This window comes from Paraburkholderia denitrificans, from assembly GCF_042655705.1.
Lineage (GTDB): Bacteria > Pseudomonadota > Gammaproteobacteria > Burkholderiales > Burkholderiaceae > Paraburkholderia > Paraburkholderia denitrificans.
The window spans coordinates 227,830-283,323 of record NZ_JBHSMP010000013.1 but is presented as its reverse complement, the minus strand read 5'-3'; the positions used below and the strand labels follow the sequence as shown (position 1 = coordinate 283,323).

General features: G+C 63.3%; 59 protein-coding genes (2 of these 59 cut by a window edge). 37 read left to right on the top strand and 22 right to left on the bottom strand.

The window, feature by feature from the left end:
* Both glpK and ACFPTO_RS10765 read left to right on the top strand, forming a co-directional pair.
* Positions 1–1,440, top strand: partial view of a glycerol kinase GlpK gene (gene glpK / locus ACFPTO_RS10770; protein WP_377711355.1) — the 3' portion only. Its footprint begins 63 nt before the window's first position; only the last 1,440 of its 1,503 coding nucleotides appear in the window; its start codon lies off the left edge, out of view; it ends in the stop codon at positions 1,438–1,440.
* A gap of 112 nt (positions 1,441–1,552) precedes the next feature.
* The gene (locus tag ACFPTO_RS10765; protein ID WP_377711354.1) at positions 1,553–2,269 is read left to right on the top strand and encodes an MIP/aquaporin family protein; all 717 of its coding nucleotides are present in this window, start codon (positions 1,553–1,555) and stop codon (positions 2,267–2,269) included.
* 171 nt (positions 2,270–2,440) lie between these two features.
* Here the strand turns inward: ACFPTO_RS10765 and ACFPTO_RS10760 are convergent, their stop codons facing one another.
* Positions 2,441–2,635: a hypothetical protein gene (locus ACFPTO_RS10760; RefSeq protein WP_293032878.1), complete on the bottom strand. Its 195-nt coding sequence runs from the start codon at positions 2,633–2,635 to the stop codon at positions 2,441–2,443.
* A gap of 377 nt (positions 2,636–3,012) precedes the next feature.
* On the opposite strand from ACFPTO_RS10760, the gene adh reads away from it, so the two are divergent.
* Together adh and ACFPTO_RS10750 are read left to right on the top strand one after the other, a co-directional pair.
* Entirely contained in the window at positions 3,013–4,533 is a 1,521-nt protein-coding gene (gene adh / locus ACFPTO_RS10755; RefSeq protein ID WP_377711353.1) for an aldehyde dehydrogenase, read from the top strand.
* A gap of 93 nt (positions 4,534–4,626) precedes the next feature.
* Complete coding sequence (locus tag ACFPTO_RS10750; protein WP_377711352.1) at positions 4,627–5,007, top strand: DUF779 domain-containing protein; 381 nt, start codon at positions 4,627–4,629, stop codon at positions 5,005–5,007.
* Between the two features lie 6 nt (positions 5,008–5,013).
* On the opposite strand, the gene eutC is transcribed toward ACFPTO_RS10750, so the two are convergent.
* Both eutC and ACFPTO_RS10740 read right to left on the bottom strand, forming a co-directional pair.
* A complete protein-coding gene (gene eutC / locus ACFPTO_RS10745; protein WP_377711351.1) occupies positions 5,014–5,844 on the bottom strand; it encodes an ethanolamine ammonia-lyase subunit EutC in 831 nt (276 codons plus the stop codon).
* On the bottom strand, positions 5,841–7,247 hold the full coding sequence (locus ACFPTO_RS10740) for an ethanolamine ammonia-lyase subunit EutB (RefSeq protein ID WP_377711350.1): 1,407 nt from the start codon (positions 7,245–7,247) through the stop codon (positions 5,841–5,843). The genes eutC and ACFPTO_RS10740 overlap by 4 nt, the downstream gene beginning before the upstream one ends.
* Positions 7,248–7,428: 181 nt before the next feature.
* Between ACFPTO_RS10740 and ACFPTO_RS10735 the strand changes: the two genes are divergently transcribed.
* The 10 genes from ACFPTO_RS10735 (at position 7,429) to ACFPTO_RS10690 (ending at position 17,039) form a co-directional block, all read left to right on the top strand.
* Positions 7,429–7,908 (top strand): AraC family transcriptional regulator, encoded by a 480-nt coding sequence (locus ACFPTO_RS10735; protein ID WP_377711349.1) that lies wholly within the window; start codon positions 7,429–7,431, stop codon positions 7,906–7,908.
* 566 nt (positions 7,909–8,474) lie between these two features.
* Complete coding sequence (locus tag ACFPTO_RS10730; protein ID WP_377711348.1) at positions 8,475–8,921, top strand: DUF2946 domain-containing protein; 447 nt, start codon at positions 8,475–8,477, stop codon at positions 8,919–8,921.
* Positions 8,922–9,084: 163 nt separating this feature from the next.
* On the top strand, positions 9,085–11,364 hold the full coding sequence (locus ACFPTO_RS10725) for a TonB-dependent receptor (protein ID WP_377711347.1): 2,280 nt from the start codon (positions 9,085–9,087) through the stop codon (positions 11,362–11,364).
* Between the two features lie 2 nt (positions 11,365–11,366).
* On the top strand, positions 11,367–12,185 hold the full coding sequence (locus ACFPTO_RS10720; protein ID WP_377711346.1) for a TonB family protein: 819 nt from the start codon (positions 11,367–11,369) through the stop codon (positions 12,183–12,185).
* 12 nt (positions 12,186–12,197) lie between these two features.
* On the top strand, positions 12,198–12,908 hold the full coding sequence (locus tag ACFPTO_RS10715; protein ID WP_377711345.1) for a MotA/TolQ/ExbB proton channel family protein: 711 nt from the start codon (positions 12,198–12,200) through the stop codon (positions 12,906–12,908).
* A complete protein-coding gene (locus tag ACFPTO_RS10710) occupies positions 12,905–13,327 on the top strand; it encodes an ExbD/TolR family protein (protein WP_377711344.1) in 423 nt (140 codons plus the stop codon). The genes ACFPTO_RS10715 and ACFPTO_RS10710 overlap by 4 nt, the downstream gene beginning before the upstream one ends.
* A gap of 11 nt (positions 13,328–13,338) precedes the next feature.
* Positions 13,339–14,577, top strand: coding sequence for a sialidase family protein (locus ACFPTO_RS10705; protein WP_377711343.1), 1,239 nt, complete (start codon positions 13,339–13,341; stop codon positions 14,575–14,577).
* The gene (locus tag ACFPTO_RS10700) at positions 14,574–15,095 is read left to right on the top strand and encodes a TlpA family protein disulfide reductase (protein WP_377711342.1); all 522 of its coding nucleotides are present in this window, start codon (positions 14,574–14,576) and stop codon (positions 15,093–15,095) included. The genes ACFPTO_RS10705 and ACFPTO_RS10700 overlap by 4 nt, the downstream gene beginning before the upstream one ends.
* Before the next feature lie 239 nt (positions 15,096–15,334).
* Positions 15,335–15,559: a hypothetical protein gene (locus ACFPTO_RS10695; RefSeq protein ID WP_377711341.1), complete on the top strand. Its 225-nt coding sequence runs from the start codon at positions 15,335–15,337 to the stop codon at positions 15,557–15,559.
* A 373-nt stretch (positions 15,560–15,932) separates the two neighbouring features.
* Complete coding sequence (locus tag ACFPTO_RS10690) at positions 15,933–17,039, top strand: porin (RefSeq protein ID WP_377711340.1); 1,107 nt, start codon at positions 15,933–15,935, stop codon at positions 17,037–17,039.
* 81 nt (positions 17,040–17,120) lie between these two features.
* Here ACFPTO_RS10690 and ACFPTO_RS10685 read toward each other — a convergent pair whose 3' ends face one another.
* Both ACFPTO_RS10685 and ACFPTO_RS10680 read right to left on the bottom strand, forming a co-directional pair.
* Complete coding sequence (locus tag ACFPTO_RS10685) at positions 17,121–17,798, bottom strand: LrgB family protein (protein ID WP_377711339.1); 678 nt, start codon at positions 17,796–17,798, stop codon at positions 17,121–17,123.
* The gene (locus tag ACFPTO_RS10680; RefSeq protein WP_377711338.1) at positions 17,795–18,199 is read right to left on the bottom strand and encodes a CidA/LrgA family protein; all 405 of its coding nucleotides are present in this window, start codon (positions 18,197–18,199) and stop codon (positions 17,795–17,797) included. The genes ACFPTO_RS10685 and ACFPTO_RS10680 overlap by 4 nt, the downstream gene beginning before the upstream one ends.
* Before the next feature lie 132 nt (positions 18,200–18,331).
* Between ACFPTO_RS10680 and ACFPTO_RS10675 the strand changes: the two genes are divergently transcribed.
* Positions 18,332–18,802, top strand: a complete 471-nt coding sequence (locus ACFPTO_RS10675) for an Lrp/AsnC family transcriptional regulator (RefSeq protein ID WP_293032910.1) — start codon at positions 18,332–18,334, stop codon at positions 18,800–18,802.
* A gap of 82 nt (positions 18,803–18,884) precedes the next feature.
* Here the strand turns inward: ACFPTO_RS10675 and ACFPTO_RS10670 are convergent, their stop codons facing one another.
* The 5 genes from ACFPTO_RS10670 to dnaA form a co-directional block, all read right to left on the bottom strand.
* Positions 18,885–19,232, bottom strand: coding sequence for a carboxymuconolactone decarboxylase family protein (locus ACFPTO_RS10670; RefSeq protein ID WP_377711337.1), 348 nt, complete (start codon positions 19,230–19,232; stop codon positions 18,885–18,887).
* 1,055 nt (positions 19,233–20,287) lie between these two features.
* Complete coding sequence (locus tag ACFPTO_RS10665; RefSeq protein WP_377711336.1) at positions 20,288–21,619, bottom strand: hypothetical protein; 1,332 nt, start codon at positions 21,617–21,619, stop codon at positions 20,288–20,290.
* A 375-nt stretch (positions 21,620–21,994) separates the two neighbouring features.
* Positions 21,995–24,466: a DNA topoisomerase (ATP-hydrolyzing) subunit B gene (gene gyrB / locus ACFPTO_RS10660; protein ID WP_377711335.1), complete on the bottom strand. Its 2,472-nt coding sequence runs from the start codon at positions 24,464–24,466 to the stop codon at positions 21,995–21,997.
* A 114-nt stretch (positions 24,467–24,580) separates the two neighbouring features.
* A complete protein-coding gene (gene dnaN, locus ACFPTO_RS10655) occupies positions 24,581–25,684 on the bottom strand; it encodes a DNA polymerase III subunit beta (protein WP_377711334.1) in 1,104 nt (367 codons plus the stop codon).
* A gap of 254 nt (positions 25,685–25,938) precedes the next feature.
* Positions 25,939–27,513, bottom strand: coding sequence for a chromosomal replication initiator protein DnaA (gene dnaA / locus ACFPTO_RS10650; protein ID WP_377711333.1), 1,575 nt, complete (start codon positions 27,511–27,513; stop codon positions 25,939–25,941).
* A gap of 420 nt (positions 27,514–27,933) precedes the next feature.
* On the opposite strand from dnaA, the gene rpmH reads away from it, so the two are divergent.
* The 4 genes from rpmH (at position 27,934) to yidC (ending at position 30,723) form a co-directional block, all read left to right on the top strand.
* A complete protein-coding gene (gene rpmH, locus ACFPTO_RS10645) occupies positions 27,934–28,068 on the top strand; it encodes a 50S ribosomal protein L34 (RefSeq protein WP_026120950.1) in 135 nt (44 codons plus the stop codon).
* Positions 28,069–28,204: 136 nt separating this feature from the next.
* Positions 28,205–28,699, top strand: coding sequence for a ribonuclease P protein component (locus ACFPTO_RS10640; protein ID WP_377711332.1), 495 nt, complete (start codon positions 28,205–28,207; stop codon positions 28,697–28,699).
* 89 nt (positions 28,700–28,788) lie between these two features.
* Complete coding sequence (gene yidD / locus ACFPTO_RS10635) at positions 28,789–29,019, top strand: membrane protein insertion efficiency factor YidD (RefSeq protein WP_124151565.1); 231 nt, start codon at positions 28,789–28,791, stop codon at positions 29,017–29,019.
* 30 nt (positions 29,020–29,049) lie between these two features.
* Positions 29,050–30,723 carry a membrane protein insertase YidC gene (gene yidC / locus ACFPTO_RS10630; RefSeq protein ID WP_377711331.1) on the top strand — a complete coding sequence of 558 codons (1,674 nt, stop codon included), beginning with the start codon at positions 29,050–29,052 and terminating at the stop codon, positions 30,721–30,723.
* Between the two features lie 168 nt (positions 30,724–30,891).
* Here the strand turns inward: yidC and ACFPTO_RS10625 are convergent, their stop codons facing one another.
* Complete coding sequence (locus tag ACFPTO_RS10625; protein ID WP_377711330.1) at positions 30,892–31,314, bottom strand: transcriptional regulator; 423 nt, start codon at positions 31,312–31,314, stop codon at positions 30,892–30,894.
* Between the two features lie 366 nt (positions 31,315–31,680).
* Here ACFPTO_RS10625 and mnmE point away from each other — a divergent pair, with 366 nt between their 5' ends.
* Positions 31,681–33,081 carry a tRNA uridine-5-carboxymethylaminomethyl(34) synthesis GTPase MnmE gene (gene mnmE, locus ACFPTO_RS10620; RefSeq protein WP_377711717.1) on the top strand — a complete coding sequence of 467 codons (1,401 nt, stop codon included), beginning with the start codon at positions 31,681–31,683 and terminating at the stop codon, positions 33,079–33,081.
* 91 nt (positions 33,082–33,172) lie between these two features.
* Here mnmE and ACFPTO_RS10615 read toward each other — a convergent pair whose 3' ends face one another.
* Entirely contained in the window at positions 33,173–33,448 is a 276-nt protein-coding gene (locus ACFPTO_RS10615) for a hypothetical protein (protein ID WP_377711329.1), read from the bottom strand.
* A 249-nt stretch (positions 33,449–33,697) separates the two neighbouring features.
* Between ACFPTO_RS10615 and ACFPTO_RS10610 the strand changes: the two genes are divergently transcribed.
* From ACFPTO_RS10610 to ACFPTO_RS10600, 3 genes are all read left to right on the top strand, one after another.
* Entirely contained in the window at positions 33,698–34,009 is a 312-nt protein-coding gene (locus tag ACFPTO_RS10610) for a DUF4148 domain-containing protein (protein WP_377711328.1), read from the top strand.
* Positions 34,010–34,179: 170 nt separating this feature from the next.
* Entirely contained in the window at positions 34,180–34,647 is a 468-nt protein-coding gene (locus tag ACFPTO_RS10605) for a hypothetical protein (protein WP_377711327.1), read from the top strand.
* A gap of 90 nt (positions 34,648–34,737) precedes the next feature.
* Positions 34,738–35,049 carry a DUF4148 domain-containing protein gene (locus ACFPTO_RS10600; RefSeq protein WP_377711326.1) on the top strand — a complete coding sequence of 104 codons (312 nt, stop codon included), beginning with the start codon at positions 34,738–34,740 and terminating at the stop codon, positions 35,047–35,049.
* 273 nt (positions 35,050–35,322) lie between these two features.
* Here ACFPTO_RS10600 and ACFPTO_RS10595 read toward each other — a convergent pair whose 3' ends face one another.
* Positions 35,323–35,631 carry a hypothetical protein gene (locus tag ACFPTO_RS10595; protein ID WP_377711325.1) on the bottom strand — a complete coding sequence of 103 codons (309 nt, stop codon included), beginning with the start codon at positions 35,629–35,631 and terminating at the stop codon, positions 35,323–35,325.
* Between the two features lie 112 nt (positions 35,632–35,743).
* Here ACFPTO_RS10595 and dinD point away from each other — a divergent pair, with 112 nt between their 5' ends.
* Complete coding sequence (gene dinD / locus ACFPTO_RS10590; RefSeq protein ID WP_377711324.1) at positions 35,744–36,517, top strand: DNA damage-inducible protein D; 774 nt, start codon at positions 35,744–35,746, stop codon at positions 36,515–36,517.
* Positions 36,518–36,735: 218 nt separating this feature from the next.
* Complete coding sequence (locus ACFPTO_RS10585; protein ID WP_377711323.1) at positions 36,736–37,146, top strand: hypothetical protein; 411 nt, start codon at positions 36,736–36,738, stop codon at positions 37,144–37,146.
* A 50-nt stretch (positions 37,147–37,196) separates the two neighbouring features.
* Here ACFPTO_RS10585 and ACFPTO_RS10580 read toward each other — a convergent pair whose 3' ends face one another.
* On the bottom strand, positions 37,197–37,328 hold the full coding sequence (locus tag ACFPTO_RS10580) for a hypothetical protein (RefSeq protein WP_377711322.1): 132 nt from the start codon (positions 37,326–37,328) through the stop codon (positions 37,197–37,199).
* 40 nt (positions 37,329–37,368) lie between these two features.
* Between ACFPTO_RS10580 and ACFPTO_RS10575 the strand changes: the two genes are divergently transcribed.
* Both ACFPTO_RS10575 and ACFPTO_RS10570 read left to right on the top strand, forming a co-directional pair.
* A complete protein-coding gene (locus ACFPTO_RS10575) occupies positions 37,369–37,587 on the top strand; it encodes a hypothetical protein (protein WP_293043178.1) in 219 nt (72 codons plus the stop codon).
* A 140-nt stretch (positions 37,588–37,727) separates the two neighbouring features.
* Positions 37,728–38,732 carry a S1C family serine protease gene (locus tag ACFPTO_RS10570; protein WP_377711321.1) on the top strand — a complete coding sequence of 335 codons (1,005 nt, stop codon included), beginning with the start codon at positions 37,728–37,730 and terminating at the stop codon, positions 38,730–38,732.
* A gap of 230 nt (positions 38,733–38,962) precedes the next feature.
* Here the strand turns inward: ACFPTO_RS10570 and ACFPTO_RS10565 are convergent, their stop codons facing one another.
* The 3 genes from ACFPTO_RS10565 to ACFPTO_RS10555 form a co-directional block, all read right to left on the bottom strand.
* The gene (locus tag ACFPTO_RS10565) at positions 38,963–39,115 is read right to left on the bottom strand and encodes a hypothetical protein (RefSeq protein WP_377711320.1); all 153 of its coding nucleotides are present in this window, start codon (positions 39,113–39,115) and stop codon (positions 38,963–38,965) included.
* A gap of 56 nt (positions 39,116–39,171) precedes the next feature.
* Positions 39,172–39,333: a hypothetical protein gene (locus ACFPTO_RS10560; RefSeq protein WP_377711319.1), complete on the bottom strand. Its 162-nt coding sequence runs from the start codon at positions 39,331–39,333 to the stop codon at positions 39,172–39,174.
* A gap of 232 nt (positions 39,334–39,565) precedes the next feature.
* A complete protein-coding gene (locus ACFPTO_RS10555; RefSeq protein ID WP_377711318.1) occupies positions 39,566–40,192 on the bottom strand; it encodes a LysE family translocator in 627 nt (208 codons plus the stop codon).
* 216 nt (positions 40,193–40,408) lie between these two features.
* On the opposite strand from ACFPTO_RS10555, the gene ACFPTO_RS10550 reads away from it, so the two are divergent.
* Positions 40,409–40,963, top strand: a complete 555-nt coding sequence (locus tag ACFPTO_RS10550; RefSeq protein ID WP_377711317.1) for a YaeQ family protein — start codon at positions 40,409–40,411, stop codon at positions 40,961–40,963.
* Positions 40,964–40,982: 19 nt separating this feature from the next.
* On the opposite strand, the gene ACFPTO_RS10545 is transcribed toward ACFPTO_RS10550, so the two are convergent.
* On the bottom strand, positions 40,983–41,411 hold the full coding sequence (locus ACFPTO_RS10545) for a VOC family protein (RefSeq protein ID WP_377711316.1): 429 nt from the start codon (positions 41,409–41,411) through the stop codon (positions 40,983–40,985).
* Between the two features lie 548 nt (positions 41,412–41,959).
* On the opposite strand from ACFPTO_RS10545, the gene ada reads away from it, so the two are divergent.
* From ada to ACFPTO_RS10525, 4 genes are all read left to right on the top strand, one after another.
* Positions 41,960–43,165, top strand: coding sequence for a bifunctional DNA-binding transcriptional regulator/O6-methylguanine-DNA methyltransferase Ada (gene ada, locus ACFPTO_RS10540; protein WP_377711315.1), 1,206 nt, complete (start codon positions 41,960–41,962; stop codon positions 43,163–43,165).
* Between the two features lie 47 nt (positions 43,166–43,212).
* Entirely contained in the window at positions 43,213–44,175 is a 963-nt protein-coding gene (locus tag ACFPTO_RS10535; RefSeq protein WP_377711716.1) for a DNA-3-methyladenine glycosylase family protein, read from the top strand.
* 332 nt (positions 44,176–44,507) lie between these two features.
* Complete coding sequence (gene gshA / locus ACFPTO_RS10530; RefSeq protein ID WP_377711314.1) at positions 44,508–46,130, top strand: glutamate--cysteine ligase; 1,623 nt, start codon at positions 44,508–44,510, stop codon at positions 46,128–46,130.
* A gap of 209 nt (positions 46,131–46,339) precedes the next feature.
* On the top strand, positions 46,340–46,798 hold the full coding sequence (locus tag ACFPTO_RS10525) for a hypothetical protein (protein WP_377711313.1): 459 nt from the start codon (positions 46,340–46,342) through the stop codon (positions 46,796–46,798).
* A gap of 116 nt (positions 46,799–46,914) precedes the next feature.
* On the opposite strand, the gene ACFPTO_RS10520 is transcribed toward ACFPTO_RS10525, so the two are convergent.
* Together ACFPTO_RS10520 and ACFPTO_RS10515 are read right to left on the bottom strand one after the other, a co-directional pair.
* A complete protein-coding gene (locus tag ACFPTO_RS10520) occupies positions 46,915–48,471 on the bottom strand; it encodes a DHA2 family efflux MFS transporter permease subunit (RefSeq protein ID WP_377711312.1) in 1,557 nt (518 codons plus the stop codon).
* 173 nt (positions 48,472–48,644) lie between these two features.
* Positions 48,645–49,172: a MarR family winged helix-turn-helix transcriptional regulator gene (locus tag ACFPTO_RS10515; protein ID WP_377711311.1), complete on the bottom strand. Its 528-nt coding sequence runs from the start codon at positions 49,170–49,172 to the stop codon at positions 48,645–48,647.
* Positions 49,173–49,406: 234 nt separating this feature from the next.
* On the opposite strand from ACFPTO_RS10515, the gene ACFPTO_RS10510 reads away from it, so the two are divergent.
* Positions 49,407–49,640 carry a hypothetical protein gene (locus tag ACFPTO_RS10510; RefSeq protein WP_377711310.1) on the top strand — a complete coding sequence of 78 codons (234 nt, stop codon included), beginning with the start codon at positions 49,407–49,409 and terminating at the stop codon, positions 49,638–49,640.
* A 179-nt stretch (positions 49,641–49,819) separates the two neighbouring features.
* Complete coding sequence (locus tag ACFPTO_RS10505) at positions 49,820–51,400, top strand: efflux transporter outer membrane subunit (RefSeq protein WP_377711309.1); 1,581 nt, start codon at positions 49,820–49,822, stop codon at positions 51,398–51,400.
* A 59-nt stretch (positions 51,401–51,459) separates the two neighbouring features.
* Here ACFPTO_RS10505 and gspG read toward each other — a convergent pair whose 3' ends face one another.
* The gene (gene gspG / locus ACFPTO_RS10500; protein WP_377711308.1) at positions 51,460–51,924 is read right to left on the bottom strand and encodes a type II secretion system major pseudopilin GspG; all 465 of its coding nucleotides are present in this window, start codon (positions 51,922–51,924) and stop codon (positions 51,460–51,462) included.
* Positions 51,925–52,400: 476 nt separating this feature from the next.
* Between gspG and ACFPTO_RS10495 the strand changes: the two genes are divergently transcribed.
* Together ACFPTO_RS10495 and ACFPTO_RS10490 are read left to right on the top strand one after the other, a co-directional pair.
* Positions 52,401–52,844 carry a lytic transglycosylase domain-containing protein gene (locus tag ACFPTO_RS10495; RefSeq protein ID WP_377711307.1) on the top strand — a complete coding sequence of 148 codons (444 nt, stop codon included), beginning with the start codon at positions 52,401–52,403 and terminating at the stop codon, positions 52,842–52,844.
* 160 nt (positions 52,845–53,004) lie between these two features.
* Complete coding sequence (locus ACFPTO_RS10490) at positions 53,005–54,330, top strand: GTP-binding protein (RefSeq protein ID WP_377711306.1); 1,326 nt, start codon at positions 53,005–53,007, stop codon at positions 54,328–54,330.
* A 174-nt stretch (positions 54,331–54,504) separates the two neighbouring features.
* On the opposite strand, the gene ACFPTO_RS10485 is transcribed toward ACFPTO_RS10490, so the two are convergent.
* A complete protein-coding gene (locus tag ACFPTO_RS10485) occupies positions 54,505–54,798 on the bottom strand; it encodes an HU family DNA-binding protein (RefSeq protein ID WP_465262956.1) in 294 nt (97 codons plus the stop codon).
* A 443-nt stretch (positions 54,799–55,241) separates the two neighbouring features.
* Here ACFPTO_RS10485 and mnmC point away from each other — a divergent pair, with 443 nt between their 5' ends.
* Positions 55,242–55,494, top strand: the 5' portion of a protein-coding gene (mnmC, locus tag ACFPTO_RS10480; protein ID WP_377711305.1) for a bifunctional tRNA (5-methylaminomethyl-2-thiouridine)(34)-methyltransferase MnmC2/FAD-dependent 5-carboxymethylaminomethyl-2-thiouridine(34) oxidoreductase MnmC1. Its footprint extends 1,709 nt past the window's final position; the window shows 253 of its 1,962 coding nt (coding positions 1–253); the start codon lies at positions 55,242–55,244; its stop codon lies beyond the right edge, outside the window.

Below are 55,494 nucleotides of genomic sequence, written 5' to 3'. Positions count from 1 at the left end.
GACCGCCAGGGCAATATCGTGTCGAGCGCCCAGAAGGAGTTCGAGCAGATCTATCCGCGTCCGGGCTGGGTCGAGCACGATCCGCAGGAAATCTGGTCGTCGCAGGCGGGCGTCGCGGCCGAAGCCGTCACGCGCGCGGGCCTGAACGGCACGTCGATTGCGGCGATCGGCATTACGAACCAGCGCGAAACGACGATCGTCTGGGATCGCGAAACCGGCCATCCGATCTACAACGCCATCGTGTGGCAGGACCATCGCACCGCCGATTTCTGCGACCAGTTGAAAGCGCAGGGGCTGGAAGCCATGGTGCGGGCGAAGACCGGCCTGCCGATCGATTCGTACTTCTCCGCCACGAAGATCCGCTGGATCCTCGACAACGTCGAAGGCGCGCGCGAGAAGGCACGTCAGGGCAAGCTCGCATTCGGCACGGTCGATAGCTGGCTCGTCTGGAATTTCACGCGTCACGAGCTGCACGTGACGGATGTGACGAACGCGTCGCGCACGATGCTCTTCAACATCCACACGCTCCAGTGGGACAACGAGCTGCTCGAAGCGCTCGACATTCCCCGCAGCATGCTGCCCGAAGTGAAGGCGTCGTCGGAAATCTACGGCCACACGAAAACCACGGTGTTTGCGTCGAAGATTCCGCTCGCGGGCATCGCGGGCGATCAGCAGGCCGCGCTGTTCGGCCAGATGTGCACGACATCCGGCATGGTGAAAAACACCTACGGCACCGGCTGCTTCCTGATGATGAACACGGGCGCCAAGCCGATCGAATCGAAGAACAACCTCGTGACGACGGTCGCCTGGCAGATCGGCAACGAGGTGAACTACGCGCTCGAAGGGAGCATCTTCATCGCGGGCGCGGTCGTGCAGTGGCTGCGCGACGGTCTTGGCGTGATCCGCAGCGCGCAGGAAGTCGAGGCGCTCGCGGCGAGCGTGCCGCACAGCGACGGCGTGTATCTCGTGCCCGCCTTCGCCGGACTCGGCGCGCCGCACTGGAAGGCCCACGCACGCGGCTCGCTGTTCGGCGTCACGCGCGGCACGACCTCCGCGCATCTTTCGCGGGCTGCGCTCGACTCGATCGCCTATCAGTCGTCCGACGTGCTGCGCGCGATGGAGGCCGACTCGGGCATTCGCATCGGCGAGCTGCGCGTCGACGGCGGCGCGAGCGCGAACAACCTCCTGATGCAGTTCCAGGCCGACCTGCTCGGCGTCGATGTGGTGCGTCCGCAGATCACCGAGACAACGGCGCTCGGCGCGGCGTATCTCGCGGGTCTTGCCATCGGCTACTGGAGCAGCATCGGCGATCTGCAAAGCCAGTGGCAGCTCGACCGGCGCTTCTCGCGCACGAAACCGGCCGCGGAAGTCGACGCATGCCAGGCCGGCTGGCAGCGCGCGGTGCGCGCCGCGATTGCGTGGGCAGACGACTCGCACTGAGCCGCACGCCTGCCGAAGTACTCCCCAGTAGTACCCCACAATAGAACCACATGCTCCACACGGCGGGTCGCGTGCATTGCACGCGGCTGCCGTGCGGGGCGGAGAGACAACCATGTCACCCTACATAGCGGAATTCATCGGCACGGCAATCGTCGTGCTGCTCGGCAACGGCGCAGTCGCCAACGTGCTCCTCGCGAAAACCAAAGGCCGCGGTGCGGACCTCATCGTCATCGTGATGGGCTGGGCGATGGCCGTGTTCGTTGCGGTCTACGTGACGGCGTCGTTCAGCGGCGCGCACCTGAACCCGATCGTCACGATCAGTCTCGCGCTCGCGGGCAAATTCGCATGGTCGAAGGTCGGCGGCTACATCGTGGCGCAGATGCTCGGCGGGATGGCCGGCGCAGTCCTCGTCTGGCTCGCGTACCGCCAGCACTTCGCGAGCGAAGCCGACCCCGATCTCAAGCTCGCCGTGTTCTGCACGGCGCCCGCGATCCGCAACGTCACGCATAACGTAATTACCGAAGCGATCTGCACCTTCGTGCTGATTCTCGGCGTGCTGTATCTGGCCGCGCCGCAAGTCGGCCTCGGCGCACTCGACGCGCTGCCGGTCGGCCTGCTCGTGCTCGGCATCGGCATTTCGCTAGGCGGCCCGACGGGCTACGCGATGAGCCCCGCACGCGACCTGTCGCCGCGCATCATGCATGCGCTGCTGCCGATCCCCGGCAAACGCGACAGCGACTGGCGCTATGCATGGGTTCCGGTGATCGGACCGCTGCTCGGCGGCACGGCGGCGGCGCGCCTCTATCTGTACCTGCACACGATGAGTTGATCGCGCAACGTTACGGTGAAGTTGCAGTGAAATAAGACAAGCCCACGAACGCTCTGCATTCCGTGGGCTTTTTCATGTTGATATTTATCTCGTCATCCGGAACAACACCATACCGGGAGCCTGCGGCGCGCCCCTATCGTGTGCCGAAATCGCGCGCCGCCAGCCGCTCCCTCACAGAAACGGTTTGCCGTCCACCTGTTCATAGACGACGTTGCCTTCGTCGTCCTCGAACCGTTCGAGGTAATTGCGCGCGCCACAAAGCGGGCAGCGGAAGAGCGGCCCCTGGCCTTCGTTCTTGATGACCACTTCGCTCTGTTCCCACGGGGTGCCGCACGACTGGTTGCGGCAGACAAAAGTTTCGGACATGCAGATTCTCCTGACGGTTACGGCCGCAAGACTACAGCATGCGCGACCTTAGCGACGAAATTCCTCACTCGACTGTTCGCTTTTTGAGCACTTTTGCGCCGGACTGTTCCACCACGATGCAATCCCGCCTGAACCGCATACCCCCTGCGCGCCCGCCATTGGCCCCCTCGTAAACGCGGCCCAGGCGCAACCCCAGGCGCTGCCCAAACACCGCCCAAACACGGCTCACGCGCGGCCCAAATACGGCCCAAGCACGGCCCAAAGCGCGCTCGCCGATGCCGATTGCGGGCTGGCACGGTTCTGGCGTAATCGCCTCCCGACAGATCGGCTAACCACGCCTGGTCATATCGATACAGAGAACATAGAGGAGCACACCCATGAATCATGCAGAGATGCGGTTCCTGAACAGGGAATTCCCGTACAAGAAACAATACGGCAATTTCATCGGCGGCAAGTGGGTCGCGCCGCTCGGCGGCGAGTACTTCGACGACATTTCGCCGATCACCGGTCATCCGTTCACGTCGATCCCGCGCTCGCGCGAAGCCGACGTCGAACTCGCGCTCGACGCCGCGCACGGCGCGAAAGAAGCGTGGGCCAAAACCTCGGCCACCGACCGCGCGAACGTCCTGATCCGCATCGCCGAGCGCATCGAACAAAACCTGCACAAGCTCGCCGTCGCCGAAACGATCGACAACGGCAAGCCGTTGCGCGAAACGCTCGCCGCCGACATCCCGCTCGCCGCCGATCACTTCCGCTATTTCGCGGGCTGCGTGCGCGCGCAGGAAGGCGGCATCTCCGAGATCGATCACGATACGGTCGGCTATCACTTTCACGAGCCGCTCGGCGTGATCGGCCAGATCATTCCGTGGAATTTCCCGATCCTGATGGCCGCGTGGAAGCTCGCGCCCGCGCTCGCGGCCGGCAACTGCGTCGTGCTCAAGCCCGCCGAGCAAACCCCGGCGTCGATGCTCGTGCTGGTCGAGCTGATCCAGGATCTGCTGCCGCCGGGCGTGCTGAACGTCGTGAACGGCTTCGGCCTCGAAGCAGGCAAGCCGCTCGCGTCGAGCCGCCGCATCGCGAAGATCGCCTTCACCGGCGAAACCACGACGGGGCGCCTGATCATGCAGTACGCGAGCCAGAACATCATTCCGGTCACGCTGGAGCTGGGCGGCAAGAGCCCGAACATCTTCTTCGCCGATGTCGTCGAACACGACGACAGCTACTTCGACAAGGCGCTCGAAGGCTTCGCGATGTTCGCGCTCAATCAGGGCGAAGTGTGCACCTGCCCGTCGCGCGTGCTGATCGACGAGAAAATCTACGACCGCTTCATGGCGCGCGCGCTCAAGCGCGTCGCCGCGATCCAGCAGGGCCATCCGCTCGACACGAGGACGATGATCGGCGCACAGGCCTCGCAGGAGCAGCTCGAAAAGATCCTTTCGTACATCGATATCGGCAAGCAGGAGGGCGCGCAATGCCTGTTCGGCGGCGAGCGCAGCAAGCTGCCCGGCGAACTCGGCGACGGCTACTACGTGAAGCCCACGGTGTTCCGCGGCCACAACAAGATGCGCATCTTCCAGGAAGAGATCTTCGGGCCGGTCGTGTCGGTAACGACCTTCAAGACCGAAGAGGAAGCGCTCGAAATCGCCAATGACACGCTCTACGGCCTCGGCGCAGGCGTCTGGACGCGCGACGGGGCGCGCGCGTACCGCTTCGGCCGTGCCATTCAGGCAGGGCGCGTGTGGACCAACTGCTATCACGCGTATCCCGCGCACGCGGCATTCGGTGGATACAAGCAGTCCGGCATCGGGCGCGAGAATCACAAGATGATGCTCGATCACTATCAGCAGACGAAGAACCTGCTCGTCAGCTATAGCGATCAGCCGCTCGGGTTTTTCTGAGTGGGTTGGCGGTTTGGCGTGCGGCGGTGCATCCCCGATTCTTACGTCGCACGCCCTTTTTTTCGATCAACCCACACAAGGAGCGACCGGAAAATGGTGCTACGCGTCACTGCCACACCCGAGGCACTCGCGCTGATCGAGCGCCTCGCGAACGAACACGGGCCGCTCCTTTTTCACCAGTCCGGAGGGTGCTGCGACGGCAGCGCGCCGATGTGCTTTCCGGTCGGTGAATTCCTGGTCGGTACATCAGACGTGCAACTCGGTGAAATCGGCGCCATGCCCTTCTACATGACCGAGGCGCACTTCACGTACTGGCAGCATACGCAGCTCGTCATCGACGCAGTGCCCGGCAACGGCGGCATGTTTTCTCTCGAACGGCCCACGGGGCTGCGCTTCATCACGCGCTCGCGGCTCTTCGACGATGCGGAAAACGCCTGGCTCGACGCCCATCCCGTGGCGCGCGTGCAAGCATGAGCCACGTCAGCGGCTTCGCTCGTGCGGCGCGGACAAAGGTACCGAAGCAGCGGCAGCCACGGTTGCAGTGGCGTCGGCGTGGCCGGGCGCGTCATCGCTATCGTCTTTGAGACCGATGCCGGTCATGCCGAGCGCGCGCGAGCGCGTCAGCAGATAGCACAGCTTCGCGGCAGCCGCCTCGTAGCCCAGACCTTCGGGGCGAACGTTCGAGATGCAGTTGCGTTCGGCATCGGTGCGGCCAACGCGCGGCGCGGCGGTCAGATAGAGGCCGAGGCTGTCCGGCGAACTGAGGCCGGGCCGCTCGCCAATCAGCATCGCCACGTACCGCGCGCGCAGGCGTTCGCCGATTTCGTCGCCGAGTGCGACGCGCGCCTGCCGCGCGACGACGACCGGCCCCACTCGCCAGCCATCGAGCCTCGGCAGCGCGGCGTCGAGCACGGGCAGCGCATGCGCGGCAGCGGCACGCGCGGAGAGCCCGTCGGCAATCACGAAAACGACGTCGGCAGGCGCGGCAGGTTTGTCGCACACGGCGTCGCACAAAGCGCGCACGCTCGCTTCGTCCAGCCGTCGGCCGAGATCGGGCCGGCGCAGGTAATGATCGCGATCGGGTGCCGCGCTGTGGACGTCGATCGACGTCAGGGCGCGTGTTTTCAGCGCCGCGTGCAGTGCGTCCGCGTCGAGCGGCTGATGCACGGCGTCGCGCGCCTGCGCATGCGCGCGTTCGAATGCGAGTAACGGCGCGGTCGGCAGGCCGCTGCCCGCACGGCCCAGCGCGATACGCGCGCTCGTAAAGCGGCGCAGCGCGTCCCACGGGTTCGCTTCGACCGATCCGCTCATGCATCCTCCACCCAGTTTTTCGCCGACGCGAGCAACGGCTGCCCCGGCGACGCCCTCAATAGCGTGCCGCGCGCGTCGGCGATCTGCATCCGCGCGAGCCACGCCTCGAATTCCGGCGCGCGGCGCAGGCCGAGTACATCGCGCAGATACAGCGCATCGTGAAACGACGTGCTCTGGTAGTTGAGCATCACGTCGTCGGCGCCGGGCACGCCCATGATGAAGTTCACGCCCGCGACGCCGAGCAGCGTCAGCAGCGTGTCCATATCGTTCTGGTCGGCCTGCGCGTGGTTCGTGTAGCAGATATCGCAGCCCATCGGCACGCCGAGCAGCTTGCCGCAGAAATGATCCTCGAGCCCCGCGCGAACGATCTGCTTGCCGTCGTACAGATACTCCGGCCCGATGAAACCCACGACAGTATTGACGAGCAATGGCCGATAGCGGCGCGCCACGGCGTAGGCGCGCGCTTCGCACGTCTGCTGGTCGACGCCGTGATGCGCATTCGCGGAGAGCGCGCTGCCCTGCCCGGTTTCGAAGTACATGACGTTGTCGCCGACCGTGCCGCGCCCGAGCGACAGCGCGGCCTCATGGGCCTCGTCGAGCAGTGTGAGCGAAACGCCGAAGCTCGCGTTCGCCGCCTGCGTGCCCGCAATCGACTGAAACACGAGATCGACGCTCGCACCGCGTTCGATGGCGGCGAGCGTGTTCGTCACATGCGTGAGCACGCACGATTGCGTCGGCACCGCATAGCGCTCGCGAAAGCTATCGATCATGGCGAGCAGCCGGATGATCGCGGCGAGATTGTCGGAGGCGGGATTCACGCCGATCACGGCATCGCCGCAGCCGTACATCAGGCCGTCGAGCATCGAGGCGGCAATGCCTTTGACGTCGTCGGTCGGATGATTGGGCTGCAAACGTACCGAAAGATGGCCGGGCAAGCCGATCGTATTGCGAAAGCGCGTCACGACCGGACGCTTCTTCGCCACCGCGATGAGATCCTGATTGCGCATCAGCTTCGATACGGCGGCGACCATCTCCGGCGTCAGGCCGTCCGCGACGGCGGCGAGCGCAGCGGCATCGGTCGTGTCCGCCAGCAGCCACTCGCGAAACTCGCCCACGGTCAACGACGCGATGGGCGCGAAGGCCTGCGGCGAATGACTGTCGACGATGAGCCGCGTCACCTCGTCGGTTTCATACGGAATCAAGGCTTCGTCGAGAAACGCACGCAGCGGCAGATCGGCCAGCGCAAGCTTTGCCGCGACGCGTTCTTCCCCGGTTTCGGCGGCGAGTCCCGCAAGCTCATCGCCGGAGCGCTGCGGACTCGCCTTCGCCAGCAGCGTGCGCAGGCCGTCGAAGCGGTAGACGCGGCTTCCCAGGGTCTGGAAATGCGTGGAGGCATGGCTCATCAGGCTCGCTCCCGTGCAGGCGGACACGCCGCTGTGTAGCGAAACGATAGCTCCACGATAGCGCCAACCGGAAGCAGCGTCACGCCCACCGGAACGGGCACGGGCACCCCCGGCGCGACGGTGCTATCGTGAATCGATGGAGCCGGGCGTCTTTTGCCGCCCACCATCACGGAGACGCATCATGCGACGCAGCGACGTCAAGATAGTCACCCTGCAGCCGATGAACCTGCTTGCAGTCGGGCATGTTGGCCCGTACACGAAGATCGGCGATGCGTTCTTCACGCTGGCACAGTGGCTCGGCGCGCGCCGCGTGCCGACGTCACGGGCGAAACTCGTGGGCATTTTCTACGACGATCCCAATCAGGTCGAAGCGTCGAAACTGCGCTCCAAGGCGGCGATTCATCTGCCGGATACGTCGAACCTCACGCCCGGATCGCCGGTCGAGAAGATGCAACTGCGCGGCGGCGCGCACGCGATGCTGCTGCATAAGGGGCCGTATGAGGGTCTCGGCGCGGTCTGGACCTGGTTTTACGCCGACTGGCTGCCGAAGTCGGGCCGCAAAGCCGATGTCGACGCACCTTCTTTCGAGCTGTATCTGAATACGCCCGAAGAAGTGGCGCCAGATGAACTGCTCACGGAGCTTTATCTGCCGCTGGTTTGAGTGATCAGGACCGCTGCGATGGCCGGGTCTTCAGGTTTTTCTTGTTTACTTGTATGTAAACGTAGTAATAGTTAACAAGCCCTGGCACTTCCTGTGGATAAGCGGGGAAAACCCCAAACAAATCAAAACCCTGCCCGCTTTATAACCGCGCTTTGCGGGCGTGAATAACGTCGCACAGAGTCTGATAACTTTTTGGCCTGCGCGATAGCTCCGCACTTATCCCCAATTCACACACAGACATTCCATGGGGTTTTCCGCGAGTTATCCGCATGAGGTTGTGGATAGCGCAACTTGAGGGCCGAGCGTGGCCCGAACCGAATCGCGACGTCCGCTGCCGATGAATTCTTGAAGGCACCGGGCTTAAAGGCCGGGCTTAAAAAGAACGGTTTAAAAATTGGTCATCCTGAGGATTTGTCGCCGCACATCCGCTGCGGCGTACACTGCCGACCCGTTACCCGTCAAACGAAGCGTCGCAAAGTGTGACAAAGCGCCCCAATTTGAAGTGCGACGTTGTAGCCTTTGTTGGGCGAATGTTAGACTCAGGTCGCATTTTCGTGGCCCATATCGTGACTAATCGATCCCGTACACATCTGACCGCATGGCTTGGCTTGATCGCCATGTGGCTCGTCGTGTTCGCGCCGATCGTGAGTCAGTTGATCGAACAGTCCCGTTCGCACCAGGACGCTGTCGTTGCGTGCACGGAAATGAACATGGGCGACATGAGCATGGACGACATGCACATGTCCAACATGCAGATGGGCGACATTCACATGTGCTCCGCAGCGAGCCATGCCGCCGACACCGGCCATCACGCTTCGAGCGCAACGACGATGGCGGCATGCGGCTACTGCGACCTGCTCGGCACCCACGCGGCCATGCCCGCGCTGGCGCCAGCGGCCGATGCGGCATACGTGCTCCTCACCTTCGCCGCAGCACCGGTCCTTTCCACACGATTCACGCCGATCGGCGCGTTCCCGAGCGGACGCCCGCGCGCACCTCCCGTCGTTTCCTGATTTCATCTGTTTGAGACAACCGCGATAAACGTGCGTCGTTGATGCAAACGATGACGCATGCGATTTCGCTCGTCCATCGATTTCAGGAATTAATATGTCTCACTTCGCACTGCGAAGCGCATGCGTTCGTCCACGTAAAACCGCGTGGTGCGCCACGCTCGGTATGCTTCCCTTTTCGCTGTTCGCGCCTTACGCACACGCAGACAATGCGGCGAGCGAAATGACCCTGCCGGCCGTCACAGTGAACGCGACGAGCGATGCGTCCAGCGCCTCCGGCGTCGCCCAGCCCGCCGTCGATCCCAACCTGCCTGCGTCCGTCGAAACCGTCACGCGCGAGCAGTTCAACAACTGGAGCGTCGTCAACAGCGAAGACACGCTGAAGTACCTGCCCAATCTCGCAGTACGCAAGCGCTTCACCGGCGACCTGAACTCCATCATCGCGGTGCGCGGCACGAGCAATACGCAAAGCGCGCGCGGCCTCGTGTATGCCGACGGCCTCTTGCTCAGCAACCTGCTCGGCAACAGCTATTCCTTTCCGCCGCGCTGGTCGATGGTTTATCCCGAAGAGATCCAGCGGGTCGACGTGATCTACGGGCCGTTCTCGGCGCTGTATCCCGGCAACTCGCTCGGCGCGACGGTCCTCATTTCGACCCGCATGCCGACGAAGTTCGAAGCCAGCGCGGACGTGAAAGCATTCACGCAGCACTTCAGCCTTTATGGGGTGAATCAGAACTTCAACGGCGCTCAGGCCACCGCGACGATCGGCGACAAGATCGGCAAGTTCTCGTACCGGCTCGGCGTCAATCACCTCGACAACACCAGCCAGCCGCTGAACTTCGCGACGACGGCGAAATCGTCGACGCCGGCGCGCCCGGGCGACAAGGTGGTCAACGGCGCGTACTTCTACAACAACCAGAACAATGCGCCGACCGCGGTGCTCGGCGTGAGCGGCGAAGGCATCGAGCACACGGTTCAGGACCAGTTCACCCTGAAAACGCAATACGATTTCACGCCGACCGTACAGGGCGCCTTCACGCTCGGCTACTGGCACCAGACCTACAACAGCCAGACCTCGTCGTTTCTCACCGACCAGAACGGTAATCCCGTGTACAGCGGCACGGTCAATATCGGCGGCAATCGCTACACGATCAAGGATCCGACCTTCGCGCCGAGTCGCGGCTACAACGAGAACTGGCTGTACGGCCTGTCGTTGCGCACGCATCAAGCGACCGGCTGGAACGCGGAAGCGATCGCGTCTTACTACGACGTGTCCAACAGCGTCGCGCGCACGGCCAACGTGGGCGGCCCGGGCAACGGCGCGGGCGTCGTGACCTTCGGCGACGGCACCGGCTGGAAAACGCTCGACCTGAAGGCGACGTGGACGCCGCCGTCGCCCGCAGCCGGGTTGCTGAATCACGCGCTGACCTTCGGCTATCACTACGACAACTATTTCGTCGACAACCGGACCTACAACACGGCGAACTGGCGCGACGGCGCAGCCGGTTCGTTCGCCAACTCGTTCAGCGGCAAAACGCAGACCCAGGCGCTGTACGCGCAGGATGCCTGGCGCTTCCTGCCGCGCTGGAAGGTCGTCTATGGCCTGCGCTACGAGGACTGGAACGCCTATAAAGGCCAGCAGTCGATTGGCGCGGCGGGGCTGCCTTATCCCGAATCGAACCAGCAGCACGTGTCGCCGAAGGCATCGATCTCCTTCGACGTGACCCAGGACCTCACGCTGCGTGCGTCGGTCGGGCGCGCGTACCGTTTTCCGACCGTGAGTGAGCTTTTCCAGGGGACGATCAACGGCTTCACGATCGTCAACAACAATCCGAACCTTCAGCCGGAAAACGATCTGTCGAAGGAGTTGAGCGCTGAATGGGCGCACTGGAACGGTCTGTGGCGCCTGTCGTTGTTCCAGGACGATGTGAAGAACGCGATCTTCAGCCAGACCGACACGACGGTGATCCCGAACGTCACCAGTTTCCAGAACATCGGCAAGGTGCGCTCGCGCGGCGTGGAGGTGAGCTATCAAGGCCAGGACGTCGGTATTCACGGGCTCGACCTGATCGCGAGCGTCGCTTATACGCAATCGAAGATTCTCGCCAATGCGCAGAACCCCGCCAGCGTCGGCAAATACTTCTACCGGATTCCGCTGTTCCGCGCCGATCTCGCGGCGAGTTACCACATCGATGAGCGCTCGACGGTGATGCTCGGCGCGCGTTATTCGGGCCGCGAATACAACACGCTGACCAATACCGACTCGAATCCGAACGTGTTCGGCGGCACGAGCACCTATACGGTGGCCGACGCGAAGTACACGTTCAAGCCGACCAGATCGACTCAGCTCGCCGTTGGCATCGACAACCTCTTCGATGCGCGGTACTTCGTCTATCACCCGTATCCGGGACGCACGTACTACGTCCAGGCCAGGTTCGGAATCTGATCGTGAGCAAGCCACTCTCCCTCGCATCGCCCGGGCAGCCGGTGCAGGTGCGGCATGACGGGCAGAAGCAACACGCGCAGCAAAAGCCACGCCCGCGGCAAAAGCAGCAGAAGCGGCACATCGTGGGCGCTGCCGTGTTCGTCGGCGCGCTGCACGTGGCGTTGCTCGGCTTCGTCATGTCGGCGCGCGAGCCGCAACGAGAAGCGATGCCGGTGCGGGTCGTCGCGGCGGAACTCATTACGTCCGCGCCCGCCGCATCCGCGATGCCCGCACCGGCCGTTCCGTTGCACGCGCAACCGCCAGCGCCCGCGCGGCAGACGAGCGCGCCGCAGCCTGTCGTGCGCCCGGTTGTGCATGCTGCAGCGCCCGTGGTGCACGAGCGCGTTGCCGAACCGCAGCAGCAGCCTTCACCCGCTGCAGCACCGGCTGCACCTGTCGTCGCACCCACGCCGCCGGTTTCGTCCGCTCAGCAATCCGATGCTTCGCCAGCGGCGCCGCAGGCGTCATCGGCACAGCAAGCCGCTGCGGACGGCGACCAGACGCCGCGCGCCGTGGCGCAACTCGACTGCACGATTGCGAAACCCGCTTATCCGATGCTGTCGCGCCGCAGTCGAGAGTCGGGCACGGCGCTCGTCCAGTTGCGCGTCGATGTGAAGGGACATGTCGATGCGGCACATGTCGTCGCTTCAAGCGGCTACCCGAGACTCGATGCCGCCGCGCTCGACGCCGTACTGGCCAGCGCGTGCGCACCTTATAGAGAGCACGGCAAGGCCGTGCCCGCGACCGCCAAAGTGCCGGTCGTCTTCAATCTTTCCGAATAAAGGAGTTCCGAAATGCAAACGTATGGCTTGCATCATGTGTGGCAACAGGGCGATCCCGTCACGCGCGCGACTGCGCTGCTGCTTGCGTTCATGTCGATGGCGACCTGGACGGTGATTCTGCTCAAATCGATCGAGTTGCGTCGGATGGCGCGGCGTGCGGCGCGTGCCGAGCAGCAGATCTGGGACGCCGACCTGAGCGGATCCGGCGTGCCCGTACTCGGCGAAGCGGGTTCGCCGTTTCACGAAGTCGCGGAAGCCGGGCGGCACGCGCTGGCCCGTCACGAGGCCAGCCGGCATCGCCGGGGCGAGCGCGCCGACGTGAGCGACTGGCTGGCCCGCTGCCTGAAAGCCGCAACCGACGATGCATCCGCATCGCTGCAGCGCGGGCTCGCACTGCTTGCGTCGATCGGTGCGATTGCGCCGTTCGTCGGCCTGTTCGGCACAGTGTGGGGCATTTATCACGCGCTCATCGCCATCGGCGCGAGCGGCGATGCGAGCCTCGACCAGGTGGCCGGTCCGATCGGCGAAACGCTCGTCATGACCGCGTTCGGCCTGTTCGTCGCGATTCCCGCCGTGGTCGGCTACAACGCGCTCACGCGCATGATGCGCGGCATCGCCGCCAGGCTGAACCGTTTCGGACACAACGTTCATACGGTGCTGCTGACCGGCCCTTCGGCGTCGGTCACGCGTCTCGAAACTTCATCGGCGGAGAAGCAAGCATGATTGGCGATCACTCGAATGGCGATATGGATGGCGGGCTTGCCGCGGAGATCAACATGACGCCGCTCATCGACGTCATGCTCGTCTTGCTCGTCGTGTTCATGGTGACGCTGCCGGTCGTTCATCACGCGGCAAAGATCGCGCTGCCGCAAGCGAGCAGCCAGCGCGAAAACCTGCGCGTGCCGCACGTGGACATCATGGTCGATGCGGGCGGGCAAGTTCGCTGGGATGGCCGGGCCACGACCGGGCCGTCGCTCGAAGCGGCGCTCGAAGCAGCGGCGAAACAGAGGCCGCAGCCCGAACTTCGCATCATCGCGGACCGCATGGCGCGCTACGGCGAGGTTGCGAAGCTGCTCTCGCAGGCGAGCGCGGCGGGCGTTGCCAAAGTCGGTTTCGTCACCGATCCCGTTACCTCGCATTGAGACGACCGACCATGCCGAATTTTTCACTGCGCACCCTGTTTGCAGGACTTGCATTGACGCTCGGATGCGTCGCGGCATCGGCGCATGACGCGAGCACGATGCCGGCGATGCAGCATCAGGACGCTTCGTCCGAGCCGCAATGTGCCGACCATGCGCTGCCGTGCGCGAGCGTCGCGACGCCGTTCTTCGACGCGCACGGCAAGCTCTGGGTTGCCTGGTCGGCGGACGGCGCGGTCTCCATCGCCGCCTCCGACGACGCGGGCAAGCACTTCGGCACGCCCGTCGTGATCGGCCAGCATGGCGCGCGGCTCGATGCTGGCGTCGAGTCGCATCCGCGGATCGCCATCGACCGCAAGGGCCGCATCGTCGTGGCCTACGGCGTGTTCAAGGACGACAACTGGAACGCCGAGGTGATGGTGTCGCACTCGGACGACGGCAAGACGTTCTCGCCGCCGCGCCCGATCTCGTCGAATCCGGCGAGCCAGCGATTCCCGGTCATCGGCTTCGACGCGCACGATACGCTCTTCGCGGCGTGGCTCGACAAGCGCACGGTGGCCGCGGCGCACGAGCACGGCACGCAGCAGCCAGGCGCGGCGCTCGCTTATGCGTGGTCCGACGACGCGGGCACGACTTTCACGGGAGAAGCGATCGCCGAGGATCATACGTGCGAATGCTGCCGGATTGATCTCGGACTCGACCGGGAGCAGCATCCGGTCGTCCTGTTTCGCAAGATCTACGGAATGAACGAACGCGATCACGCGGTGATGTCGTTCGACGCCGCGCGCAAGCCCACGGTTGCTCACCGCGTTGCGTTCGATCACTGGGCGATAGACGGTTGTCCGCATCATGGCCCCGCGTTGGCCGTATCGGCGGACGGAACGTGGCATGCCGCATGGCTCACGGCGGGCGAGGCGCGCCAGGGCCTTTTCTACGCGCGTTCGACCGACGAAGGGAAAAACTTTTCCGCGCCGCAGAGTGTGGGCGAGGCGGCGCACCAGCCCGGCCGGCCGTCGCTGCTCGCGCAGGACAAGTCGGTATGGCTTGCGTGGAAGGAGTTCGACGGCCAGCACATTCTGGCGAAGGTGCGTCATTCGAGCGACGGCGGCGTGACGTGGTCCGCCGATCGCACGGTCGAAACGGCGGCCGGCCAGAGCGACCGGCCGGTACTCGTCGCCGATGCGAAGCACGTCTACCTGTCATGGCTCACCCGCGAGCATGGCTATCAATTGATCGCACTGGATCCATCATGAAGTTCAAGCACTCTCTGCGCATGGTCTTCGGCACGACTGCCGCCGCGTTCGTGCTGGCGTGTTCGTCGCATAGCGCGTTCGCAGCGCCGCCGCGCCCGTTCACGGCTCAAAGCTTTGCCGATATTCGCGCGCATCACGCGGGCAAACCGCTCATCGTTCATATCTGGGGGATGACGTGCAGCCCCTGCGTAGGCGAATTGCCGAAGTGGGGCGAGTTCGTGCACGCGCATCGCGGCGCCGATGTCGTACTCGTACGCTTCGATCAGGCGCCGTCCGACGCGACCGAAGCGCGGCTCGCCCAGGCGGGCCTGAGCGGCGTCGAAAGCTGGGGCGTCCTGTCCGAGCCGGACGAGTATCTGCGCGCCAGCGTGCAATCGAACTGGTTCGGCGACATGCCGAGAACGCTGCTCATCGCGCCGGACGGCACGGTGACGACGATTCGAGGCGTCGCAGATTCGCAAAAGGTCGCGGCATGGCTTGAGTCTGTCCAGCCTGCTTCGCAGCACGCCGGACGTTGAAGTGAGCTGACGTGCGCTGACGACTGTTCAGCGCTACGTTGCCGGGTCCGCGGGGATCACGTCGCGCGCACTCGAACAAGCCGCACGCGGGAGGGCCTTTATTGGTATATCGATCGGTGATTAAATCACTCGCACTTGCAACGCTTTGGAATGTTCAGTGCGCGCGTTTAAATCAGGATTCCTGTTCAACAAGAATCGCATGCGCGCCATTTTTATCGAACGCGTAGAGGAGATGGATCGTGCAAACGGAAACTCCAGATTCTGCGATGGGCAACCACGCGCATATTGACGAGCGCGATCATGACTCCCCGGCCTTACGCGCCGCTTCTGTGCGGCGAACACGATCGCAAGCGGGCGCGCTGCCACATGGCGACGCGTCACCGAGCGGACTGATCGCCTTTGATGAGCACGCCGACTCGCAGCTTGAGCGTCCATTCGACGGTATCTCAGCCTTTACCGGCTAGCGGGCGCGATCAAAAGGTGACGCGCTACACCACAAGACATTTCCTCAGGCAAGGCAACCAACGGGCTTGATGAGCGCCTTGCGATTCTGCTTGATTCGCCTAATAAATTCGCATTCCTCATGTATGGAGAAAATGATGGAGACAATGGCAGTCGCGACAACACAAATCAAAAAGCTGCAAACCGATCCCGTTTCGTCAGTTCAGCCAGTTCAATCAATTCCCCTCCGAGGCAGACCGAATCCGTAGCGATACCCATCGATATGGATCGACCGGTTGTTGGCCGGAACGTTAATTGTTGGCTCGATGCAGTTGGGGCTGTCGAAGATCCTGGACGACCCAACGGCCACTGAAGCAACTGTCATCGGGGAGCACGATGAGAAAGGTAATTCCTGTTGCTGTGCTGCTGGGGGCGATGGCTCCTCTCGCGTCGGCACAAACGAGCGTGGCGCTGTACGGCCGAATCGACGCCGGTTTCGAGTATCTGAATAACACGACGCCCGCGCCGGGCGAGTCCCGCACGCGCTGGAGAGCACAGGGCGGCAACTGGGGCACGAGTATGTTCGGCATGCGCGGAACGGAGGATCTGGGGGGCGGACTCGCTACGGTGTTCACGCTGGAAACCGCGCTGCAGGTGATGAACGGCACGTCCGGCGGCGGGCGGCTCTTTTCGCGCCGCGCCTACGTCGGCCTGAAGGACGACCGGTGGGGCCAGTTGCAGGCCGGCCGCAACCTGTTCATCGACAGCGACGGCGTGTGGGAATTCGATCCGTTCGTGCAGCAGGCGGTGTCGTCGGCGTCGCTCGTGCGCGGGCGCAACTGGCAGCAGACGAGCAATAACGTCGAATATCACAGCCCGGTTTGGCGCGGCTTCGACGTGCAGGCGCAATACGCGTTCGGCAACCAGGCGAGCGGATTCAACTACGGGGCGGCGGGTGAATTCGGCCGCTCGAACGGCGTCATGCTGACGTATCACTCCCCGTATTTCGACCTGCGCGGCTTCTACGACGAACTGCGCGATTCGAATGGCCAATTCAGCAACATCTTCACGAGTTCGCGCGAATACTTCGTCGGCGGTAATCTGCGTCTTTCGCCGTTCACGATCCAGGCAGCGTGGACGCACTATTCGGCGCCCGATACTCCGGCGGGTCTCGCCGACATCGCGGATCATTTCTGGCTCGGCGCAACCTGGCAGGCCACGCCGCAATGGGCGGTCACGGGCGCGGGCTACTACGTTCGGGTGCGCGGCGGAGAAGGCAGCACAACGCACGATCCGGCCGGTCACGCCACGCTCTATGCGCTCGGCACGACCTACAACCTGAGCGCGCGCACATTCCTGTACGGCACCGTGGGCTACGTGCGCAACGCGAGCCGTTCGGACTTCTCGGTGTTCGCCACGCCGCGTGGTGCGACGCCGACCACCAATCCGCTCATCGGCCAGTCGCAGGTCACGACCTATGTCGGCGTGATGCACAAATTCTGATGCGCGAGCAACGCGCGCGGTTGATCCGCGCGTGATCGCATGCGTGGGTTGCGCGGCCGCAGAGCAGTCGCCGAGCGCGCGCTAGATAAGCCGCACGACGAGCGGCGCCGCAAGCACCGTGAAGGCGCCGCCAAGCACCATCGTCAAACTCGCCATCACGCCGTTTGGAACACCACGGTCGTGTGCGCGAACGGCGCCAGCCACCTGTGCGATGGCGCCCAGTGTAGCGCCGTGCGCCTGCGCCGATTTCACCCTGAAAAGCACGAGTAACGCGTCTCCGAGCACGATCCCCGCCGTGCCGCTCGCCACGACGAACAAGGTGGTCAGGTCGCGCGTCCCGGAAAGCTCATCTGAAACGGCGAAAGCAAACGGCATCGAGATCGAGCGCGCCACGAGGCTGTGCTCGACGATGGCAGGCAAGTCGAACATTCGTGCGAGCACCACGGCGGAGACCATCGCGGTCGTTCCGGACACGATGGTGCCCACGAGCAGCACAGGCCACCAATGCCGGATGTAGTGACGATGCTGGTAGACGGGAACTGCGAGCGCCAAAGTCAGCGGACCGATCATCCAGACAAGCACATGCGTCGACTGCAGGTAGGCGTCGAACGGCACGTGCAGCAGTGAAAGACCGGCGATGAGAATGGCTGGCGCGAGAATCAGCGGCGAAGTCAAAACGTTGCGCCAGGCCCGATGAATGCGGAGATTCAGCGCATAGACGGCCAATGTGACGGCGATGCCCGCAATGAGCGCCATCATGCCTGGCGCCTCTGAAGTGCGCGCGTGGCAAGCTCCACCGTAAATGACGTCGCGGCGGTGCAAATCACCGTGCCGCCGATGACGATCACAACGAGTGGCCACCAGTTCGCTTCGAGCAAGTCGCGCTGGCGCGCGACGGCAACCACGGGTGGGATGAGGAACAGCGCGCTTTGGGAGATGAGAAGACGTGCGCCGCTTTCCACGGCAGACACGGGAACAAGCCTCACGAACAGTGCCGCGAGAACGACGACAAAGCCGGTCAGCGCGGGGTTCACGGGCACGCCAAGCCACTTGCCCGCGAACGTCAAGGCGACGAATGCGGCAATCAGCCCGCCCGCCTGAAGCACACTCCTGATCCCGAACGCTGGAACGGTCGCTCGCGTCTGTGTCTGGGCTGTCATGGGTTGGCTCGGCTTCAGGTCTTGAAGCGTCTATGCTATCCCCAATAATTCGCGTAATTCATGCATCTTTCACGCAAAATCGGTGCGTGTACGTTATTCTGTTTCGCACAGTGTTAATTCAATGCGGAAAATATGTCTCTCGATCAATTCGACCGAAAAATCCTTGCAACGCTTCAGGTTGATGCGGCGCTTTCCATGGGCGAGTTGGGTGAGCGCGTCGGCCTCTCGCAGTCGCAGGCATGGCGGCGCGTCGAGAAACTCGAAAGAGACGGGGTGATCGTTCGTAGAGTTGCGGTTCTGGACCGTGCAAAGCTTGGACTCAGTGTGCAGACGTTCACCGAGGTGAAGCTGAACAAGCATAGCGAGCGCGCCGGGGAGAAATTCAGGGCGGCCGTCGAGCAATATCCCGAGGTCCTCGAAATACACACCGTGCTGGGCGAATATGACTTTCTTCTGCGGATCGTCACGATCGACCTCAATGCGTACAGCCGCCTCCTGGCGGACCGGCTGTCGCCCCTTCCGATGGTGCAGGAAGTGCGTACCCTGATCAGTCTTTCGGGCGATGCCGGCAGCCGTCCTTTGCCGGTATTCCTTGCGCCGTAGGCTGGCCGGCACTACCGCCGGCCGCGCGCCTCGGCTTGCTTCGCTTGTTGCTCCGCTGGTTGCCGCGCCGATTGCTTCGATTTCAGGCAGAAAACTCTTCGAATGCATTCAGGGCATGGGTGGCGTACATCATGGACGGGCCGCCGCCCATGTAGACCGCCGTCGCCAGCACATCCTCGAGTTCCGCTCGCGTCATGCCGAGCTTGACCAGCGCCTGGACATGGAAACCGATGCAGTCGTCGCATCGGCCGGCTATGGCAATGCCGAGCGCAACGTATTCACGCGTTTTCTTGTCCAGCGCACTATCCTTCGTACCGGCAACCGCCAGCTGGCTAAACGCGCTCATCAGGTCCGGCTGCGTTTGACGCATGGCTCGCATCTGGCTGGAGACTGCATGCGTGATGTCTTTAAAGCTGGAAGTACCGCTCATCGTTGTTTCCCCAATTATCAAAGGTGTAAAGCCCGCGCTGAAAACAAAACAGAGTGAACCGTCGGGCGCGCCGCGATCAATTCATGCGCATATATTATATTAAAATACATATTGTTGCACGGTAGGGTGAGTCCTCTAATCGCGGCGTCAAGCAAGCGGCTTCGCAGTGCCGTTATTCCGGCTCAAACGCGGCAAAAGCTCGTAAGTATCACGTGGGCTACGATGATCTCGCGCCGTTAACGGGCCAATGACATTGGTAAGAGTCCCGAGCACAAAACAAAGAGGGCCTGTAAGTGTTTGGACTTACAGGCCCTCCGGACTTTGACCATCAAAATTCTGCGCAACCATCAAACCAAACTATCGGGACTGCGCGGCCCATAAATTTATCAGGTTATCTTTACACTTCGAACAAGTCCAAGTGAGATGTGACTGGTTGCGGATCGAGCCCGAATCTGTGTTTCGAACACCAGCGAATTAACGACACCGAGCATGGCAAAAGTCGAAACATCTGACTGAGACTCGAACAACGCGACGTTCGCCAACGCATGTTTTCAGGCTTATGCGACGGCGAAGTGCGCTCGGGAGCGCAACGATATTGCTCGATGCATGGGCTAACTGTTGAGCGTCGCCATGACGTTGCCCGCACCAGCCTTGTGGTTCGGCATCGGCACGACGACGTACTAATGCGCTGCGAACGACGGCGCGGCTGCCGCAAGCAGCGCGGCAGCCAAGCAGTATTTCAGACGAGTGATTTTGAAACGAAAACGAGACGGGATTCGACGAGGGGATTTCATAACCAGGTTCTCCAAGGGACCCTGAGTATAGGAATCGAGACGCGCACGATTTGAGGGTTGAACGCGGCGGGAAGGAAAAGGCGCTGCAGTGAAGGACGAGTTCGCTGGAATTTTTTCGTGACCGAGCGTGCCGGCAGAGGCCGAGTACCAGCCGAAACGTCGCCTTTGGATTGTCACGCACGCCGAAAAGAACAACGGCCACCTCAATGAGGTGACCGTTGGTTCGCTCCGGGAGTTCGTGTTCCGCAGGCCGTCATCCACTCACGTGGGCTTGGCTGCATTTGCAGTCTCCGCGTTCTCCGCACCTTCCACTGCGACGGCCTTATCCTTCTCGGTCCCCTTCGCTTTGTCCACGACCTCCTTGGCCTCACTTCTAAAACGGGTCATAAGTTCAGGAGCAATGCGGATGGCTTCCTTCATCAGCTTAGAGTTCGCAAGCTCATGCCAGGGGCTGCCATGGGTCTCGCTCTCGACGAACCGAAGAGGCTGTTCGTCCAATCGTGTAAGTGCTGAAGCAAAGAGCCGCTTCTGGAAGTCCTCGTCAAGCTCGAGAGCCTCTCTGCGATACCCCTCGTATGCTTTCGAAATCGATGCCTTATACGCGTAGTCTTCCGCCAGCCTGAACCGCTGGCCAATCTGCTTGGTCGACAGCCATGCAAACCATATGGGAGCGCCGACGGAGAGCATCGATATTACCAATCGGGTCCACACAATCATCGAGGGCGTCGATGACTGGATGGCCTCCGCCAAACCATGCAGTTGGATTCCCCCGACGGTCGCGCCAGCGAGCAGCGCGACAATGAGACCAGCAACCCAAGGCCACATCGATTTTCGTAGATTCTCCGCGCGGTCGTGGAAGGCGACGGCCAAACCTACTGCTGTTGATGAACGCATGGCGTTCTCCGACCACTCAAGGACCTGCTTTGCCTTCGCACCAATTTCCTCGAATTCGGTGTTCGCGACCCGTCCCATATCCGCATATTTCCGGACTTCCGAGTTCGCGACAGTTGCGGCCTCTTGGAGTTTGCTGATTTCCCGACGCGACTCCCGCAGATTTTCCATATCTGTCGGCAGCTGGTCCGCGGCCTGATACGCGGCCACAATTTCTTTGCCCATCCGCTCGAGCTCCGAAAATGTTGGCTCCAGACTGTTACATCGCGCCTGCATCGCTCGGGTAGCCTTCTGCACAGTTCGGAAATCCTGAACTTGCCTAGCGCGCTCGTCGGACGAAGCCTCACACGTCTTTTGCAGAGCCCGCTCGAGAGCGTCAAGAGTCCATAGGTAGGCAGAAACTGCTTGGCCTCCATTGCCGTTCCAGAAGTTAGGAATGGAGTGTGATTTGAGCATCGTAATGCGTTGTACGAAGTCCTTGTAATAGGTTCCGTCCTCTGTGCTCAACACACCGGGACCTTGCACCCGGATAACTTCAGCCAATGCCTTGGCTCTTTCGGCGAGCTCTCCTCGGTCGACTCCTGGACCTGCGAAGCCCGGAACTACCACGTTCACTGGTCGCTTTTCTGCACTTGAATTGTTGACTGCTTCGGCGAGTGTCTCGAGCTCCACCCGAAGAATTTCCAGCACCTCATCAACCATGTGATTCCCCGGTAAATTTGATTTATTAGATTCTCACGGAGCAATGCAATTGTCGCCGCGGTAGTTCAAATCATATATCACGTAAATTGCAGAATTTACGCGGAACTCCATCGTTTTGAACCACTGCTTTTCGCCCCTCGGCTCACACGTGATGTGCCGCAAACCGTTGACCAGCGTACCACTCGTCACCGACCCAGCTGATGACCGTTGCGAAAACTGAAAGAACAACGGCCACCTCAATGAGGTGACCGTTTATGTGTCCAAGCAGCTTTTATAGCAGACGCATCGCCCTAGACTATCGAAATTCACATACCCATAAATTTCTACAGATATGCGTCCGATTTTCCAAGGATATGCGTCCTTCTACAACACCCCTCAAACATCAATATTCCCCGCCCGAAGCGCATTGTTCTCGATAAACGCCCTACGCGGCTCCACATCGTCGCCCATGAGCGTCGTAAAAATACCATCCGCTGCAATCGCGTCTTCGATCTGCACGCGCAACAGGCGCCGCACGGCCGGATCCATCGTCGTTTCCCAAAGCTGCCCGGGATTCATCTCGCCTAGCCCTTTGTAACGCTGCTTCGAAACATTGCGTTCGGCATCGGCAATCAGCCACTTCATCGCGCTCTTGAAGTCGCTCACGGCCATGTTGCGCTCGCCGCGGCGGATGAATGCGCCCTTGCCGATCAAGCCCTTGAACGTATTGGCCGTATTCACGAGCTGCTGATAATCGGCGGTGAGCTGGAATTCCTCGTCGATCACCGACACCTTCACGTTGCCGTGATGACGACGCTCGACGCGCAGCGAACGCACTTCGCGCGCCGCATCGTACATGGCGACGACGCTCACCTCGGGTTTTTGCGCATCGTCGCGCAGCGCCGATTCGAGTGCGGTAGCCGAGCTTTGCGTCGAGGCCTCGCTCGACAGATCGATCGCCACGCCGTCCATGATCGCTTCGAGCGCGCGCTCGTCGTAAAGGCGGCTCAGTCGATCGACCACGCCGCGCGCGAGCTGATACGAGCGCGCGAGTTCGCCGAGCGCGTCGCCTGCGATCGGCGTCGCGCCTTCGTTCGGCAGCAGTTCCGAGCCTTGCAGCGCGAGTCGCAGCATGTGCGCGTTGAGGTCCGCGTCGTCCTTGAGATAGCGCTCGTCCTTGCCCGCCTTCAGCTTGTAGAGCGGCGGCTGCGCGATGTACACATAGCCGCGCTCGATCATCTCCGGCATCTGGCGATAGAAGAACGTGAGCAGCAGCGTGCGGATGTGCGCGCCGTCCACGTCCGCGTCGGTCATGATGATGATGCGGTGGTAGCGCAGCTTCTCGAGGTTGTAGTCGTCCTTGCCGATGCCGCAGCCGAGCGCCGTGATCAGCGTGACGATCTGCTCCGACGACAGCAGCTTGTCGTAGCGCGCCTTCTCGACGTTGAGCACCTTGCCGCGCAGCGGCAGAATCGCCTGGAACTTGCGGTCGCGGCCCTGCTTCGCCGAGCCGCCTGCCGAGTCGCCCTCGACGATATAGATTTCCGATTTCGCCGGATCCTTTTCCTGGCAGTCCGCAAGCTTGCCGGGCAGGCCCACGCCGTCCAGCACGCCCTTGCGTCGCGTCATTTCGCGCGCCTTGCGCGCGGCGTCGCGCGCACGCGCAGCGTCGACGATCTTGCCGCAGATGATCTTCGCGTCGTTCGGCGTTTCGAGCAGGAATTCTTCGAGCGCCTTCGCAACGACGTCTTCAACCGGCGCGCGCACTTCCGACGAAACGAGCTTGTCCTTCGTCTGCGAGCTGAACTTCGGCTCGGGCACTTTCACGGAAAGCACGCACGAGAGGCCTTCGCGCATGTCGTCTCCGGACGTTTCGACCTTGGCCTTCCGGGCGATTTCGTTGTCGGCGATGTACTTGTTGATCACGCGCGTCATCGCCGCGCGCAAGCCCGTGAGGTGCGTGCCGCCGTCGCGCTGCGGGATGTTGTTCGTGAAGCACAGCACGCTTTCGTTGTAGCTGTCGTTCCACTGCATCGCCACTTCCACGCCCACGCCGTCTTTCTCGCCCTGCACGTAGAAGATGGTCGGGTGCAGCACGGTCTTTTGCTTGTTGATGTACTCGACGAAGCCCTTCACGCCGCCCGCGAAGGCGAAGTCGTCTTCCTTGCCGGTGCGCTGGTCGGTCAGACGGATGCGTACGCCGTTGTTCAGGAACGAGAGTTCGCGGATGCGCTTCGCGAGGATGTCGTAGTGGTACTCGACGCTGCCGAAGATCGTTTCGTCGGCCATGAAGTGCACTTCGGTGCCGCGGTTTTCGGTGTCGCCGATCAGTTGCATCGGCGAGGTCGGCACGCCGTCCACGTCTTCGAGCATGCGGTTCTGCGCGACGCCGCGGTGGAATTCCATGAAGCGCTTCTTGCCGTCGCGGCGCACCGTGAGGCGCAGCCAGCTGGAGAGCGCGTTCACGCACGACACGCCCACGCCGTGCAGTCCGCCCGAAACCTTGTAGCTGTTCTGGTCGAACTTGCCGCCCGCGTGCAGTTCGGTCATCACGATTTCGGCCGCGCTGCGCTTCGGGTCGTGCTTGTCGTCCATCTTGACGCCCGTGGGAACGCCGCGGCCGTTGTCGCTGATGGAAATCGAGTTGTCCGCATGAATCACGACGCGGATGTCGTTGCAATAGCCCGCGAGCGCTTCGTCGATGGAGTTGTCGAGCACTTCGAAGACGAGGTGATGCAGACCGGTGCCATCCGATGTGTCGCCGATATACATCCCGGGCCGCTTGCGCACGGCCTCCAGACCCTCGAGGATCTGGATCGACGAGGCGCCGTAGCTGTTGTCGGGTTGCGAGTTGTTCGTATCAGTCATGGAATTTTTCCGGTTCTGCTGTACTGCCAGCGTTACTGCTCGGGGCTTTTCGAAAAGCCATAAAAACGCCAAAGGGGCGCAGCGCCCCCTGGAGTTCTTCTTCTGTCGCGCTTTTTAAATGCGCATCGGCATCACCACGTATTTGAATTCCTCGTTCTCGGGAATCGTGATGAGTGCACTGGAGCTGGAGTCGCCGAGACTCACTTCCAGCATGTCGATCTTCAGGTTCGCCAGGACGTCGAGCAGATACGTGACGTTGAACCCGATGTCGATGGTGTCGCCCTGGTAGGCGATTTCCAGTTCTTCCTGGGCCTCTTCCTGATCCGCGTTCGTCGACATGATCTTGAGCTGGCCCGGCTCGATGATGCAGCGCACGCCCTTGAACTTGTCGGACGTGAGAATCGCCGCCCGCTGCAGCGAGCGCTGCAGCTCTTCGCGGCCGATCTGGAAGGTGTTCTTGTGCGCCTTCGGTATGACGCGCTGGAAGTCGGGGAACTTGCCTTCCACGAGCTTCGAGACGAGTTCGACCTGGCCGAAGGTGAACTTCACCTGGGTCGCGCCGATGTCGATCTTCAGCACGTCGTCGATGTCTTCGAGCAGGCGCTGGAGTTCGAGGATCGTCTTGCGCGGGATGATGACTTCCTGGCGCGCGAACGAGCCTTCGATCTTCATCGACGAAAACGCGAGGCGGTGGCCGTCGGTCGCGACCGCCATCAGCTGGTCGCCGTCCACGACAAGCAGCATGCCGTTCAGGTAGTAGCGGATGTCCTGCTGCGCCATCGCGAAGTAGACCATGCCGAGCAGCTGCCGGAAGGTCTTTTGCGGCACCGCGAGGCTCGCGCCGAAATCCGTGGTCTGGGCGACGGTGGGAAATTCGTCGGCGGCGAGCGTCTGCAGCGCGAAGCGGCTCTTGCCCGACTGCACGGTCAGGCGCTTGTCGGCGAGCGTGAGCGTGACCTGCCCGTCGGGCATCGCGCGCAGGATGTCGAGCAGCTTGCGGGCGGCGACGGTCGTGGCAACCTGGTCGTTGCCCACGCCGAAATCGGCGTGCGTGGTGATCTGAAGCTCGAGATCCGTCGAAAGGAACGAGACGTCGGAACCGTTCTTGGTGATCAGCAGATTGGCGAGGATCGGCAACGTGTGGCGGCGTTCGACAATGCCGCTCACCGTTTGCAGCGGCCTGAGGAGGTTATCGCGTTCGGTCTTGACCAGTTGCATAAAGTTCCTTCGTTGATGTGACGGCCTGCGCACCCCGTCCAGCGCCCGATCTGCGATCCGGGCGCCGGCAGCCGCAATCGCTGGCATCTTGCTGGTAGCTGCTAGCAGCCGCGGCGTGAATTCCGCCCGATCCTGCGGGCGGTTAAACCCATATTGTGCCTGAAAACAGTTCAGTTCCCTAAATTGGGGCTGATCCGCGAAATAAACAGGCTTCCCCACGCGAAACGCGCCGCCAGCGCGGTTCAGCACGGAACTTAGCCCTTGAGCGTCTGCTCCAGCACGTGCAGTTCGTGGTTCAACTGCGCGTCCTTGCCGCGCTCGTCGGCGATCTTGCGCACCGCGTGCAGCACCGTCGTGTGGTCGCGGCCGCCGAACAGCTCGCCGATCTCCGGCAGGCTCTTCTGCGTCAGCTCCTTCGCGAGGTACATGGCGATCTGCCGTGGCCGTGCGATGTTCGCCGGACGCTTCTTCGAATACATGTCGGCGACCTTGATGTTGTAGAAATCGGCGACCGTCTTCTGAATGTTTTCGACCGAAATCTGCCGGTTCTGAACCGTCAGCAGGTCTTTGAGCGCTTCCCTGGTCAGCTCGATCGAGATTTCGCGGCCATGGAACTTCGAATACGCGAGGATCTTGCGCAGCGCGCCTTCCAGCTCGCGCACGTTCGAGCGCAGGTGCTTGGCGACGAAGAACGCGACGTCCTCGTTCAGGCTCACGCCTTCCGACTGCGCCTTGCGCATCAGGATCGCCACGCGCATTTCCAGTTCGGGCGGCTCGATCGCCACCGTCAGGCCGGAGTCGAAGCGCGAAATCAGGCGGTCGTCGATTCCGGAGATTTCCTTCGGGTATGTGTCGCTCGTGATGATGACCTGCGCCTTGTTCGCGACCAGCGCCTCGAACGCGTAGAAGAATTCCTCCTGCGTGCGCGACTTGCCCGAGAAGAACTGGATGTCGTCGATCAGCAGCAGGTCGAGCGAGTGGTAGTAGCGCTTGAAGTCGTCGAACGCCTTGCGCTGGTACGCCTTCACGACGTCCGAAACGTACTGTTCGGCGTGGATGTAGCGGATTCGCGCGCCCGGCTTGTCCATCAGCAGCTGATTGCCGATCGCGTGGATCAGGTGAGTCTTGCCGAGGCCGACGCCGCCGTACAGGAAGAGCGGGTTGTAGGAGATGCCGGGGTTGTCGGCGACCTGGATCGCCGCCGCGCGCGCAAGCTGGTTCGCCTTGCCGGTGACGAAATTGTCGAACGTCAGCACCGGGTTCAGCTTCGAGCGCTCGTAGGACGGATCGGACTCGCTGCCCGACGCCGCAGCGGCTGCGCCCTGGCCCGGGCGCCATGCGCGGCGGCCCGCGGCCGCTTCGTTCGCGTCGAGGCTGGGCAGATCGAGGTCGGCTGCGTCGTTGGCTACGTGCGCAGCCGCGCCCGGCGCCACGGCGGACACCGGCATCGTCTGCGTCAGGGCCGAGAGACTCGCCGCGAGGCCGCCAGCCTGCATCGCAGGCGCTGCGGCCGTTTCGGGCACGCCCGCGCTGCTCGCGAGCGGCGTGCGCGGTGCGGCCGCAACCGGCGCGCGCATGCCCGCTTTCGGATCGAGGACGAACTGGACGTCGACCGGCATTTGCCAGAAATCGCGCGCCATATCGGAGATGCGGCCCGAGAACTGGCTCTTGACCCAGTCGAGTTTGAAGCGGTTAGGAGCGGCGATCTGCAGCGTGTTCGCAGCAGCATCGAAGGCAACCGGGGCCAACGGTTTAATCCACGTCACGTACTGCTGGGGCGTCAGCTCACGCTCCAGCAGTGCGGAACAGTGTTGCCAGAAATCGTTCATCGAGTTGCTGTGTTAGTTTTGTCTGCACGCATTGCCGCCGCGCCGCTCCAGCCGCACCGGGACTACCCTTGCGCGACGAGGCCCTGACGGGCGACGGCAACAGCTCCGGGTGCCCGTAGCGCAAGGAATTTGCGACTGACAGGCTGGCCGGAGCGGCATGCAGGATTCTTGGATAGGCGAGATTCTACCGCCGAAATCCCCCGGCCAGGAAGTTATCCACAGGGACCGATCGAGGCGCTGCGACGTAATCCGCGCGTAGCCCGCTTGCAGCGCACAATGCGTTTCAACACCCTAACCTATTGACGGCCAACGAAAAACCGGCTTAAATAGCGGGTTCCGCGAAAACCAATCCCTGTACCACCGGCCATTGCTTTTTTCCGCGATGCTCGCCGCGGTCAATTCTCAACAAGTGAGAGCAACATGAAACGTACTTTCCAACCTTCCGTTACGCGCCGTAAGCGCACCCACGGCTTCCGCGTCCGCATGAAGACCGCTGGTGGCCGCAAAGTGATCAACGCACGCCGTGCGAAGGGTCGCAAGCGTCTCGCCGTCTAAGCACGCAACTGCGCGAGTAACTGCTCTGACAACCGCGCAGATCACTGCGTCGGGCAGCATCGCCATTCGCGATACCACCCGTAGCGCGTCGCACGCGCTTGCAGCGGAAGCCGACACAGCGGACGATGCGGATATCATGCCGTCGCGAACGCAAGCCGCTTTCCCGAAGGCCGCAAGGCTACTGAAAACGGATGAGTTCTCATCCGTTTTTCGTTTGCGCCCGTGGCGCCGCTCCGCGCACTTCGTCGTGTACGGACGGCCGACGGGAGGCGCCGCGCGCCTCGGGCTGGTGATCGGCAAGAAGTTCGCGCCGCGCGCGGTGACGCGCAACCTCGTGCGCCGTATCGCGCGCGAGGCGTTTCGCGTAAAGCGCGCGCAGTTCGACGGGTTCGACCTGCTCCTGCGCCTGCACACGAAGTTCGACCGCAAGGCGATGCCGGGCGCGTCGTCGCCGTCGCTCAAGGCCTTGTGCCGCGACGAGATCGAGATGCTGCTGGGCAAGGCCGCGCGCGAAGCGGCGCGCGCGCGTAGCGCGCCGCAGGTCACAGCGGCTGACAAGGCCAAAAACGCCGAAGCGGCCAGGCCGGTTCCGGGTTCGCCGGACGTGCCGGACGCCCCGGCCGCATCATGAGTCGCACGCGCGAGCCGGGCGTCCCCGCCGCGACCGCGCGCGTGGCCCGCCATTCGTTTTTCGGAGCGGCGCAGTCCGGCCGCAACGCCATGCAAACGGTTTTGATCGCGTTACTGCGTTTCTACAAGCTGGCCGTGAGTCCCCTGCTCGGCAGCCGATGCCGTTTTTATCCTTCGTGTTCGGATTACGCGCGCGAGGCAATCCAGTATCATGGCGCCGCGCATGGTACTTACCTCGCCGCGCGGCGACTGTGCCGCTGCCACCCGTTTTCCGCAGGCGGCTACGATCCGGTTCCGCCAGTCACCCCGAACAAGCGCTGACGCGCCATTCCATCGACACTGAGACAACGCATGGATATCAAACGCACCGTCCTATGGGTCATCTTCTTCATGTCAGCTGTCATGTTGTACGACAACTGGCAGCGCGACCACGGACGCCAGTCGATGTTCTTCCCGAGCGCGACGCAGACGCAAAACGCCACGAGCGCACCGCCCCAGTCGGGCTCGCCGGCAGCCGCGGCTGAATTGCCGTCGACCGCCGCGACCGGCCAGGCCCCGGCGGCGAACGCGGCGCAGCCGGCTGAAGCCGCAGCGCAGCTCGTGCACTTCCGCACGGACGTCTACGACGGCACGATCGACACGCGCGGCGGCACGCTCACGCGGCTCGCGCTCGTCAAGGAAGCCGACGGCACGCACCCCGACCAGTTCGTCACGCTGTTCGACCACACGAACGACCACACCTACCTCGCGCGTACGGGCCTGTTCGGCGGCGACTTCCCGAACCACACCGACGTGTTCACGCCCGGCTCCGGTCCGCGCGAGCTGACGGGCGACGCCAACGCGTTCCAGATCAGCTTCGATTCGCCGGTGAAGGGCGGCGTGAAGGTCACGAAGACCTACACATTCACGCGCGGCAGCTATGTGATCGGCGTGGACTGGAAGGTGCAGAACGTCGGCACGGCGCCGGTTTCGCCCACGCTCTACATGGAGCTCGTGCGCGACAGCCAGCCGGTGGAAACGCCGCGCTTCTCGCACACCTTCATCGGACCGGCGGTGTACTCGAACGAGCACCACTTCCAGAAGATCACCTTCTCCGACATCGACAAGGGCAAGGCCGAATTCACGAAGCAGGCCGACAACGGCTGGGTTGCGATGGTGCAGCACTACTTCGCGACCGCGTGGATTCCGCAGCAGGGCGTGAACCGCAAGGTCTACGTCGAGCGCTTCGACAACTCGCTCTATCGCGTCGGCGTGCAGCAGCAGCTTGGCGCGATTGCGCCGGGCGCGACCCAGAACGTGCAGGCGCGCCTGTTCGCCGGTCCGCAAGAGGAGCGCATGCTCGAAGGCATCGCCCCGGGCCTCGAACTCGTGAAGGACTACGGCTGGGTCACGATCATCGCGAAGCCGCTTTTCTGGCTGCTCGAGAAGATCCACGGCTTCGTCGGCAACTGGGGCTGGTCGATCGTCCTGCTCACGGTGCTCATCAAGGCGGTGTTCTTCCCGCTGTCGGCGGCGAGCTACAAGTCGATGGCGCGCATGAAGGAGATCACGCCGCGCATGCAGGCGCTGCGTGAACGCTTCAAGGGCGATCCGCAGAAGATGAACGCCGCGCTCATGGAGTTGTACAAGACCGAGAAGGTCAATCCGTTCGGCGGCTGCCTGCCGGTCGTGATCCAGATTCCGGTGTTCATCTCGCTGTACTGGGTGCTGCTCTCGTCGGTGGAAATGCGCGGCGCGCCGTGGATTCTCTGGATTCACGACCTGTCGCAGCAGGATCCGTTCTACATCCTGCCGGTGCTGATGGCCGTCTCGATGTTCCTGCAGACCCGCCTGAACCCGACGCCGCCGGACCCCGTGCAGGCCAAGATGATGATGTTCATGCCGATCGCGTTCTCGGTCATGTTCTTCTTCTTCCCGGCTGGCCTCGTGCTGTACTACGTCGTCAACAACGTGCTCTCGATCGCGCAGCAGTACTACATCACGCGCATGATGGGCAAAGGCAAGAAGCTGGAAAAAGCCAGCTGAGCCTTAAGCGGGCGGTGGCGACGCCGTCCGCGCACGCTCGACGTCGAGCCATAAAAGACAAAGCCGCCCGGTGCAAGCCGGGCGGCTTTTTTTGTCGCCTGCGCGCTGTGCTGCGCCGTGCTGCGATGTGGTGCGTTGTGGCGCCACGTGCTGCGATGCCGGCGCGCGTCAGCGGCGTTCGGCGTCGCCGTAGAACTCGGCGATCAATTCCTGAACCAGATAGCGGTGATGCGGACTCAGGGCTTCGATTTTCGAGGCCAGTTCGATCGTCTCCGGCGACAGCGGATACTTCTCGTCACGCCTGAGCGGTTTGGGCACCGCCGCCGTCATGCCGCTCGGCGGCGGCCCGTAATGCAGCCAGTGGACATCGACCTTGAACCAGTCGGCGAGGGTGCGGAGTTTGTCGTCGGTGGGAATGGTCCGGCCGCTCAGCCACTTGTGCACGGTTTGCGGCGACACCGGATGCTCTCCGTGGTGGCGCAGGTTGAAGTGCAAGGCGAGGTCGGTGCTGCCGCGCAGCTTTTCTGATGCGCGCTTCATCGCGAACTTCAAACGTTCGGAAAAAGCGGCTTTTTCTTCCATGGTCGGCATGGCCGAGATTGTGCGACCCTATTTCGACGAAGAAGGCAACCAATCGGGCTACATTTAGCGCGAGTACGTAACACTTCGCCTGGGTCAGCCCGGAAGACTGTATCTCGATCGATTTGAGCAAGCACCACAGGCACTTGAATTCTGACAGAATTTACGCAGATCACTCAAGAGACCCGACGGGCGATGGCAAGATCAATCTTATCTAATACAAGATAGATCCGGATTTGCCGGACCTTCGGGCCCGGCATGCGCCGCGGCTTCGCGAAAAGCGCCTCACTTCGTCGCGTTACAATGCCACGCACTTTCGCGTCCGCCACCACGGCGCGCTTCGACCCGCTTCTCCCGCAATCGAAACTTCCGTCCGCCATGCTCGCCACCGATTCCGATCCCATCGTCGCCATTGCCACTGCGCCCGGACGCGGCGGGATCGGCGTCGTGCGCGTGTCGGCAGGCCGTGCGGGCGCTGCCGCCGCCGAGGCGCTGATGCACGCCCTCACGGGCCAGGCGCTCGCGTCGCGCCACGCGCATTACGTGCCGTTCCTCGACGGCAACGGCGAAGCGCTCGACCGCGGCATCGCGCTCTACTTCCCCGCACCGAATTCGTATACCGGCGAACACGTGGTCGAACTGCAGGGCCACGGCGGCCCGATCGTGCTCCAGCTCGTGCTGCAGCGCTGCATCGAGGTCGGGCGCGGGTTCGGACTGCGGCTCGCCGAGCCCGGCGAATTCACGCGCCGTGCGTTCCTCAACGACAAGCTCGACCTCGCGCAAGCCGAGGCCGTCGCCGACCTGATCGAGGCCAGCACCGAAGCCGCGGTGCGATCGGCGGGACGTTCGCTCGAAGGCGCGTTTTCGCGCGATATCCACGCACTCGTCGACGACATGGTCACGCTGCGTATGCTCGTCGAGGCGACGCTCGACTTTCCCGAAGAAGAGATCGACTTTCTCGAAGCCGCCGATGCGCGCGGCAAGCTCGCGCACATTCGCGCGCAGCTCGACCACGTGCTCTCGGAAGCGCGTCAGGGCGCGCTGTTGCGTGAAGGTCTTGCGGTCGTGCTCGCGGGGCAGCCTAACGTCGGCAAGTCGTCGCTGCTGAACGCGCTCGCGGGCGCCGAACTCGCGATCGTGACGCCGGTGGCCGGGACGACTCGCGACAAAATCTCGCAGACGATCCAGATCGAGGGCATCCCGCTGCACGTGATCGACACGGCGGGCCTGCGCGATACGGAAGACGAGGTCGAGAAGATCGGCATCGAGCGCACGTGGAACGAGATCGGCCGCGCCGATGTCGTGCTGCATCTGCTCGACGCCCGCACGGGGATGACAACGGAAGACCACGCGATTGCGGCGCGTTTTCCCGCTGGCGTTCCTGTGGTGCGCGTGCTCAACAAGACTGACCTGACCGACAACGCGCCGGTGGCCGCCACGCTCGCTCTGCCCGATGGCGGCGAGTTGTGCGAAGTGCGGCTCTCGGCGAAACAGGGTGACGGCATTGGACTGCTGCGTGCCGAACTGCTGCGCATCGCGGGCTGGCAGGCCGACGCGCAGAGCGTCTATCTGGCGCGCGAGCGTCATCTGATCGCGCTGCGCGAAGCGCGCGAACATCTCGACCAGGCGAGCGCGCACGCGGACCAGAATGCGCAGGCGCTCGATCTTTTCGCCGAGGAATTGCGGCTTGCTCAGGAAGCGCTTAATTCCATCACGGGCGAATTCACATCCGATGATTTACTTGGCGTGATTTTCAGCCGGTTTTGTATTGGAAAATAACCGGTTGCTCACGGTTGTCCAACGTCGATGACGTCCGGCTCCAAGGTCTGGCGCTACCGGTACACACTGCATGGAGAGCGCGAGCCGATGGTCACGATTGGCGAGTAACGGCCTCGGCACGCGCACGATGAACGCCGGGCAGGTGCCACAGATCCGGTTGATGCCATGCCGGTCCGCCTTTACGCAGGCTATGAACGGCGCCGACTATGGCATTGATCCGAACGCGCCCGGCACGCTTCGGGAAATCGGACAGGATCTCCAGCGTGCCACGGTTTCCAACTTGATCGGTTCGCCAGGCAGTGACACTGCGTACAACCTTGCCGCGAATGGCTGGCTTGCCCACCAGCTGTACGGGCGAAATTTTCAAGGTGGAGCGGTTGGCAGTGTTCTCGGCACAGCCGCGCGGGCGGCGTCCGCGCTTCCGTGTTGCGGCCCAGGGGGCCGCTTCGCCTTGCTTGACGGGCGTTTGTGCGGAGATGCCAGAATTCTGCTACGGGCTGGAACAATGCCTTAGCGTACTAGGTGTTAACCCTTGAACTCAATGCTCCTAGACTTTCACTCATCGGATGCAGACAAGTCGTCGCACCGCTAACAAAAGTCAATGGAGGTAGTAATCATGAAGTCCCTGATCCCGGCCGTTGCGGTTGCCGTTGCCCTTGTTGTGCCGGTTGCCTCGTTCGCACAGTCGAACGGCCCGGTGACCCGCGCCCAGGTCCGCGAGGAACTCATTCAGCTTGAGAAGGCGGGGTATCACGTTGGCGATGGCGATCAAGCGCACTACCCCGACGCGATCCAGGCCGCCGAAGCGAAGGTGGCCGCGCAAAACGGCGCGACGAGCGGTTACGGCGGTGTTGCGATCGGTTCGTCCGATGCAGGACGCCCGGCAGTGTCAAAGGCCGACTGGGACGCGATGTACAGCCATCACTAATGCATTGATTTCGGATGTACTGACAGGACGCCAAAAGTATCCGGCCTGAGCATCGCAGGCTGAGCGCGCAGCACCCCTGCGCGTTCCTGTTTAAAGAGCTGGTTCGCTAGCGCGGCAATGTCCGGCTGCGGACCAGCTCCATTTCGTATACCTCCGCCATCGGACTCCCGATGGCTTCGGTCGGGCCTTACGGCCTGGGCGCTTTTTCAGAAGCCCCTCGCAACTGGGCATCGTTCGATCCGATCGGATTGACGCTGTCCAGTGGTGCGCATCTATCGCCCCCGTCGAGGATCGCCGCCAGCCAGCTTCGGCGGTTTCTTGATCTCCCGGACTTCACCGTCGACCGTCAGTCCATCGCTTCGGAGCCGCGCATCGATTGGTGTGCGCGCTTTCGCGGCACCGTCGACAACAGTCCATTCTGGTCGCGGCGTGGCTTTTGGCTCGTCTCCGAGTCGCGGCACAAGTCCGATCCGCCCGAAGAGCACGGTCGTTGCACAGCCGCGCAGGCGGCGGGTGCGGCTGGCGGTGCTGCGCTGTTCGGTCCGGGGGGCCGCTTCGCCTTGCTTGACGGGCGTTTGCGCGGAGATGCCGGGATTCTGCTGCCTGCTGAAAGAATGCCTTCTCATACTAGGTGTTAACCCTGAACCGCAATCCTCATAGACTGTAGTCACTGATTTACGAACAGGGCTGTTCGTAGCAGAAGAAAACAAAGTCTGGAGGTAAGTACCATGAAGTCCCTGATTCAAGCCGTTGTTGTTGCCGCCGCCCTTGCTGCTCCGGTTGCTGTGTTCGCTCAATCGAACCAGCCCGTCACCCGCGCGCAAGTGCGTGCTGAACTGGTTCAACTCGAAAAGGCCGGCTATAACCCGGCTCGCGGCCAAGACCCGTACTACCCGGCCGACGTTCAGGCTGCCGAAGCCAAAGTGGCTGCACAAAACGGCGCAACGAGCGGTTACGGCGGTGTCGCGAGTGGTTCGTCTGACGCAGCACGCCCGGCAGTGTCGAAGGCCGACTGGAACACGATGTACAACCATCCCTGATGCGTTGATTTCGGACGCCCTGGCAGGATGCCAAAAGTATCCGGCCTGAGCATCGCGGTCTGAGCGCGCAGCACCCCAGCGCGTTCCTGTTTAAAGAACTGGCTCGCCAGCGCGGCAATGTCCGGCAGCGGGCCAGTCTCGCATCGAATACCTCCGTCATCGGACTCCCGATGGCTTCGCCCGGGCCTTCGTGGTCTGGGCGCTTTTTCAGATAAACCTCGCAACCGGGCATCGTCCGATCGGATCGGACTGACTTTGTCCGGTGGTGCGCATCTACCGCCCCCATCGTGGATCGCCGCCAGCCAGCTTCGGCGGCTCCTCGATCTCTCTGAACGTGTCGTCTATCGTGAGTCCATCGCTTGCGAGCCGTGCATCGATTGATGGACGCGCTTCCCTGGCGCCATCCATTACAGTCCATTCAGGCCTCGGCGTAACTTTCGGCTCGTCTCCGAGCAGCGGCACAAGCCCGATCGGACCGAAGAGAACGGCCGCCGCAATTGCGATCAGGATGCGTCCGGAAAGGCCGACGGCCGAGGAATTGGTGGTGGCAACGGTTCCGGCAACGGCGGGGACGAGGCTCATTTTCCACTCCAGGAACGAGCCACTGCGCCATGCGAGCGTAGTCCTCGGCGGACGGGTTTACAGGATCAAGGTCCCCGACGCACTGAGGAAATGAAGGACGCAGGAGGCGTGCGTGTCGCGTTATGGACTCGAAGCGATTGTGCCTCTTCGCAAGGTTCTGTACCCGCAATGGCGCAACTTTCTGCCCGTGCTGGATAAGGCGCGGGAAGCCTGCCGTCAGAGCGGGCAACAGGTGGAAAACCATTTTGCGGACATGCGCAAAATGGTCGGGATAGGTTCCGGCGCGCAGCGCCCGATAGATGACGTATGCCTGTCTCGCTACGCCTGCTACCTGATCGTGCAGAATGGCGATCCATCGAAACCGGTAATCGCTAACGGGCAAACCTATTTCGCGCTGCAGACGCGCCGCCAGGAACTCACCGACGATGCGAAGGTTGCCCAGCTCGGCGAGGACGAGCGCCGTCTCGCGATTCGCAACGAATTAGTGACGCACAACAAGCACCTGGCCGCAGCCGCCAAGGACGCCGGTGTCGAGACGCCAATCGACTACACAATCTTTCAGGATCACGGCTACAAAGGTCTGTACGGCGGCCTTGGCAGCAAGGAAATCCACGCCAGGAAAGGTCTAAAAAAGAGCCAGAAGATCCTCGACCACATGGGCAGCACGGAACTCGCTGCCAATCTGTTCCGGGCGACCCAGACCGAGGAGAAGCTGCGGCGGGATGGCATCACGGGCAAACAGCGTGCGAATCAAACGCATTTTGCAGTAGGCCAAAAGGTGCGAAAAACGATTCATGAACTGGGCGGAACGATGCCCGAAAAATTGCCAGCGCCCGATACGAGTATTCAGCAAATCGAACGAGCTCAAAAGAAACTGCCGAAATAGTCCCAGCCTCGAAGGCTGGACGTTCAAACCACGCCCAGTCTGATCCCCGAAAACCCGCCCCCTACCAGGTCAAATGCGCGCATTTGAAATGTACATTTCGCTTACTTCAAGCTAACAGCCGGTCGCAATACGGCTTTATCTTTGATAATCTCGCGACGGGGAAACGACGCGCGTATGACAGTCGTCGTTAGACAGTCCATTTCGAATCAGACCAAAAGATGAATAAGAAGACGGTACTTCATGTGTTGTTACTGCTGCCAGCACTCTCGGCGTTTGGCGCCGAGTGCACGCCGAAGCCCGCTGCAACGCTCGCCCAGATGAGTCCGTCCAGGCTGACGCACTATTACGGCAAGCTCGGCAAGATCAAGAACGCGTGGCTTGAGCACTCCGGGATGGACCATCCGAAGTGGTTCCAGCGGGCGCAAATGTGCGACAAGGAAGCGGACCGCGTTCAACAGGTCGCTAAACACAAGGGCATGGATCTCTTCGAACTCGAGACGTCCGGCCGTTACACGGGCCTGCTCGGAACGGATACGGTCGCGAATGCGCCTGATCCGGTGAAGCCCGCAGCGCCCGTGAAAAAAGCACACGCTCGCGTCGCTAAGTCGTACGCCGCGCGTACCAGGTAAGCGGGTAAAGGCAGACCGACGCGGACAAACGCGGGACGACTGCGGCGGCTTCAACCAGCGTCGCGTTCGCTGCATGCTTCACGGCTGACCTGTCGCATGTTCTCGTCAAGGAGTTCGGCGGGGCACTGCGCAAGCACGGTGTCGCTCAGCGCAAAATCAACCAACACATTGTTGGCGGGCATCGCCGCGCGATCTGCGATCTCGCACCCAGACGGAGAGACCATGAAGCGCATTTTCATGACACGGGACGAAGCTGTTCACCTGCTGGTGCAAGCCCACGCATCGGCCTCGGGACATAGCTCGCCGCTGATCCAGCCGGCCGGCAACGACCCCGCGAAGCTCGAAGTGCTGGATCGGCTGTTGCTCGATGTCCGGGCGGGCCGGGTCAACGAGTTTCGGCTCGACGCCAACGACAGCACGCATATCGCAATCACGGACTGAACCGGGCAGATCGAGGCGATCTCGCCCCGTTTCGCGTCGAAATCGCACGACGCCCACTGTAACGGCGGCTTCACCGCCCTCTTGAAAACACCGCGCGCCCCCTGCATGTACTGCCCACATTCCATCGGAGACTTCCGATCGTGGGCAGCCGTCCTTCCTTCATCGACGATCTCAGTCACGTCTCTCCCGACAGCTCCAGTCCGCCACCCAGCGACGATACCGCCCTGCTCGACGCCTATTCGCGCACCGTCATCGGCGCGCTCGAACGCGTTCAGCCCGCTGTCGTCTTCATCGCCGTCGAGCGGCGCACGGACGGCGGCGGCAGCGGTTCGGGTTTTCTCTTCACCCCGGACGGCTATCTCCTGACGAACAGCCACGTCGTGCACGGCGCCAAGGCCGTGCGCGCGACACTCGCCGATGGCGCCACCTACGAAGCGGACCTCGTCGGCGACGATCCGAGCACCGACCTCGCTGTGCTGCGCATCGGCGCGGCCGAAGTGCTGCCGCATGCCGAACTCGGCGAATCCGCGCGGTTGCGCGCCGGGCAGATCGCGATTGCGGTGGGCAGTCCGCTCGGCCTCGCGCAGACGGTGACGACAGGTGTGGTTTCGGCACTTGGGCGATCCTTGCGCTCCCGCTCCGGCCGCATGATCTACGACGTGATCCAGACCGATGCCGCGCTCAACCCCGGCAATTCGGGCGGGCCGCTCGTCAACTCGGCGGGACAGGTGATCGGCGTGAATACGGCGATCATTCCGGGTGCCCAGTCCATCTGCTTCGCGACCGCCATCGACACGGCGAAGTGGGTCATCACGCAACTCTTCGCACATGGGCGCGTGCGGCGCGCGCACGTCGGCATCGCGGGCACCAATGTGCCGATCGCACGCAAGGTGCAGCGCTACTTCGAACTCACGACGACGAGCGGCGTGCGCGTGATGGAAGTCGTGAAAGGAAGTCCGGCGGCGTTGAGCGGCTTGCGCGTGGACGACACGATCGTCGCCATCGACGGCTTGCCGGTTGAAAGCATCGACGCGCTGCAGCGGCTGATGGATGCCACGCGCATCGATCGCGAGGTGGAGATCACGGCGATCCGGCTGACGCACAAGCTCACGCTGCGTGTGCGGCCCGTCGAGCAGACCGGTTGAAGCGGCCTCGTTTCATCGTCTGTTTCGCATGCCGAATTAATTTCACCGAGGCGCAAGAGACGGAAGAGATACACGAAACACGAGCGCACGTGCAAAGGTCGCGACCGTTCGCACGTCGCGTTTTTCAACAACGTTTGAATACATACGATGGACGACGCACGCAAACACTCGCGCCGCGTGACCTGACACAACGGATACAACGGACACAACGTTGAATGAGGCGAACGCGCTCAGCGTTCGCTGCCGGGATGCTGCCCGGCGCGATCGTCAACGGTCGGATCCCGCCATCCGCCGGAAGGACAAAGCAGGCTAAGTGCGATGGACAGCACCACCAGCACGAACAGCGACACGAAGTACGTCATCCAGGAGAACTCGATTTCCACGAGTACCTCCTTTGATCATCGCGCCCCCTGGCGCGCCGCGTTCGGGCGGCACCACCTTAGTGGTGCAGGATTCTGCGCAAAGGATGACGCCAGTCGATATGATGCGCTCCCGCTTGCACGCGCTGCCGGTGCTCCTCGAGAATTTCGTCAGAAAATAGAAAGACGACGATGACAAGGGGAATCAACAAAAACGCGCCCAGTATTACGTGTTCGATCACGATTGCCTCCTGGTTGTCAAGCGATTGCGTTTCTATTGTAGTCGCCACGCGACAGATTGCACCGTGGGCAAATACTTACTCACTTAACGGAGTTCAACGGAGCCGCAGAGCAACCGCGCGTAGCATCCGGCCCACGTGAAAGAAATAACAGCGGGAGATCACCGCTCACCGTTCATGGGCGCACAAACGGGCACATAAGCGGACACCGCCGACCTGCGCGGCGCCCGGACACTCAGGCCGAGGTTTTCCTCCACACGGCCGCGAACACCCCGGCGCCAATCAGCAGCGACCCGCCCGTGACATTGACGATGCGCTGCACGCGCGGGCTGCGCACCGCCTTGCGCGCGGCGGCGGCGAGCATCGCATAGCCGAAGGCATTGATCGTTGCGAGCACGAGGAACGTCGCTTCGAAGATGACGATCTGCGGCAACGCGGGCATATGCGGATTGATGAACTGCGGCACGAACGCCACGAAGAAAACGATGCTTTTCGGATTGAGCGCGGTGACCGCGTAGGCGTGCGCAAAAATACGGCCCGTGCGCGTTTCCGTGGTGTCGGGCGTTTCGTTTTGCAGGGCGGGCGCGCGCCAGAGCTTGATGCCGAGGTAGATCAGGTACGCCGCGCCGATCCACTTCAGCACCGAAAACAGCGCCGCCGATGCCGCGAGAATCACGCCAAGGCCGAGCATCGACGCCGTCATCGCCGTGAAGTCGCCAAGCGCGACACCCGCCGTGGTCGCGAGCGCGTAGCGGCGACCGTGCGTGAGGGCGTACGACACGACGAGCAGAACGGTCGGGCCGGGGATCGCGACAAGAATCGCCGATGCAATCGCAAACGGCAGCCAGTGTGCAAGGGTCATGTGATTTCTCCAGAAGAGAAGTCTGATTTATCCATGAAGTCGGGCGGCCCGCAAGTCATCCAGGCTGCATCACGTGTAAGGGCGGCCCTGTCAAACAGCGGTCACTGTCCCGGCCGACCATCCAGCCTGGGAGACGTGGGCCGTAAGTGGATACGGCCCGTCGCTTGCGCAAAAGTTCGTTATCATGTGCGCCTCTTGCGTTGCCCGGGATTCGGCATGGCCCTCAAATCGACCATCTACAAGGCAGAACTTCAGATCGCGGACATGGATCGGCACTACTACGCCGACCATGCGCTGACGATCGCCTGCCATCCGTCCGAGACGAACGACCGGATGATGGTCCGCATCGCGGCGTTCGCGCTCTTCGCGAACGAGCGGCTCGAATTCTGCAAGGGTCTGTCCGACACCGACGAACCCGATCTCTGGCGCAAGGACTATACGGGCGCGATCGAAATGTGGATCGAGGTCGGCCAGCCCGACGAGCGCCGCATCGCCAAGGCAAGCGGGCGGGCGGATGAAGTGATCGTGATCGCTTATGGCGGCCGCACCTCGGACATCTGGTGGCAGGGCGTGCGCAGCAAGACGGATCGTCTGCGTAACGTGACGGTCTGGTCGCTCGCCGACGGCGTCGCGGAAGCGCTCGGCAAGCTCACCGAACGCACCATGCGCCTGCAGTGCACGGTGCAGGACGGCGCCGCGTGGATCGGCAACGGCAGCGACGAGCCGGTCGCCGTCGAATGGACCGTGCTCAAGGCGCCGGAAAAGGTCTGAGCGCAAGCGCACAGCTGCGTCAGGGCGCGGCAGGCGGCCCCTTCAGCTCCACCATGTTCCCCTCGGGATCGAACAGATAAAGCGATGGCCCGAACCCTTCGGCGCCATAGCGTTGCACGACGTCGCCAGGCCGCGCGCCGAACTGCGCGAGATGCGTCTTGAGCGCGTCGCCGTCGAACGGCTCGACGCGCAGGCATAGATGATCCATGTTCCGCCCGGCCGCAGTGCGCTTGATTCCTTCGGTGCCTTGCGTGCCATCACGGTCGAGCGGCCCGCCGATTGCGATCAGATCGATCAGCGAGCGCCCGGCACGCAACTGGACCAGCCCCAGTTCCCGCTGCTCGCGTTCGACGCGGCAACCCAGTGCATCGCAGTAGAAGCGCGTCATGGCGACAGGATCGGCCGCCCGGATAACGACGTGATCGATTTCGCGGATCTCAATCTGCATGGCCTGACCTCGAAGTGCAGCGCACGGCTGTCGTCTCGATCATCTTGAACCAGATGACCCAAGTTCGCATCGATGCGCGGCTTTTGCACGGTGTGTGCGGAACAGCGCCGGCCACGGCCACGGCCGACAAACGCCCGAAAAGTGGCGGAAAATTGAAGCGTCGCTGAATGGACCGAACGCGCCAATGAGCGCGCCCGACGTGCGCCCGACGTGCGCCCAATCGCTGGTGGGCTATACAGCAAACGCTGGACGAAAAAAAGCCCGCTGCAGTGAGCGGGCTTAATCCATATCAGGAGGAGACATGGAGGAGACAGGAGCAACTATACACAGCGGCCTGACGCGACGCAACAACTTTTTAAGGGAAAACCCGCAATCGTGCCGGTTTGTCGCAGCCGCGCTGGAAACCGCTCCAAAGTGCCGGATCGACATCTACACGCCCTACATCGGAACAGATGACCGTGGATGACACCGCAAGATCCGGCGCGTCGGCGCGCGAGGAGGCGTCTAAAGTGGGGACCATCGAAACCGCCACTTCAGGGAGTCACGCCATGACCGCCGCTCCGACCCCATTGCAAGATCAGCCTGCCCAGCCTGAGCGCTGGGCAACCGACGCCGAACGCTGGGAAGCCCTCGCCGCGCGCGACAGCCACGCCGACGGCGCCTTCTTCTACGGCGTGCGCACGACCGGCGTGTTCTGCCGTCCGTCGTGCGCATCGCGGCTGCCGCGCCGGGACAACGTCGCGTTCTTCGACACCGCCGACGCAGCCCGCAGCGCCGGTTTTCGCGAATGCAAGCGCTGCCGCCCGGGCGGGCTGCCGCGCGAGTTGGAGATCGTGCAGCGCGCCCGCGCCGTGCTCGACGCCGATCCGCAGGCGCGCCTCACGCTCGCCGATCTGAGCGACGCCGTGCATCTGAGCCCGTTCCACCTGCAACGCCTCTTCAAGCGCGTGCTCGGCGTTTCGCCGCGCCAGTATCAGGCGGCGCGGCGCGGCGCCGTGCTGCGTGACGCGCTCGGCCAGGGCGCGAACGTGACGCGGGCAAGCGCCGATGCGGGCTTCGGCTCCACGTCGCGGCTCTACCAGAGCGTGCCGGCCGAACTGGGCATGGCGCCCTCCGCGTACCGCCGCAAGGGCGCGGGTCTCACGATTCGCTACGCCAGTGCGCCGACGCCGCTTGGCCTCGTGCTCGTCGCGGCGACCGACAAGGGCATCTGCCAGATCGCGTTCGGCGACGATGCGCCCGCCCTCGCCGCCGCGCTGCACGCCGGGTTCTCGAATGCCGACTGCGTCGAGGACCGCGCCGCGGTTGCACCGTTTATCGCGCAGATCGATGCATATCTGCACGGGCGGCGCGAGCGCTTCGATCTGCCGCTCGACCTTGCGCCGACAGCGTTCCAGCAGCGCGTGTGGGACGCGCTGCAGCGCATTCCGTACGGCGAGACCCGCAGCTACACGCAGATCGCCGAAACGCTCGGCGCGCCGCGCGCGGTGCGGGCCGTGGCGAGCGCGTGCGCGTCGAATCCCGTGGCGCTGGCGATTCCGTGCCACCGCGTCGTGCAGAAAAGCGGCTCGCTTGCGGGCTACCGTTGGGGGCTCGCACGCAAGGCCGCGTTGATCGATGCGGAGGCGAGAGGCCGCGAGACGCCTGCACCCAGCACAGCCCCGCGCGGCCAGGATGAGGCCGCAGCCGATGCCCGCTCGACGCGTCGTAGCCAGCGCGCCGCCCGCGCCGACTCGCCGGAGACGGCCGCTTGAGCGCCGCCGCGCCCCGGCCGCTGCCGAAGTCACAGCGGTTCGCCGAGATGCCGCAGCCCGATGGCAGCGCCACGTTCGAGCTTCCCGTGCGCGCGCCCTATGACTGGCCGCGCGTCCTGCGCTTCTTCGCGGGCCGGGCAACGCCGGGCGTCGAGATCGTCGAAGACGGTGCCTGGCGGCGCGCCATCGACTTTCGCGACGCAAGCGGCACGCTCGCCGTGCGCCGCCATGCGCGCAAGCGCTGTCTCATCGTACAGATCGACGGACCGGTGAGCGCGCACGCAGCCGCCCTCGCCGCCCCGCTCGCCCGCATGTTCGATACGCAGACGGACCCCGCAGCCATCGCCGCGCACTTCGCGCGCGATCCGTGGCTCGGCCCGCTCATTGCCGCCGCGCCCGGACTGCGCGTACCGGGCGCGTGGTCCGGCTTCGAACTGGTGGTGCGCGCGATTGTCGGCCAGCAAGTGAGCGTGAAGGCCGCGACGACGATCATCGGCCGCCTCGTGCAGCGCGTCGGCCAGCGCATCGAGTTGCATCCGCACGAACACACCGCCTGGCGTTTCCCGACGCCCGCCGCGCTCGCCAGCGCCGACCTGACGGGCATCGGCATGCCCGGAAAGCGCGTCGCCGCGCTGCAGGGCTTCGCGCAGGCGGTGGCAAGCGGCGCCGTCGCAATCGAACGCGACAGTCAATGCCAAACTCAAGGCCAGACGCATGCCGCTACCGACGATGCCCGCGAACTCGACGCCATGCGCGCGGCGCTGCTCGCACTGCCAGGCATTGGCCCGTGGACCGTCGAATATGTCGCGATGCGCGCATGGCGCGACGCGAACGCGTGGCCCGCCACCGATCTCGTGCTGATGCAGGCCATCGCCGCACGCGACCCCGCGCTCGCGCGCCCGTCACAGCAGCGCGCGCGCAGCGACGCCTGGCAGCCGTGGCGCGCCTACGCGGCGATGCATTTGTGGAACGAAATCGCCGATCGCACGAGTGCTGGACGCGGCGGCTGACGGGTACACGCCAAGGGGCACAAAACGCCGTAGCTGGCGCGCGTCGAGCCGCGAGAAGCGCGGGTGAAAGACACGCGATAGACGGGGCAATAAACGGGACGGCAGAAGGCATGACGACAGGCACAACAAAGGACACGACAAAGGGCACAACACAGGGCCCGACAACAGGCGCGACATTCGCGCGCAGGGGCGCCGCATAAGGCTCGCCGGCACGCCGGCGTCGGCCTCAAGCAGGTCTGCTGGCGAGATGTTAAAGTGCCCGCTAACGAAAAAATAACGCTGGCGCGCACGCACGAAGCTTCACGCCGCTAGCCCGAGCCCGATCCTTCTCAATGCCCGACACGACCTCCACACGCCCGAACGACGTTCTCGCCCAGCGCCTTGACGCGCTGAGCGCAGGACCTCTGCGCGACGCGCTTACACGCGGTCTGCGCGGCATCGAAAAAGAGAGCCTGCGGGTGACGCGCGACGGCCAGCTCGCGATGACACCGCACCCCGCTGCGCTCGGCTCGGCGCTCACGCATCCGTCGTTGACCACGGACTACTCCGAAGCGCTGCTCGAAATCATCACGCCGCCCGAGCACGATCCAGCGATCACGCTCGAACGCCTCGACGATCTGCATCGCTACGTCTATGCGGTGCTCGCACGCGATGGCGAAATCCTCTGGAACGAATCGATGCCGGGCCTCCTGCCCGCCACCGACGACGGCATTCCCATCGCCGCTTATGGCACATCGAACATCGGCCAGTTAAAGCGCGTCTATCGCATGGGCCTTGCGCTGCGTTACGGGCGCACGATGCAATGCATCGCCGGGATCCACTACAACTATTCGCTTAACGAAGAAGTGTGGCGAACGCTGCACGCGCACGAGCGGTCCGCCGCGACGGCGCTCGACTACCAGTCGGAGCGCTATCTCGCGCTCATCCGCAACTTCCGTCGCACGAGCTGGCTTCTGATGTATCTGTTCGGCGCGTCGCCCGCGCTCGACATGCGCTTCCTGCGCGGCCAGCCGCACGAACTCGAAGCGCTCGACAGCGAAACGCTCTACCTGCCGTACGCAACGAGCCTGCGTATGAGCGACCTCGGCTACTCGAACACGACGGGCCAGTCCGCGCTGCACGCCGACTACAACACCCTGCCCGGCTATCTCGATGCGCTCGCCGAAGCCGTGAGTCAGCCGTATCCGCCCTACGAGGCGATCGGCACGCACCGCGACGGCGAGTGGGTGCAGATCAACACGAACGTGCTGCAGATCGAAAACGAGTTCTACTCGACGATCCGTCCGAAGCGCGTCACGTACGCGGGCGAGCGGCCGCTGCATGCGCTCGCCGCGCGCGGCGTGCAGTACGTCGAAGTACGCTGCATGGACATCGATCCGTTCGAGCCCACGGGTATTTCGCTCGAAACAGCCCGCTTTCTCGATGCCTATCTGCTTGCGTGCGCGCTCGATGACAGCCCGCTGCTGCCCGCGCAGGCATGCGCCGACGCCAACGACAATTTCGGCCGCGTCACGAAGGAAGGCCGCCGTCCGGGGCTCGAACTCAAGCGTGACGGCATGACCGTGCCGATGCAGGACTGGGCCGCCGAACTCTTCGCGAAGATCGAACGCGCCGCGGCAACGCTCGACGCAGTGCAAGGCGCGGGCGAACACGCGCGCGCCGTGGCCGCGCAACGCGTGAAGCTGGCAGACGCGTCGCTCACACCGTCGGCACGCGTGCTGCAAGCGATGCGCGAGCGCAAGCAGACCTTCCTCCAATTCGCACGCGCGCAGAGCGAACGCCACGCGGCGCATTTCCTCTCGCGTCCGCTCGACAGCACAGCAACGGCGTATTTCGACACGCTTGCGCGCGAGTCGCTCGACGAACAGGCGAGGCTCGAACACGAGGATGCCGGCTCGTTCGATGCGTTCGTCGCCGCCTATAGCGCCTACTCGCTCGACCGCGATATTACATAACGGCGCACGTGACTGCGCACGTAACTGCGCGCGCGACAGATCGTCGCCGGGCATTGCACGTGCTCGAAACGAATGCCACGCTGGAGCGGTCCAATACTTATCGATCGACCGGCCTGCGCGCGCTGTGTCACACTTCGACACACTTTGACGCACGGGCCGGCGAGTGCGCCGCGCGCGATGCGCGGCACTCGAAGGGAGGAGATAACGCGATGAAACGAATCCTGCCGATCCTGCTCTGCGCGAGCGCCGCGGCGTGCTCGACGGGCGGCCAGGTCAATCCCGACGTCATGCAGATCGCCACCGCCCCGCTCACGTGCTCGGACAAGACGCAATGCGATCTCTGGTGGCAACGCGCGCAAGACTGGGTGCGCGCGCACTCCAGATACGAAGTGCAGACGGCCACCGACACGTTGATCCAGACGACGGGCCCGGGAGGCGGCCGACGCCTGCTCGCCTACGAAATCACGAAGAGCGTGAACAACGACGGCACCGCGACAATCGGGTTCGCGGCGCACTGCGACAGCTCGCTCGGCTGCAAACCGAATCCCTGGAGCGCAGGCGCAGCGTTCAAGCAGTTCGTGCGCTCGGGCGTCGACGCGCCAATCCCCGGAGCCGACGCAGTGGACGCGCCCGCGGCGGGCGGTGCACAAGCGCCCGCATCTCCTTGATGGCGCAACGGTTTTATTTGTCATCCTGATTATCGCCAAAGGAACCCGAGACACGCGGCGGCCAGTCATCCCACCGGCCGGCCGCGCGAGCCTCGCTGCCCCGCTCGATATCCCGCTCAGTGCCCCATTGAAGGTCCCGCGACTTTCCTCGGCTTCGTGACCCACACGAGCGCAGCCAGGACGAGAAACACCACGAACGAAATGCGGAAGAAGTCGTTCGTCGCCATCATGTAGCCCTGCTGCGTGACGATCTCGTTGAGTTGCGCGGTTACGCTCTGGCCTGCGAAACCGAGGCTCGCCATCGCGTCGCTATACGCGTTGGTGTTCTGCGAATACTGACTCACCGATTCGGACAGCACGGCATGGTGATAGATCGCATCGTCTTCCCAGAACGTCGTGCTCACCGCCGTGCCAATCGCACCCGACAGCGTACGCAAGAAATTCGATAGCCCCGATGCGCTCGCGAGGCGCTCGTCGGTGATGCTCGAAAGCGTGATGGTCGTCATCGGCACGAAAAAGCACGCAACGCCGATGCCCTGCACAAGACGCGGCAGGATCACGTGATTGAACGGCACGTCGAGTGTGAAGGTGGAATTCCAGATCGAAACCAGCGCAAAAACGAGGAACGCGAAGCTGGCGACCATCCGCAGGTCGAGCTTGTGCATGTTGCGTCCGATCAGCGGCGACAGCACAAGCGCGAGCAGCCCGACCGGCGCCGTCGCAAGGCCTGCGATGCCCGCCGTGTAGCCCATCACCGTTTGCAGCCAGAGCGGAAAGATCACCACCGAGCCGAAGAACGCCATAAAGCCGAACGAGATGATGAGCGCGCCCAGGGCGAAATTGCGGTCGCGAAACAGCGAAAGATCGATGACGGGCTCTTTTTCCGTGGCCTCCCACGCGAGCAGGAACGCGAGCGACACCACCGCGATAATCGCCAGCGTGACGATGAAACTGGAGTTGAACCAGTCGCGGTCCTTGCCGAGATCGAGCATCATCTGCAGGCACGACACGCCGATCACGAGCAGCGCGAGGCCGACGGCGTCGATGCGCTGCTTCGTGGTCTTCGTTTCGCGGCCGCGCAGCAGCATGTACGCGCACGCGGCCGAGAAAAGCCCGATCGGCACGTTGATATAGAAGATCCACGGCCAGGTGTAGTTGTCGGTGATCCAGCCGCCCATCACCGGGCCGAAGATCGGCGCGACGATCACCGTCATCGCCCAGAGACCGAGCGCGAGGCCGCGTTTCGCAAGCGGATACGAACGCATCAGGATGGTCTGCGAGAGCGGCACCATCGGCCCGGATACGAGCCCTTGCACGAGACGGAACGCAATCAGCGTCTCGAAGTTCGATGCGAAGCCGCAGGCCGCCGAGGCAAGCGTGAACAGCAACACCGAAAGCGTGAAGAGGCGCACTTCGCCCACGCGCCGCGCGAGCCAGCCGGTCAGCGGCACCGCGATGGCGGACGCCACCGAGTACGACGAGATTACCCATGTGCCTTCGGTCGTGGCGACACCGAGGTTGCCGGAGATGGTCGGCACGGCGACGTTCGCAATCGAGGTGTCGAGCACCTCCATAAACGTGCCGAGTGCGAGGCCGACTGTGAGTAGCGCGAGCGTGCTGCCCGTTAGCGGCGCGGGCTCGGCGGCGACGCTCGCTGCGGGAGTAGCGTTCATCTGTCCTGAATCCTTTGACGTCGGACCGGTGCCGCAGCCTGAATTCGCTCGCGCTCATCGGCCTGCTGTCGGTCCGCTATCGGTCTGCATTTCAATGCCTCGGCATTTTCTGCCCAGACAGCTATCGGACTGCAAAAAGGGGCGTGATGCCGCCGTCTCTCATGTATTGCCGTCTATGTTTCGTCGCCGCCCGTCGTCAGCGGATGCCGCGTCGCCTGACGGCCTGCAGCGCCGCTGCACACGACTTCCGTCACCGCGTCGTTGGCAATGAAGCGCTGCAAAAGGTGCACGAGCGTTGCCGCTTCGTCAGAGGAAAAGCCGCGCAACTGCGCGCTTAAAACCGTCGAAATCAGATCCGGCAGTTTCTGCGCCGCGTCGCGGCCGAGCGGCGTCAGCGCCAGTTCCACGACGCGCCGGTCGGCCTGGCTGCGTTCGCGCACGAGGAAACCCTTCTTTTCGAGCCGGTCCAGCATACGCGTCATCGATCCCGTGTCGTACGACAGCACGCGGGACATCTCGTGGGGCGTGCGCGCACGCTCGTACCACAGCAGCAGGATCACGCCGATCTGCGACGACGTGAGCCCGAGCGGCGCGACCGCACGGTCCATCCGCGCGGCCAGGACGTTGCGGGCCGTCGAGAGGAAGTAGCCGAGACTCGATTCGACGCCGATGTGCTCGGGTATAGAGGGCGCTTCGTTCATGTCGGGAGGCGGAATCGGCTGGATCGAAACGAAGGTGGATTCTAGCGGCTAATTTCACTGCCTAAGCAGATAAATAAATGGAGTTATGCGGGTGCGTCAAGGTGCCCGACCCGACAAAAACCACACTAACCCTGGTGCAACTCAAAAAAAAATTGGCAATTACTTGCCTCGTCAATATTATGGCTGACAAGCGCTTCATTTTGCTTTCATCGCTTTTTGTAGTCAGCCCACACCATGCAGCCCCCGAAAACCGCGCTCAGCGGCCTTGTCCGCCACGTCATCCGCCACATCACCCGCCCTGTCACCGACGCTGCCCGAAGTTCCTTCGATAAAGCCCGTGCAGCCAGCCGCGCCCCGAGCCTGCGCAAGCTCGCGGTCTACGCGGCGGTGATCGTCCTGCCCGGCGGCCTGATTGCGCTCCTGCTGCACAAGTTGACGACGCACCGCTGGCGCCGTAACGACGCGTAACTTGCCCGGCGCGCGCCGTAACACACCGGACGCCCTCCCGCATTACCCTTGCACATTCCGCGCAGCCCGCCGTGCGTGCGCTACCATTGCCGCGTCACGACCACCCGCTGTGCGCCAACGCGCATCCGGTAACGAAGCTCACGACGTTTCTTGCTGGCCGCATCGACAGGATTGCTTGCATGCTCCGCCGTACCGTCCGTTTGTCCGAAATGTCCTTCCGCCGTGCACCCGCGCCTGCTTTCCTCGCCGTGGCCGCCGCGGTGGCGTTCCAGCTGGGCGGTTGTGCCGTCGGCCCGAATTACCAGCGGCCTGCCGCTGCCGTTCCGGCTTCATTCAAGGAAGCGCCCGAAGGCTGGAAGGTCGCGCAGCCGTCCGATTACGCGGATCGCGGCGCCTGGTGGACCCTCTACGACGACGCGAAACTGAACGCGCTCGAAGACCAGCTCAACGCAGAGAATCAGACCATCGCCGAATTCGCCGCCGCGTACCGGCAGGCGCGCGCACTGGTCGGCGAAGCACGGGCGGCGTATTTTCCGGTGATCAGCGCGTCGATGGGCGCCACGCGTTCGCGCACGCCCACGCGCGTGAGCAATGCGAACAGCAGCTTCGCGAACGGCACGATCAACAACAGCTTCAACCTCGGGCTCGACGCAAGCTGGGAACCCGATCTGTGGGGCAAGGTGAGCCGCACGGTGGGCGCGCAGGAAGCCGGGCAGCAGGGCGCCGCCGCCGATCTCGCCAACGCGCGTCTGTCGGCGCAGGCCACGCTCGCGCAGACGTACTTCACGTTGCGCTCGCTCGACGCGCAGCAAAAGCTGCTCGACGAAACCGTCTCGGCGTACCAGCGGTCGTTGCAGCTCACCCAGAACCGGTACGCGCAGGGCGTCGCGGGCCGCGCCGACGTGATCCAGGCGCAAACGCAGCTTCAGTCGGCGCAGGCGGCGGCCATCGACAACGGCGTGGCCCGTGCGCAAAACGAGCACGCCATCGCCGTGCTGGTCGGCCAGCCGGCTTCGACGTTCTCGATCCCGCCGTCGCCGCTCGCCGCCACGCCGCCCGCCGTACCGGTCTCGATGCCTTCGGCGCTACTCGAACGCCGGCCCGACATTGCCTCGGCGGAACGCAAGGCCGCCGCGGCCAACGAGCAGATCGGCGTCGCGATGTCGGCGTTCTTCCCGTCGCTCACGATCTCCGCGTCGGGCGGCTTCGAAAGTTCGGTGTTTTCGCAGTTGCTGTCGATGCCGTCGCGCTTCTGGACGCTCGGGCCGTCGCTCGCGGGCACGATCTTCGATGCCGGCCTGCGCAGCGCACAGACCGAAGCCGCGCGCGCCGCATACGACCAGCAGGTCGCCACCTACCGGCAAACGGTGCTGGCCGCGTTCCAGGACGTCGAGGACAACCTCGCATCGCAGCGCATCCTCGCGCAGGAAGTCGTCGTTCAGCAGCAGGCGGTGGAATCGGCGCAGCACGCGCTCGATATCGTCAGCAACGAATATAAGGCGGGCACGACCGACTTCCTGAACGTGCTGTCCGCGCAGACCACGTTCTTCGTCGCGCAGCAGAAACTGGCGAGCATCGGCGGGCAGCGGATGGTGTCGTCGGTCGGGCTCGTGAAGGCGCTCGGCGGCGGTTGGAACGTCAAGCAGATGGATCGAGAGACCGGCAGCATGGCCGCGCCCGCGCCGTTGGCGGCACAGACGAAGCAGGGCGCTACGCTCTCAGCAGCTTCGGCTTCGCAGGCACCCGCCCGGCCGCAATAACCGGTTGGCGCGGCACAGCCGGTTATGCGTCGCGCAGCGAGCCGTCCCGCCATGACGCGTTACTGCCAGGAACCAAGGTCGGCGTCGTTGCCTTCGCCTCCGGGCCGGTCGTCGGCGCCGTAGGTGTACACATCGACCTCGCCGTGCACGCCCGGATTCAGGTAGCGGTACGCATTACCCCACGGATCGTCCGGCAGGCGTTCGAGATAGCCGCCGTCCTTCCAGTTGCCGGGCACGGGGGCCGTGGACGGTTTTTGCACCAGCGCCCGGAGGCCCTGCGACTGGGTCGGAAAGCCGCCGTTGTCCTGTCGATAGTGTTTGAGCGCCTGCGCGATCACCGCGATGTCGTGGCGTGCGGTAACGCGACGCGCTTCGTCGGGACTGGACATGACTTTCGACACGATCAGCGCAATGAGAATGCCGGCGATCGCCATCGCAACCATGACTTCGAGCAGCGTAAAGCCGCGGCGGCGGCAAGCGCGCATGCCTTCGATTTCGGCACGGCGTTGAGTCCACATGGACATACCTGACTTTCCTCCTCGCGATATTGCTGGGCGCTACTGACATTTCCCGGGCGCTGCTGGCCGGGCGATCCTAGCCCGGCCCGTCGCGGAACTGCACCGCGCGACACATGCGGGAATGCGCTTTGCAGCCCAACCTGGCAGCCCATTGTAATGTCCCCCGGCAACGCTGCCGCTATCACGCTCGCTTCAAGCCGCACTGAACCGACCCCGCTACACATCGACTGCGAGCCCGGGAAGCACGCCATCGACGCTATTCGCCGCTTCGCATCGTCCGAACGCCCGGACGACGTTCACGCGTCACAGGCCGCCGGTATCATACGAGCCGTTTGCCGTCGCAGGCGCGGTCCGCAATCGCAGCCTTCGCAGCACCCGCGCAAGCGCATCACCTGGCGCTCCCTAAAGCGAAAAACACGCCGCCTGGAGCATCGTTCAAGGCGCGCCCCACCGCCTGTTCACTTGCTGCACCTGCCGTGCCGATGAAAAAGATCTGGTTCCGTACGATTGCCGCCGCCACGCTCGCGCTTGCCGATGCGAGCACGCTTGCGCACGCCGACTGCTTCGACGAAGCCGCCCAGTATCAGAAGGTGAATCCGCTGATCCTGCGTGCCATCGCCTGGCAGGAGTCGCAGAACCGGCCCGATACGATGCGCAGGAATGCGAACGGTTCGACCGACTTCGGCGTCATGCAGATCAATTCCGTGCATCTGCCGACGCTCGCACAGTACGGCATCTCGCGCAGCGCGCTCATGGAGCCGTGCAAGAATGTCTATATCGCCGCCTGGCATCTGCGCCGGAAAATGAACAAATACGGCAACACGTGGGCCGCCGTCGGCGCCTACCACTCCGAAACGTCGCTGCTGCGCGATCGCTACGCACAGCAGATCGCCGAAATCCTGCGGCAATGGAACTTCCTGAACTAGGGCCCTGGTCGCAAGGTACGCCGCACAGCCTGCGCACCGCGCCCGCATGATGCACAATGCTGGCTAATCCTGACATACGCGTTGGCATATCCGTTTGCCAGCGCGTCGGCTCCCGCCGCGCGCGCGGCCTGTTTTAAGTCTTTCCGATCCCCACACTGCGATGAACCAGCCGTCACTACCCGTCACCGTGCTCACCGGTTTTCTGGGCGCGGGCAAGACCACGCTGCTCAACCATATCCTCGCGAATCGCGCCGGCCTGCGCGTCGCCGTGATCGTCAACGACCTCGCCGCGGTCAATATCGACGCCGCGCTTGTGCGCGACGCGGCTGCGCTGTCGCACCTCGAAGAAAAGCTCGTCGAGATGTCGAACGGCTGCATTTGCTGCACGCTGCGCGACGACTTGCTGAGCGAGATCCGCCGTCTTGCGCAGGAACAGCGTTTCGACGCGATCCTGATCGAATCGACCGGCATTGCCGAGCCCATGCCGATCGCCGAAACCTTTGCCTTCGTCGACGACGACGGTACGTCGCTTGCCGACATCGCCCAGCTCGACACGCTGGTGACCGTGGTGGACGCATTCAACTTCCTGCGCGACTACGCGTGCGCCGACGAACTCGCCGAGCGCGGCCTCGCGTCCAACGAAGAAGATGACCGCACGATCGTCGAACTGCTGATCGAACAGGTGGAGTTCTGCGACGTGCTCGTCGTCAACAAGGCCGACCTCGTGAGCGAGGACGAACTCGCCCACCTGCAACGCATCCTCGCGCGCATCAATCCGCGCGCCGTGCAGGTCGTGAGCCGTTTCGGCGCGGTGCCGTTGAACGAGGTGCTGAAGACGGGCCGCTTCGATTTCGAGGCCGCCGCGAGCGCACCAGGCTGGCTCGCATCGCTTGAAGAACACGATCACGATCACGACCGCGCGCATCGCAGCGAAGCCGACGAATTCGGCATCGGCAATTTCGTCTATCGCGCACGGCGGCCGTTCCATCCTGAACGGCTCTGGTCGCTGCTGCACGAAGAATGGAAGGGCGTGCTGCGCACGAAAGGGCTCTTCTGGCTCGCGACGCGCAACGACGTGGCCGGTTCGCTATCGCAGGCGGGCGGTGCGTGCCGTCACGGTCCGGCGGGTACGTGGTGGGCGGCGCAGCCGCGCGAAAGCTGGCCGCGGAACGCCGCGCTGGAAAGCGAAATCGCGCGCGACTGGTACGGCGATCCGGCCGATACGCACATCGGCGACCGGCGCCAGGAACTGGTGATGATCGGCGTCGATCTGGATCGTGCGGCATGGCAGGCGAAGCTCGATGGGTGCCTGCTCACCGATGCCGAATACGCGGCGGGCCCCGAAGTCTGGTGCACGTATAACGACCCGTTTCCGTATTGGGACGTCGACGACGATCACGATCACGATCACGATCACGAAAACGGCGAAGGCGAAGGCGAAGGCGAAGGCGAAGGCGAAGGCGAAATCGTTCATCGCCCGCACTGAATCGATCCATCGAGATGACGAAACATGCCGCACCATGCGGCATGTTTTGCATCTCGGGTATAAACGGTAAGTCCGCTATAAACGCCGCGAAAATAAAACAGGCGAAAAACCGGACAAAAACGCGGACGAAAAAAAACCCGCCAGGGGCGGGTGTCAACTCGAAGCGGCAATGCCTTAGCGCTTGTTGACGGCGTCCTTGAACGCCTTGCCGGCCGTGAACTTGACGGTCTTGGCAGCCGGAATCTTGATGGTTTCGCCCGTCTTCGGATTACGGCCGGTGCGTGCCGCACGCTTGCCCGAACCGAAGCTGCCGAAGCCGATCAGCTGAACCGCATCACCCTTCGACACTGATTTCTTGATCACGTCGAGGAGCGTGTCCAGCGTCTCGCCGGTTTGCGCTTTGCTTGCGCCCGTCTGTCCTGCGACGGCGTCGATCAGTTCCTGTTTATTCATTGAGAAGTTCCTTATCAGTTTAGGTTGACACGAACAGCGCGAACGCGCCGATTATACGGTCGCGTGCCGCGCTGTCGAGCAGCAACGGTTCCGGAGCTCCCCGGCGATTCGCGCCGTGGCGCGAATGGATGCTGTGCCGCGACGGCCGTGCTGCCGCTTCCCTGGGCGGCGCTTGCTATGATAGCGCAGCGCAAACCCAATAACGACAAGGGTTTCGACGATTTGCAACGGTATTCAGCCGAATTAGGCGGGGCACTCGAATTGGTTTGCGGCCGCCGCTCGAAAGAATGCCGTATTTCCGATTTCCAACACGCGCGCGTTGCGTCCAACCAACGCCCGGTAGCCGTTGCCCAATGCCCGCAAAGCCAGGCTGGGCGCGGCGGTTGCACTGCATCAACCGCACCGGTTCGCTGGATCAAGGTCGTTTTAGCGCGCCGAATTGTCCTTTCGCGTTCCTTATGACCGCCATCCTGATACCCGCCACACTCGCTTTTCGCAACGACGGCACGCCGTTTTCCCCGCTTTACGATGATATTTATCACAGCGCGTCCGGCGCGCTCGCCCAGGCGCAAAGCGTATTTCTGCATGGCAACCAGTTGCCCGGGCGATGGCAAAACCGCCGGATTTTCACGGTGCTGGAGACGGGTTTCGGCCTCGGCGTGAACTTCCTGACGACCTGGGAAGCATGGCGCGAAGATCCGTCGCGCTGCG

Coding starts and splice junctions, on each gene's coding strand:
- ACFPTO_RS10765 (WP_377711354.1), top strand. CDS start 1,553: ATGTCACCCTACATAGCGGAATTCATCGGCACGGCAATCGTCGTGCTG.
- ACFPTO_RS10760 (WP_293032878.1), bottom strand. CDS start 2,635: ATGTCCGAAACTTTTGTCTGCCGCAACCAGTCGTGCGGCACCCCGTGG.
- adh (WP_377711353.1), top strand. CDS start 3,013: ATGAATCATGCAGAGATGCGGTTCCTGAACAGGGAATTCCCGTACAAG.
- ACFPTO_RS10750 (WP_377711352.1), top strand. CDS start 4,627: ATGGTGCTACGCGTCACTGCCACACCCGAGGCACTCGCGCTGATCGAG.
- eutC (WP_377711351.1), bottom strand. CDS start 5,844: ATGAGCGGATCGGTCGAAGCGAACCCGTGGGACGCGCTGCGCCGCTTT.
- ACFPTO_RS10740 (WP_377711350.1), bottom strand. CDS start 7,247: ATGAGCCATGCCTCCACGCATTTCCAGACCCTGGGAAGCCGCGTCTAC.
- ACFPTO_RS10735 (WP_377711349.1), top strand. CDS start 7,429: ATGCGACGCAGCGACGTCAAGATAGTCACCCTGCAGCCGATGAACCTG.
- ACFPTO_RS10725 (WP_377711347.1), top strand. CDS start 9,085: ATGCTTCCCTTTTCGCTGTTCGCGCCTTACGCACACGCAGACAATGCG.
- ACFPTO_RS10715 (WP_377711345.1), top strand. CDS start 12,198: ATGCAAACGTATGGCTTGCATCATGTGTGGCAACAGGGCGATCCCGTC.
- ACFPTO_RS10710 (WP_377711344.1), top strand. CDS start 12,905: ATGATTGGCGATCACTCGAATGGCGATATGGATGGCGGGCTTGCCGCG.
- ACFPTO_RS10705 (WP_377711343.1), top strand. CDS start 13,339: ATGCCGAATTTTTCACTGCGCACCCTGTTTGCAGGACTTGCATTGACG.
- ACFPTO_RS10700 (WP_377711342.1), top strand. CDS start 14,574: ATGAAGTTCAAGCACTCTCTGCGCATGGTCTTCGGCACGACTGCCGCC.
- ACFPTO_RS10690 (WP_377711340.1), top strand. CDS start 15,933: ATGAGAAAGGTAATTCCTGTTGCTGTGCTGCTGGGGGCGATGGCTCCT.
- ACFPTO_RS10685 (WP_377711339.1), bottom strand. CDS start 17,798: ATGATGGCGCTCATTGCGGGCATCGCCGTCACATTGGCCGTCTATGCG.
- ACFPTO_RS10680 (WP_377711338.1), bottom strand. CDS start 18,199: ATGACAGCCCAGACACAGACGCGAGCGACCGTTCCAGCGTTCGGGATC.
- ACFPTO_RS10675 (WP_293032910.1), top strand. CDS start 18,332: ATGTCTCTCGATCAATTCGACCGAAAAATCCTTGCAACGCTTCAGGTT.
- ACFPTO_RS10670 (WP_377711337.1), bottom strand. CDS start 19,232: ATGAGCGGTACTTCCAGCTTTAAAGACATCACGCATGCAGTCTCCAGC.
- ACFPTO_RS10665 (WP_377711336.1), bottom strand. CDS start 21,619: ATGGTTGATGAGGTGCTGGAAATTCTTCGGGTGGAGCTCGAGACACTC.
- gyrB (WP_377711335.1), bottom strand. CDS start 24,466: ATGACTGATACGAACAACTCGCAACCCGACAACAGCTACGGCGCCTCG.
- dnaN (WP_377711334.1), bottom strand. CDS start 25,684: ATGCAACTGGTCAAGACCGAACGCGATAACCTCCTCAGGCCGCTGCAA.
- dnaA (WP_377711333.1), bottom strand. CDS start 27,513: ATGAACGATTTCTGGCAACACTGTTCCGCACTGCTGGAGCGTGAGCTG.
- rpmH (WP_026120950.1), top strand. CDS start 27,934: ATGAAACGTACTTTCCAACCTTCCGTTACGCGCCGTAAGCGCACCCAC.
- ACFPTO_RS10640 (WP_377711332.1), top strand. CDS start 28,205: ATGCCGTCGCGAACGCAAGCCGCTTTCCCGAAGGCCGCAAGGCTACTG.
- yidD (WP_124151565.1), top strand. CDS start 28,789: ATGCAAACGGTTTTGATCGCGTTACTGCGTTTCTACAAGCTGGCCGTG.
- yidC (WP_377711331.1), top strand. CDS start 29,050: ATGGATATCAAACGCACCGTCCTATGGGTCATCTTCTTCATGTCAGCT.
- ACFPTO_RS10625 (WP_377711330.1), bottom strand. CDS start 31,314: ATGCCGACCATGGAAGAAAAAGCCGCTTTTTCCGAACGTTTGAAGTTC.
- mnmE (WP_377711717.1), top strand. CDS start 31,681: ATGCTCGCCACCGATTCCGATCCCATCGTCGCCATTGCCACTGCGCCC.
- ACFPTO_RS10610 (WP_377711328.1), top strand. CDS start 33,698: ATGAAGTCCCTGATCCCGGCCGTTGCGGTTGCCGTTGCCCTTGTTGTG.
- ACFPTO_RS10605 (WP_377711327.1), top strand. CDS start 34,180: ATGGCTTCGGTCGGGCCTTACGGCCTGGGCGCTTTTTCAGAAGCCCCT.
- ACFPTO_RS10600 (WP_377711326.1), top strand. CDS start 34,738: ATGAAGTCCCTGATTCAAGCCGTTGTTGTTGCCGCCGCCCTTGCTGCT.
- ACFPTO_RS10595 (WP_377711325.1), bottom strand. CDS start 35,631: ATGAGCCTCGTCCCCGCCGTTGCCGGAACCGTTGCCACCACCAATTCC.
- ACFPTO_RS10585 (WP_377711323.1), top strand. CDS start 36,736: ATGAATAAGAAGACGGTACTTCATGTGTTGTTACTGCTGCCAGCACTC.
- ACFPTO_RS10580 (WP_377711322.1), bottom strand. CDS start 37,328: ATGCCCGCCAACAATGTGTTGGTTGATTTTGCGCTGAGCGACACCGTG.
- ACFPTO_RS10575 (WP_293043178.1), top strand. CDS start 37,369: ATGAAGCGCATTTTCATGACACGGGACGAAGCTGTTCACCTGCTGGTG.
- ACFPTO_RS10555 (WP_377711318.1), bottom strand. CDS start 40,192: ATGACCCTTGCACACTGGCTGCCGTTTGCGATTGCATCGGCGATTCTT.
- ACFPTO_RS10550 (WP_377711317.1), top strand. CDS start 40,409: ATGGCCCTCAAATCGACCATCTACAAGGCAGAACTTCAGATCGCGGAC.
- ACFPTO_RS10545 (WP_377711316.1), bottom strand. CDS start 41,411: ATGCAGATTGAGATCCGCGAAATCGATCACGTCGTTATCCGGGCGGCC.
- ada (WP_377711315.1), top strand. CDS start 41,960: ATGACCGCCGCTCCGACCCCATTGCAAGATCAGCCTGCCCAGCCTGAG.
- ACFPTO_RS10535 (WP_377711716.1), top strand. CDS start 43,213: ATGCCGCAGCCCGATGGCAGCGCCACGTTCGAGCTTCCCGTGCGCGCG.
- gshA (WP_377711314.1), top strand. CDS start 44,508: ATGCCCGACACGACCTCCACACGCCCGAACGACGTTCTCGCCCAGCGC.
- ACFPTO_RS10525 (WP_377711313.1), top strand. CDS start 46,340: ATGAAACGAATCCTGCCGATCCTGCTCTGCGCGAGCGCCGCGGCGTGC.
- ACFPTO_RS10520 (WP_377711312.1), bottom strand. CDS start 48,471: ATGAACGCTACTCCCGCAGCGAGCGTCGCCGCCGAGCCCGCGCCGCTA.
- ACFPTO_RS10515 (WP_377711311.1), bottom strand. CDS start 49,172: ATGAACGAAGCGCCCTCTATACCCGAGCACATCGGCGTCGAATCGAGT.
- ACFPTO_RS10510 (WP_377711310.1), top strand. CDS start 49,407: ATGCAGCCCCCGAAAACCGCGCTCAGCGGCCTTGTCCGCCACGTCATC.
- ACFPTO_RS10505 (WP_377711309.1), top strand. CDS start 49,820: ATGCTCCGCCGTACCGTCCGTTTGTCCGAAATGTCCTTCCGCCGTGCA.
- gspG (WP_377711308.1), bottom strand. CDS start 51,924: ATGTCCATGTGGACTCAACGCCGTGCCGAAATCGAAGGCATGCGCGCT.
- ACFPTO_RS10495 (WP_377711307.1), top strand. CDS start 52,401: ATGAAAAAGATCTGGTTCCGTACGATTGCCGCCGCCACGCTCGCGCTT.
- ACFPTO_RS10490 (WP_377711306.1), top strand. CDS start 53,005: ATGAACCAGCCGTCACTACCCGTCACCGTGCTCACCGGTTTTCTGGGC.